Source organism: Bacteroidota bacterium, from assembly GCA_008933805.1.
GTDB lineage: Bacteria > Bacteroidota > Bacteroidia > UBA8524 > UBA8524 > SB11.
The window spans coordinates 115,344-173,014 of record WBUH01000006.1; the positions used below are offsets into that span (position 1 = coordinate 115,344).

Here is a 57,671-nt window from a genome sequence, read left to right on the forward strand (position 1 = left end):
ACGAAACAGGCTTGGCTGATTGGGTAGAGGCCGAAAACAAAAAAAAGATAATTGATAATGTTAATATGCTTTCGCCGTGTTTATGCGGTAAAAAGGCGGCCGATATAAAGGCCAAAACCGAAACGTATGCCACCCCTTCGATGTATAACGTGAAGGCAAAATATACGGTGCTGCTATTTTGGGAATCGGATTGCGGCCATTGCAAGCGGGAGGTGAAGGAAATGAAAAACGTTTACGCTACTTATAAAGATAGTGGTATGATGGTGTACTCAGTAGAGGTGGGCTTGGATAAAGAAAAGTGGCAAAAATACAGTGCCGACGAGGGCATTACTTGGATAAACCTTCACCATAGCGACATAAGTAGCGATGTAAGAGCTGATTTTGATGTAAGAACAACCCCTGTTATTATAGTGTTGAATGAGAATAAAACCATTTTGTACAAAAAGATTGATGTACAAAACCTTGAGAAGATTCTTAAAGCTAAGTTAACACCATGAAAAAGCTGTTTTTAACCGTTGTATCGCTGTTTATTTTGGCTGCAGCCAATGCCCAAGATTCTACAGCGTTGAGTAAAGGAATAATGCAAGCCCTGCAAAGCGGCGACATTGAAGACCTGAAAAAGCTAGTCGCCTCACCCGAGGTTTACAAAGCCTTGTATGCCGAAGCAAAAACCCTTACTGATGAACAGATAAAGGAAAAAACCAGCGGCAACGAAAAACTGAAAAGTGATTTTGAATCGTTGCTGGGCAAAGCAAAGGAGAAGAAAATCGACCTTAAACAACTGCACTATGATAGTTTGCATACCGAAAACCCTTGGGGCAGCGATGAAGCTCCATGGGCAATGAGTATTTACATGAGCATCAACAACAAAACAGTTGAGTTGGCAGTTTCTGCCTTGCGTTACAACGGCAATTGGTACTTTATGGAGTTTTTAACCACTACCAACGTTTTCAAAGAGTTTTAGGCAATCTCCATATTATCGATAAGGCGCACAGCACCCACCTGAACGGCGGTTAACGCCACTACTTTTTGACCCGTTTTGTATTCAACCAGCGGGGCAAGGGTTTCACCGTCCGCCAGTTCAAAATATTCAACCTCAGCTCCGGGAATTTTTGCCAGCCTCTCCCCTCCTACTTTTTCAATCTCAACGGCTTCCAGCTTGCTAAGGTGTTCTTTTGCCCACACCAACACCCTGTATATTTCGGCAGCATTCTCTCTTTCCTCATCCGTCAACCTCAAATTCCGTGAGCTCATAGCCAATCCGCTTTCTTCACGCACAGTCGGTACGGCAACTATCTCAACAGGCACATTCAGTTGTTTCACCATCGTTTTCACCACCAACACCTGCTGATAATCCTTTTGCCCAAAGTACGCTTTGTGGGGTGCTACCGCATCAAACAGCTTTTTAACAATAGTTGCTACACCGTTAAAGTGGCCAGGGCGGTGTTCACCCTCCAGTCGTTTATCAATACCCAATAAATCTACGTTTAGCAGGCCCTCGTCTTTTCCGTACATCTCGTCGGCATTGGGATAAAAAAGCACATTGCAGCCGCTCTTTTCAAGCAGCAAAATGTCTTTTTCAATCAGGCGGGGATACTTTTTAAGGTCTTCGGGGTTATTAAACTGCGTAGGGTTAACAAAAATGCTGCATACTGAAACATCATTTTCTTCGTTAGCCTTTCTGATTAATGTAAGATGCCCCTCGTGCAAAGCACCCATGGTAGGAACAAAGCCAATACTGCTGCCTTTTTGCGCGATAGCGGTTAAAAATTTATTGATTTGAGATATTTTAGTAAAGATAATCACGCACTTACAGCTATTAACATCATTTTGTGGAAAATTGGCAATATTGGATTATTTTAAGTAACTTTGCAAACACATTTTTACTGCAATATGGGAAGAAAAAAAGTTCTGTTCGTTTCATCAGAAATGAGCCCTTTTCTGACAAGCACATCATCAGTCTCAGAAATTGCACGCCTGCTTCCACAAGCCATTCAAGAAAAAGACAACGAAATTAGGGTTCTTGTCCCTCGTTTTGGCTTGATTAATGAGCGCCGCAACCGCTTGCACGAGGTAGTACGCCTCTCGGGCATCAACATCACCATCGACGATAACGACAACCCGTTGATTATCAAGGTAGCTTCACTACCCGATGCCAAAATGCAAGTGTATTTTCTAGACAACGAAGAGTACTTTCACCGCAAAGCGCTTTATCATAACGAGGAAAACCAGTTTTTCCCTGATAACGATGAGCGCACCATCTTTTTTTGCAAAGGTGCACTTGAAACCGTTAAAAAATTAGGTTGGGCACCCGACATTATTCACTGCCAAGGCTGGATGACCAGTCTTATCCCTCTTTACCTGAAAACCATTTACAAAAACGAGCCTGTATTTAAAAACTCAAAAGTTATTTACAGCATTTTTGAAAAAGAGTTTCAGGAAAACCTAGGCGAAGATTTCGCCCGCAAAGCTAGCCTTAACAATATTGAACCTGAGCAAATGGCCTGTTATGATAACGGCTCTTGCAACGGCCTATACCTTGGTGCCATTACACACGCGGACGCTGTAGTTAGGGCCGGAGGAAATATTGACCCAGAGGTGGAAAGCACCATTAGTAAGTTGGAGCGCCCCGTGCTAACCCACGACGACGACCAACAATATGCAGACAATTATTTACGTTTCTACGACGAAATATTATCAAGTAACAATTAACACTTGAAAAAAACAGGATTTTATTGGGGGGTGGCGGCGCTCATCTGCGCCACCACCCTTTTTTCGTGCAAAAGCGACGATGAAAAATTAGGGCTTAATACGGGAACCAGCCCAGAGGTAATGGTTATTGATACCTTTACGCTTTTTACGCGCACCTTACCCGAAGATTCATTTGCCACCAGCAATCTTTCGTTGCAAATTTTGGGAGCACTTAACAGCACTGTGTACGGAAAATCTACCGCCGGCATTGCTGTAAACTTCACGCTTCCTTCATCAAGCAACTTTACGTTTCCGGCAGGCAGCACTATCGACTCTGTGTTTATAGTGATGTCTTATTCAGGCGAGGATAATTTTCAAGGTAACCCAAACACCCCCATCACCCTTAATGCTTACGAGGTGAGCGAGGTTTTGAGCCCAGACTCTCAATACTATTCGCGACGAAATATTTCTTATAATCCTGCTCCCATCGGCACACTTTCTACCAAGTTAAATGTTAAAGACAGTGTGAGCATTACTTTTAACGGAACTACAACCAAAGAAGGGCCTCAACTGCGTTTGAAGTTGAACAATGCTTCTTTTGGAACTAAAATTATAAACGGTGCGGCTGCAAACTTTGCTACCAATACCGCTTTTCAAGACTTTATCAGGGGAATACGAGTAGAGGCTGATAACAGCACATTGCCGCAAGACGACGGTGCTGCTGCTTATATGAACCTTACTTCGGGCATCTCGGGCATACGTGTGTACTACAACGATACCCAGCAGGTGTTGTTCCCTATAAATAAAGACAACTCAGCATTTGCCAACTTATTTAACCATAACTTTGCAGGTACTAGTGCCCAAACACAGTTTACCGTGGGCGCTAATTACGACGAGTGTTACTTGCAATCGATGGCAGGAACCCGTGTTTTAATACAAATTCCGGGGCTTGATAATTTTGCAAAAGACAGCAGGTATGCGATTGTTGGAGCAAATTTAACCGTTTCGTCAAATGCGTTAGGAATTGGCGCGGGTTTTGATGCACCAACACGACTGTTGTTACTATTTAGAGACTCAACCGATGAAGTATCGCTGGTAGCAGATGCAATTAGTGAGGCAGATTTGTTTGACGGAAAATACAATAGCGACAGGCAGCAGTACACCTTTAATATCCCTAGACACCTGCAATACGTGGTAAACGAAAACCGCAACCACGGTATAAACTATAACAAGGGTTTTTATTTGAGGATACCTTCAGATAATCCTATTACCGCAGGCCATCTTACACTGGATACCCGCAAGGGTATTGAGAGGGGCATAAAGCTAAGGCTGCATGTAATAAAAGTACGATAAGTGTTAGTAGAATTAAGCAATCATTTGGCAGAAGGCTGCCCAACCGTTGAAGACTTTTTGAAGGCAGAAGGGCTTGCATACCACTTTGCACCCATCCCTTCAAACCCTGTGTATGTTATTGTTTCATACATAAACGATACACAGATACAATACTTGCAAAGCCTTAAAACGGTTTCAAAAATCACCCAAATAGGTACTTCTTACCAGCTTGCCAGCCGCAAATGGAAAAAGAACTCTACGGTGGTTAAAACCGGTTCGCTTGAAATTGGCGGAGAATACCCCGTGCTGATAGCCGGACCGTGCGCCGTTGAAAGCGAGCAGCAGTTGTATGATATCGCTTCGTTTCTTTCAAAAAACGGAGTTAAATTTTTGCGCGGCGGAGCGTACAAACCCCGCACCTCGCCCTACTCTTTTCAGGGAATGAAAAAACAAGGGCTTGAGTTGTTGCGCAAAGTTGCCAATGAGTTTGATATGAAAGTTGTTACTGAAGTATTGGACTACTCATTGCTTGACGAGGTGTTGGAATACGCCGATATTTTGCAAGTAGGGACACGTAATATGCACAACTACCAGTTTTTGAATGGGCTGGGCAAAGTTGATAAGCCCGTTTTATTAAAACGCGGCTTAAGTGCTACTATTGAGGAGTGGCTACTTGCAGCCGAACACATATTGCTTGGCGGTAACGAAAAAGTAATATTGTGTGAGCGCGGAATACGTACATTTGAAACAGCAACGAGGAATACATTAGACCTATCGGCTGTGGCACTGGTTAAAGAGCTATCGCACCTGCCGGTGATTGTTGACCCAAGCCAGGGAACGGGGCTTTCAAAACTTATCGCACCAATGTCGGTAGCAGCGATTGCTGTTGGCAGTGACGGTTTGATGATTGAAACCCACAACGACCCTGACAATGCACTATCAGACGGACACCAATCGGTAAACTTCGCACAGTTTGAAGAATTACTTCATCAACTGCGAAATATTAGCCGCTTAAATAACCGTCCTTTTGATTTTGAAATGCAAACTGTAAATTTACGCTCTCGTTAAACAAGGGCGTTTATAAGCACCTTAAATCGTTTTTTTTAATTCGTTATTTTTATGTGTGGTATTGTTGGTTACATAGGTCCCAGAGAGGCCTATCCTATCCTTATTAAAGGACTAAAGCGCTTAGAGTACAGGGGCTACGACAGCTCAGGCGTAGCGCTGCTTAATCACGACCTTAAAATTTTTAAGAAAAAGGGGAAGGTTAGTGAACTTGAAGAAACTGTAAAGAACGAAGACATTACGGGTAACATTGGTATAGGTCATACTCGCTGGGCCACACACGGCGAGCCTAATGATGTTAATGCCCACCCGCACGTTTCGCAAAGGGGTAACATGGCCATTATTCATAATGGCATTATCGAGAACTATTCTTCACTGAAAAAAGAACTGATGTCTCGCGGACATGAGTTTAAAAGCGAGACTGATACTGAGGTGCTAATACACCTTATTGAAGAAATACAACAAAAAACGGATTGTGCTTTTGAGGAAGCTGTTCGCCTTGGACTTAGCGAAGTGGTTGGGGCCTACGCTATAGTTATTGTGAACAAAGACGAGCCTAATTTTTTGATTGGTGCACGCAAAGGCAGCCCGATGGTATTGGGTATTGGCGATAACGAACACTTTATTGCTTCTGATGCCGCGCCTTTGATTGAATACACCAAAAACGTTATTTACCTGAACGATGGTGAGATTGCCATTATTAAAAACAATGAGCTAACGATAAAAACCATCGATAATGCGGTGAAAACCCCTTACATACAAGAGCTTGAGATGAATCTTGAGCAAATTGAAAAAGGCGGTTACGACCACTTTATGATTAAAGAAATTTACGAGCAACCCCGCTCTATCCGCGATAGTTTCCGCGGACGCATAAGCGTTTCTGACAACAGCATACATATGGCCGGTGTAACCGAGTACATGGATAAGCTGGTGAATTTGAAGCGTATTATAATTGTGGGCTGCGGCACATCATGGATTGCCGGTATTGTGGGCGAGTATTTGTTTGAAGAAATTGCCCGCATTCCTGTTGAGGTTGAATATGCCTCAGAATTCCGCTACCGTAATCCTATTGTAGGCGAAGGTGATTTTGTAATTGCTGTATCTCAATCGGGCGAAACAGCCGACACGTTGGCTGCAATTGAACTAGCCAAGTCTCGCGGAGCAACCATTTTTGGTATTTGCAACGTGGTAGGCTCATCAATTCCCCGTACTACTGATGCAGGAGCCTATACACACGCCGGCCCTGAAATTGGGGTGGCATCAACCAAAGCATTTACTGCACAGGTTACAGCACTAGCCCTTATAGCATTGGCCGTTGCAAAACGCAAAGGCACTATCAGCGAGGAAAACTTCCGTAAAATCTCGTTTGAGATGGAAACTATTCCTGATAAAATCCAGCAAATACTTGACAATACCGCTGCACAGATTAAATACATTGCCGGTGAGTTTAAAGACGCTAAAAACTTCTTATACCTAGGCCGTGGATTTGGTTTCCCTGTAGCTCTTGAAGGTGCGCTTAAACTAAAAGAAATATCGTACATACACGCCGAAGGCTACCCTGCTGCTGAAATGAAGCACGGACCGATTGCGTTGATTGACGAAGAAATGCCGGTGGTAGTAATTGCTACACAACACAGCAACTACGAAAAAGTAGTGAGCAACATACAAGAGGTGAAAGCCCGTAAAGGCCGTGTAATTGCTATTGCAACCGAAGGAGACGACCACATAAAAACAATGGCCGACCATGTGATTTACATCCCTGATTGCCAAGAGTATTTCCTTCCCTTGTTAGCTATTGTTCCGTTACAGCTGTTGGCATACAACATTGCCGTAATGCTTGAACGCAACGTTGACCAACCCCGTAACCTTGCAAAATCGGTAACGGTAGAGTAATAGATAAACTTATTTGACCCTGAATGCCGTTGTAATTGTATAAATTACAACGGCATTATAGTTTTATGAAGTTAAAGGCTCTTTTATCATACCTGATATTCTTAGTAACCATAACCGGTTTATCCCAATCGTTTAATCCCGATAAAAAATTTGCTGCAAGGCAACTTGTGCAAGACTTTGACTATATGTCAACCGCTCTTGAGAAGGCACACCCCGGGTTATATTGGCACGTTGACACAAATAAATTTGACGACTGGAAAGAAACTATTAGAGAAACCATACTTCGCAGTGACTCATTAACTGAAACCGAGTTCTTACGAAAAGCAGTGTTGCTTACTTTTCCAATCGGCTGCTCGCATACTTCGATAGATTTTTCCGAAGCCCATGAAAACTGGTGGCAGCAAAACGCCCTTTTACTTCCTTTTAACCTATTTGAAGCCGACGGAAAATACTATGTGTACCAAAATTATAGTGATAATGCCATCTTAGATTTTGGGACAGAAATACTGGAAATCGATGGAGTCCCAATCAGCAAGATTTTTGAGCAAATATCCCTTGCCATCCCTACTGACGGCGGTAATTTATCGCGCATAAAAAACGTCCTCAAAACAGGGTTTTATTATTACTACTCGTTTGCCATTAAAGAAAGCGCGGCACAATATGAAGTTACCTGCTTGCAAAAAAGCAAAGAGGAAGCCGATATCACTATCGTAAAGGGCATTACTAAAACACAATTAGATACTAAACGGAATGCTTTAAACAAAAAACTACCTCCCATTGAATGCTCTGTTAACAAGGAGCTAAATACGGTGGTGCTAACCATACGCAGCTTTCGTAAAGATTTGATGGACAATGCCGGGATTGATTACAACAGGTTTTTAGATAGCTTTTTTGTACTAAGCAGAGTTCATGAATACAAAAACCTTGTGATAGACTTACGCAACAACGCCGGCGGCCTCAGTGAGTATGGCGCGAATCTTCTCTCTTACCTATCGCCTAAACTTTTTGTGTATTGTAAAAACCAGTGGCTTACATCGGATACGTTGTTTGATTTTATTAACTACAACATTCCCGAAACTTTTCAGGGCTTCCCCAAGGGAGTTGTAAAAGAAGACGGGGGCTATAAATGGAAAAACCACAGTGTATTGGGCGTGCAGGAAAGCAGCTCCAATTATTTTAAGGGCAACGTGTTTTTTATTACCAACGGCAAATGCGCTTCTACCAGCACAGAGGTACTCTCTGCTGTGCGTACTTACAAACTGGGAACTATTGTGGGCGAAGAGGCAGGCGGAAGCTATAAAGGAAACACAAGCGGCGTAACGGGAACGGTTATTCTACCTATCACAAAAGCCATCGTTACCATTCCAATGGTTAGGTATGAGATGCCCATAGACAAGCAAAACACAAAAGGATTGCGCCCTGACTTCGTCATCAAGCCTGCTATTGACGACTGGCTTAACAACAGGGATGCAGAAATGGATTTTGTTTTGGAGTTAATCCGTAACAAGAAATAGTTATTTCTTCTTCCAGCTATAAAGTATAGAAACCCCTACAGGGAATTTTGAGAAACGAAGCCAAAATATTTATTATGGTCTGTATATAGTTCTTTAATTAAGCCTTTTCCAAAAAACAACCTTGTCCTCACCATCAAGGTAAAAATCCCTAATGACAGCTTCGCGCTTGTAACCACATATGTCGTAAAACTTCCTTGTTAATTCAAACTCAGGTAAGCCGGACGTCTCAACCAACAAAATACGATTACCATGTGAGTTGAGCAGGTGCTCAACATAACTCATTAGTTTTCTGCCTATACCTTTCCCTTGAAAATCTTTATGAACAGCAATCAAATAAAGATTATATGTGCCTACAGTAAGCCTTTCGGGGGCACAATAAGCAACAGCAATGGGTTTATTATTGTAAAGTTGTGTTAACCAAATATCCTGTGTTTCAGGGTTAGAAAAATAATCAGAAACCATACCTTCGAGCAAATCGGGAGGAAAAAGTCCACTTGTAGCTATTACATTCTTAAGGTCATCTAAATCGCTCTTATTTATTGCTCTGATGTTGTCTGACATTTTTCTTAGTGTTTATTAATGGTAGAGCAAAGCTATGATGGATTAACGGGCAATACTTGTACGGTTCTGCTATTGTATGCTTTTGAGGGTTTAATGCCTAACATACTTTTGAAACTTTTACTAAAATGAGGTTGATCGTAGAACCCGCTATTAATTAGTGCATAAAATAAATCCTCTTTATTGTTTAAATGCTCCTTTATGGCTGATTTCAACTTGACCCAAACAAGGTATTTTTTTAATGAAATGCCGACATTAGTTTTAAAAAGATGAGAAAGTCTGCTCTCTGAAAGATTAGTAACAGATTGCAGCTTTTTTATTGTTATGCTGTGTTCGTAAGTATTGGTATTTAAAAAATCAATAACTGTCCTTATACGGCGGTCATATTCCGTTGCAAAACTTCCCTTCATCGTTTGTTGTAAAATTACATCAATGGTTTTGTGCGCTTTTTCGTACAATGATTCAATGAAGAAACCATTTTTCAAGTCAATTTTTGCAAAAGTTAAGCAGTCATTTATCTGTTTATTATGATGTTCAAACATAAATACTTTTAGCCCACAATTTTTTGCACAAAGTCTGTGCTTTTGATTAGCTCCAATAATTGCAAACTTTAAGTTTGAAAAACCCTCTAGGCCGTTCCATAAGGTAAATGTCCCATATTTAGCAATGATAACTTCAATCGCGGGGTGTTTGTGATATTCTGTCTCAACATCATCTTCAAACTCAAAGAAATAGAGCCCTTTGTTGGTATCAAACTCTTTGACTATCATTGTTTTTACCATCTAACGGAACAATTAGCAAAAGTAAACTACACTTTGTGTAATACCCTTATTCATTTTTTAAAACGACAACGAACATAAGCACTGAGTGTTTATTTGACAGCCAGCATTCATTATCAAGTAATGCGTATAGCTATCAACAAAAAGAAGGCACTTAACTCTTCTTCCAGCTATACAGTATAGAAACCCCTACAGGAAATTTTGAGAAACGAAGCCAGCTTAGTTCAATCCTGAAAAATGCTGCCAATAGTTTATTGGTAAAACCGTTGTTGAACACCCCGAAATCTGATCCTGAGTTGTTTTTTGTGCTACGCTTGGGCAATAGTTTTGAAAGCACCCTGAACACAAAAATGGGAGGAAACAGCAGCGAGTTGAAATAACTTGAAAATCGCTCTGAGCCGTCGGTATCTTTTTCAAACAAGGCTCTTACACCACTCATCTTATAGCGACGGAAGTGATGGTTCACCTCGTCGTGTTGGCTCCAAAGCACCATCAGCGCAGGAACGGTAATAAACAAATCTCCGCCGGGTTTGCACACGCGCTTCATTTCGCGTACGGCCAGCGTATCATCCTCTACGTGTTCAATCACATCAAACGCACACACCAAATCATATTCGCCGGCACCAAACGGCAGCTCAAGTACTGAACCGTTAATCACCTCCTTATTCAACTCTTCACGCAAAAAGGCACAACAATCCGCATCATATTCCAGCGAGGTAACCTCACCAAACTTTGCCAGCATATCACTGGTAGCACCCGTTGCCACCCCAACGTTCAAAATTTTAAGCGGGCTGCCTTTATATATATTCCTGCGAACATAATCCTCCAATATTTGGGCACGCACGGTAAACCACCAATGCCCGCGTTCTAGAGTGTAATACTCTTTGTAGTAGCGTTTATCCATTTTGAGGGTGCAATTTATGCCCTGATTTTTAGGATTGGTAAGGATTTTTAGGATTTTTCATCCTGTCGCTCTTTTTTTGCGGTTAAAGTTAACTCATTAGCTATTTATTTATGATTTACGAAGAGACCACTCATACGATTATCGGATGCTGCATGACAGTTCATTCAAAGATAGGCTGTGGTTTTCAGGAAGTGATTTACCAAAGGGCGTTGGCAATTGAGCTTACTAAAAACAACGTTTCTTTTGTTAGAGAAAAGGAAATGAAGATTTTTTACGACGAAACTGAAATTGGAACCCGTCGCGTAGATTTTCTGATTGATGATATAATATGCTTGGAATTAAAAGCCGTAGGAGCATTTGAGGATTATCATTTTGTGCAAGCATTGAATTATCTTGAAGTTTATAACCTGCCTATGGGTTTACTTATTAATTTTGGAGCAAAGAGTTTAGAGTTTAAACGGATATATAATAAAAAACACCCCTTAAACAAAAAATCCTTAAATCAACCCAATCCCTAATAATCAAGGTAAACCGGATGGTAAAAAAAGAAACTCCCAAAAAAGAAACTGCCGCAGCTACTGTTGGCCAACAAGAGGGCTTTGGCAGTAAAGAGTCGCATTTGTGGATACTTACTGCCGCCGCATTGGTGGGCTTTTACTTTTACTCCACCAAATCTGTAGGGTTTTATCAGGACGATGAGATTGCCCACTTTATGAGTATGCTGGGCTTTTGGGACGACCCTACCAGCGTAATGGGTAACTGGGCAAAACCCGGCTACAAGCTGCTGTACGCCTTGCCCGCCTTATTGGGCTATAAGTTTGTAGTATTGTTTAACTGCGCCATAAGTGCCTTGGGATGCTGGCTGGCTGCTAAAACTGCCCAGCATTTTAATAAAAAAGCGGCTGTGCTTGCCTTTGTATTAGCTGCCCTACAACCTGTTTGGATTGAAATTTCTTTCCGCAACTACGCCGATATACTTTCGGGCGTATTGCTCATCGGCTCCGTTTATCTGGCTTTAAAAGAGAAATGGCTGTTTAGCTCCCTGTTGCTTTCGTATGATGTGTTAATCCGCCAAGAACTTATTCCCTTAGCCCTTTTAATGGGCTTGTATCTGTTAATTAAGCGCAAGTGGGTGCCTATGATTGCTTTGGGTGTTTTCCCGCTTCTATACGCTTTGTGGACACTTAGTGCCAAAGGTGATTTTTGGTACATGATTACTGAAGCTGCTGCCACATCAGCAGCCTATGCTAAAGAATATCCCAAACAAGGATTGGAGCATTACATATTAATGTCGGCAGTAGTTTTTGGAGCTATCCAAATAGCATTGCTCGCCGTAGCCACCTATCAAATACTTAAAGCCGCAGTATCAAAAGGATGGTTGAAAAGCAAAGACTCAGAAGTATTGTTTGTGTTTGTGCCCTTTGTATTCTTCTTTGCCATTCACTGTATATTTAACCTTAAAAGCCCTGAAATTGGCCCTGCAACCGGCGGTAACTTGCGCTATATGACGGCCATTTCGCCACTGGTAGCAACCTTAGGAGCACTAAGTTTGCTGTGGCTTAAACGCCCTAGTTTATCAGAGTTAGGAATTGTTTTGGGCGCTCTTGCTGTATTCGTACTGATTTTTATGACTTACGAGCATAGCTACCTGAAATTTACCATCGACCCAAAAACAGAAGATAAAATAAAAGACTTTTTCCCCTTTGTGTTTGTGTTGGCAGGGGCTGCACTTTACTTTATCCCGTTGAAAGGATTGGCACTAACGGGTGTGGTTACAGGATTGGGTTTACTGTATGCCAGCAAAGAGGTGCACCCATACAAACTATCGGAAGAAAATGTATCGGTGCGTCAATTGGTGCAGCGCCTTAACAAGCAAGGCGATTTGAAAGACCGCCCCTTGTATTGCAACCACTCAAACATTTGGTACTATTGGCTTACTGAAACCAACAGCCGCAAAGAAAAAACAGGCACGCTTGATAGTGCCAGCATTATGGCGGCCCCGGTGGGTAGCTTAATGGTTTGGGACAGCCACTACGGCTACCGCCCCAACCGTACACCCGGCAGTGTAATGCCTGAATATTTTGAACAAAACGGATATAAATTTTTAGAACCGCTGATGGTTACTGCCAAAGACAGGAGTTTCCAGATAGCAGTTTTTGAGAAAGTTAAATAAATGAGCGAACAACTTAGGCTATCGGTAATTATCCCCTGCTATAACGAAGAAGACGTTATAGCCACCACTTTTGACCGATTAATGGGGGTGATAAATGCCAACGGCTACCACACCAACTACGAGGTTATTTTTATTGACGACGGCAGTCGTGATAGCACGCTTTCTATTTTAGAAGAACGCGCGGCCACCAACCCCAACATTAAACTGCTTTCGTTTTCGCGCAATTTTGGGCATCAGCCTGCCGTGTGCGCAGGTATTTGCGAAGCTACGGGCGACGTTGCCATTATTATTGATGCCGATTTGCAAGACCCTCCGGAGCTTTTCCCCGATATTATTGCAAAGTATAAAGAAACACAGGCCAACGTGGTGTACTGCGTACGCCAAAACAGAGAGGGCGTTGGTTTCTTTAAAAAACTGGCCTACAAAGGCTTTTACCGCACGGTGAATTACCTTTCAGAAGTGGATTTGCCCTTAGATTCGGGCGACTTCCGTTTGATTGACCGCCACGTGATAGATGCCTTCAAGCAATTCCGCGAGAAGAACAAATACGTTCGCGGTATTATCAGTTGGATGGGCTTTTCGCAAACACCGTTCTACTACAACCGCCCGGGTCGTGCCGGCGGCGAAACCAAATACTCGCTGCGCAAATTGTTGCACTTAGCCAGCATCGGGATGTTCTATTTCAGCAAAAAGCCACTGAAACTTGCCCTTAATCTTGGGTTGGTAAGCATACTTATCGGGTTGATTTTAACCACCGTTGTAGTTGTTGAAAAGGTAAGCGGTGATTTGGAAGAAGTACCCGGTTGGGCTTCGCTCATTATCACTATTATCTTTTTTGGCGGGGTTCAGCTAATTACCGTAGGCGTATTGGGCGAATACATCGGAAACATTTTCGACGAAGTGAAAGACCGCCCTGAGTACATTGTGAAAAAGAAGGTGAATGTTTAGTTAAACAAAACCTTTAAATTAGCTAAAACAAGACGGCTATTTCCTTTTGATGAAATCATCTTTTGCAATAAAAAAAAGCCCATATTTTCTTATTCTTATGGGTTTCGTTGGCTTTATCACAAGTCATTTCATCATTTTTGGAAACGACTTATTTGATTTAACGGCTAAACCTAAGTCTGTTTTTTCGGAAATCATCTTTACTCCACCGTGTCCAACAAAAGACAGCAGTTATTGTGGCAAAATCATAGCATTTTATGGAGACAGTAACCGCAAGCTTACCATCAGTTATTGGGGGCACGGAATGGCTAATAATGTTAAGGCCCAAAAGGACTCTATAACTAAAACCCTTGACACTGTATTAATTACTTATGATACAGTTAAAAAGATAACTATTACACAGTCACAGCTTATACAAGATTACCAAAAACAATACACCTCTGATATAGAGTTTTTTAGAAAAAACCCTGCTTTCCTCATTTGGGCAACATTTATCATTGCAATGTTTGTTATGTGGTTTGCTTCTTTTTTCCCTTTATGGGTTTTAGCTGAGGAAATTAATAAAAGTGAACACTTTTCAACTTACGGGCTGTGGAAGAAGCGATGGGCTTATTTTGGGTTCTCCTTCTTTATTCTTTTAGGCTTCCATATCACATTATTTTCATCCATTCTCGATTCAACTCCGCTGTTCACAACACTTTTCATACCCGAATGGGACGGACGTTTTTTACTAATGAACCTAATTGGCTTTATTGCTTGTGGACCAATTTTCATGGGAATGATGTTTATCTATAGGCTGTCGTCAGAATTATCAAGTGATGAAACGGTTAAAGTGACCTACCTCAAAGAGAGACTGAAGCTTTTTTTATTGGCTATTTCAATAGGCTTTTCATTTGTTATGATTACAACATCGCTACTGTATACTGCTACAAACCAATTACAGTTAATACAAAAGGTAACAAAAGATATGGGTAAAAGCCCTATACATAATGATTTTGTTATTGCCTATGGTTTAATCTATAGTTTGTTAATAGCTATCTTTTATCTGCCTGCAGCCTTAAAATTGTACCACTTACAAGCTCAGCAACCAAGAGTTAATGATGATAACTCGAAACCGCTAAAAATCGATGATTCTATAAAGGGCGTTATTGGTGAAATTCTCAAATCTTCTGCTCCTCTTGCCACAGGAATTATTTCATCGTTATTAGGTATTCTTTTCCAGTCCTGATAACCTTATACTTCCCGCACTGCTTGCTAACAATAAAAGATTATAGCAAAAGCACCAACAGCCATTGCAGTAACATGATACCGTCAACGGCTATATCATAAAACCACCAAGGCAATTTGTACAAGGGCAAAAACGTATAAACGGCTAAAAGGCCGAACACGCCCGCATAACACAACATAAAACCACCCGACGGCAACACCGTAGTAGCTACTGAAATGCTTAACAAGCAAAGCAACAGCAACAATTTTTTGGTTGGCGCAATGCCCAACCCCACAGGCCACGTGCGTATGCCCGCCAAACGGTCGGCTTCTTCATCACGTATATCAAACAGCACACTCAGCACCAACATCAAAACATATTGCAGAAACAGCAGCCATTTATCCGTAATGGTTAAATAAGTGACAAAACAACTTACATCATCTGCCTTATCTATTGCTACTACATAGGCACCCATGTACCACCACACAAACGCCAGTAAAAAAGGTTTTAGCCAGCCTATTTGTCGCAAAGCCATAAAACGTCCCCTAAAACGTATTAAAGGCAGCTCGTAGAAAACCGTAAGCAGGCCAACAGGTGCGCTGTAATACAATAAGCGTAAAAACACATCTAAGTAAAAAAAGGCCATAGCGAGCGTAGCCAGTGCCACCAAAGTAGTTGTGATGTATAAACGGTTCAGTCGTTTCTCAACCCATAACTGGCGGGGGTTTGATGCCCGTATCACCCCCTTGGCACCGTAATACAAAAACGGCAGCACATACAACACGTAACTGCCCAACGCAAGAATTACCGAGTAAACAGAGACTCCTTCTACCTCAGTAAACAGTACAAACGCTGTTTGTGTAAACGCAAAAACACAAAAAGCCACCCATAAGCGGCTATATATTAATGTTTTAATAACATACTGAAGGTAATAATATACGGTTGGTTGTTTATCCACTTAAAACCCTGCTTTTCTGTTAGTTTTATTAAACGAAGCGTAACACAATGGTAAGAATTACTTTAAAACTTCGTACCACATTCGCCCATTAATTTTTATGGCTAAACGACCGCTTGATATTTGCGTAGTATCTGATGTACACCTTGGTACGTATGGCTGCCACGCTAAGGAACTGAACAAGTACCTTAAAAAAATTAACCCCAAGATATTGATACTCAACGGGGACATCATTGATATATGGCAGTTTAACAAACGCTTTTGGCCCGAAAGCCACATGAAGGTGGTGCAACGCATTGTGAAAATGATAAACAACGGCACACAGGTGCATTATCTTACCGGAAACCACGATGAAATGCTGCGCCGCTTTGCCGATTTTGAGCTGAACAACTTTAAGATTGACAACAAGTTGGTGCTTGAAATGGACGGCAAAAAGATGTGGTTTTTTCACGGTGATGTGTTTGATATTACCATGAAGCACAGTAAGTGGCTGGCCAAGCTGGGTGGTTGGGGCTATGATTTGCTGATATTGCTAAACCGCTTTGTAAACTTTATTTCTGAAAATATATTGCGCCGCGGTAAGGTATCGTTATCAAAAAAGATAAAAAGCGGGGTGAAGCAGGCCATTAAGTTTATTGATGATTTTGAGCACACTGCGGTAGAGATTGCCATTGAAAGCGGCTACGATTACGTGGCTTGCGGGCATATACACCAACCCATGATGAAAGAAGTGGTGACCGAAAAGGGCAAAGTGGTGTACCTTAACAGCGGCGATTGGGTAGAGAACCTAACCTCGTTGGAATATGTGAACGGTGAGTGGAAGGTGTTTAATTTTTATAAAGATATGGGCTATGATAAGGCTGAGGATGCTTTGGATAAGGATGAGATTGATGCGTTGATTGCCCCCAAAATACAGCACGTTTATGAAGATATTATACGCCATACAGGGGACAGGTAACGGCCACGTGAGCCGTGCAAGGGAGATTATCCCCCATTTGGCAAATAACGGTGAGTTGGATGTGCTTATCAGCGGAACCCAAAGTGAGGTGAACGTGAACCACCCCGTGAAATATAAAATGCACGGCTGGAGTTTTACGTTTGGAAAGAAAGGCGGGGTTGATTTTTGGGATAGCTGGAAAAACATGCGAACCTTCACACTAATGAAGGATGTGTGGGATTTTCCGGTGCACAACTACGATTTGATAATTAACGATTTTGAACCCGTTACGGCATGGGCTTGCAAACTGCGCGGAAAAACCTGCGTAGCCATGAGCCACCAAGCGGCGTTTCTATCGCCGCACACGCCGCGCCCTGATAAAAAGAACCCTTTTGTGGAGTGGGTGTTTCGTAATTACTCGCCCTCGCAAGAACATATCGGTTTTCACTTTGAGCGGTACGACGATTTTATACGTACCCCCGTTATCCGCGAGGATATACGAAGGCTTGAGCCTGAAAATCTCGGCCATGTTACGGTGTATTTACCCGCCCACGATGATAAGTTTTTGGTGACAAAATTTACCAAAGTAAACGGGGTAAAGTTTGAGGTATTCAGCAAGCACACAAAAGCCCCTTACAGGGTCGAAAACACGTTTGTGTACCCAATTAACAGCGAAGCTTATACAAAGAGCCTGGAGGGCTGTATGGGCTTAATTACCGCCGGCGGATTTGAAGCACCTACCGAGGCTATTTTCTTAAACAAAAAAGTGATGGTAGTACCCATGATTGGCCAATACGAACAACATTGCAATGCTTTGGGTGCTAAAAAGGCGGGCTGTACGGTGATTACTGAAATAAACGGAAACTTTTTGAACCAGCTGAACAGCTGGATTGAATACGGCAAGCACATACACATTGATTACCCCGATGAAACCGCTGACTTTGTGGGCGAACTGGTGGCAAAACACCGCAAATTGGTAATGGTGTAACCGCCTTGTGTAGTAGAAGAAAACAGAACCCTGATTTATATAAAGCCACTAAGGCGCAAAGACACTAAATAAAGTGTTTTCGCGCCTTAGTGGTTTAAGTGTGTGCTGTTAGCTATCGTAAGCTTTCAAGGGCTTTATCAAGGTCGGCACCACGAAGGTTTTTAGCTACCACAACGCCCTTTTCGTTTAGCAAAAAGTTGGCTGGTATCGCTTCAACTCCGTAGGTAGTCACAGGGCCTGATTCCCACTTTAACATATCCGATACGTGGTATTCCCAGCTCAAACGGTCTTTATCAATGGCCGCTTGCCAGCTGCTTTTGCTATTATCTAACGATACGCTGAATACGGTAAACTCCGAGGCGTTTTTAAAGCCTATGCTTTTATACTTGTTGTAAGTTTTAACAAGGTTTACATTTTCTGAACGGCAAGGCTTGCACCACGATGCCCAAAAATCAATCAATACAATTTTTCCTTTTAATGCTGATAAGCGAAGCGTATCACCATTAGGGGTAGGTAAAGCAATTTCGGGAGCAGCATCACCCACTTCGGGCGGGTTTTGCGTAATCGCCTCGGTGATTGAAGCACGCTCGCTCTCTTTGGTTTTTTTGGTAACATCAACCGCAAAGGCCAAACCAATACCAAAAACCATTACTAATGGAAGTGCATAAAGGGTGTATTTCTTCATTTTGGTTTTATCCATTTCTATACCTCACACAAAAACAGTTCCGTTTTTATCGGGTTGTACGTGTTTATTTATTCAAAGCGTTCAATCTGGGCACCAAGTGCTTTCAAACGACTGTCAATGTTTTCGTAACCTCGGTCTATTTGCTCAATGTTGTGTATAATGCTGGTTCCGTTTGCACTTAATGCAGCAATCAATAACGAAACCCCGGCGCGTATATCGGGAGACGACATGGTGATACCTTTTAGTGTAGAGCGACGGTTAAGCCCCATAACGTTGGCACGGTGCGGGTCGCACAAAATAATCTGCGCGCCCATATCAATCAGGTTATCTACAAAAAACAGGCGGCTTTCAAACATCTTTTGGTGTATCAGCACGTTACCTTCGGCCTGTGTAGCCACTACCAGCATAATACTGATAAGATCGGGGGTAAACAACGGCCAAGGTCCGTCGGCAATGGTAAGTATCGAGCCGTCCATAAACGTATCCACCCTGTACTTTTCTTGCGCGGGGATAAAGATATCATCGCCCCTAAACTCCATTTGTATGCCTAAACGGCCAAACGTTTGGGGAATGATCCCCAAGTGTTCAATGCCTGCATTTTTTATCGTGATTTCGGATTGAGTCATGGCGGCAAGACCAATGAAACTTCCTACCTCAATCATATCGGGCAACATGGTATGTGTACAACCGCCCAAATATTCTACGCCTTCAATAGTTATCAGGTTTGAGCCGTAACCGCTGATTTTAGCACCCATGCTGTTTAGCATTTTGCTAAGTTGCTGTATGTAGGGCTCGCAAGCGGCGTTGTAAATAGTGGTGATGCCTTTTGCCATCACAGCAGCCATAATAATATTGGCCGTACCTGTTACCGATGGTTCATCCAGCAACATATAAGTGCCTTGCAGCTTTTCAGCCTCAAGACGGTATAGGGCATTGCCTGCCTCGTCGTATTGAACCGACGTAACAGCCCCAAGTTTTTCAAAGCCTAAAAAGTGCGTATCTAAGCGACGGCGACCTATTTTATCACCGCCCGGTTTTGGCATATAGCCGCGGCCGAAACGGGTAAGCAAAGGCCCCACCACCATGATAGAACCCCTAAGTCCGCCCCCTTTTTTGCGAAAATCATCAGAGCGCAGGTAATCAAGGTTTACGTTTTTTGCTTCAAAACTGTAGCTGTTTGGGCCCAGCTGCTCAACAGCAACGCCCATATCGCCCAACAGTTCTATAAGCTTTAATACATCGCGGATGGCGGGTATTTTATGAATGGTTACTTTTTCGGGTGTCAGCAATACTGCTGATAATATTTGCAGGGCTTCGTTTTTGGCCCCTTGCGGCGTAACCTCGCCTTGTAGCTTTTTACCCCCCTGTATTTTAAAAAAAGCCATAGCAGCGTATTAGTATTTGCGGCGTTGTTTTTGGTTTTGGTTTTGGTTTTGATTGTTGCGGTTTTTGTGGCCGTTGTTACGGTTTTTAAAGTTGTTGTTCCGCTGGTTGTTGTTGGGCCTGTAATTGTTGTTGGGTTGATAGCGGCCCACATCGCTAAGGGTAAGGTCTTCGGCACGCACTTTCAGTCTACCTTCTGACAATACTTCAATATGGTCTGCAATAGCCTCTGCTGAAAGATTTTCGTCGTTCCAGTTTTTACTGCTGTTACGCATAAACGAAGCTATCATGTTGATGAAGTACTGCTTCTCTTCTCCTTCTTCCATTTCGGCAGCCTTTTTCACCATCGACTGCACGTTGCGGCCATAAAACCTGAACTTGATATGGTTGCCCAAATAAGGAACTCTGTCCGGCTTTTTGTTAATGGTTTCTGGTGTTGGAATTGGGTACGGTGAGTCAACATCTAACGTAAAGTTAGACATGGCAAACAGGTGATCCCACAACTTGTGTTTATAGTCGGCAGTATCGCGCAAGTGGGGGTTTAAGTTCCCCATAATGGCAATTACTGTATTGGCTTTGCGGTTGCGTTCTTCACGGTCTTTTATCGTGCCAAGGTACTCAACCAAGCGTTGTACGTTGCGTCCGTACTCTGAAAAAACAAGGTGGTTGCGTACCGTATTATATTCCGGTAATTTGTAGTCGGTCATTTGCTATAAGCTAAAAAGAGTTCGCAATTTAATCGTTAATATTTATAAATGTATGGTTAGTGCACACAGAACAATATTTAGTGATGCCATTGACGGATAAATCGTTAACTATTTGCCTCAACCCAGGTGCTTACCCGGCTAAAAGTGTCTCAACTTTTCCCTCCCATGTAGGGAAGACGATTATGGGTTGACGGCAGGTCTTTGTACCTGCCGCTATTGATAGATTGCCAGCACTCTATCAATAGCATCGGGATTTATTCCCGATGGTTTTGGACGTTGTCAAGAAGCGAGATTCCCAATCAAGTTGGGAATGACAGGGGCAGGCAAAGCGATAAACAAGAAACTACAGCCAAACAAGTTTACCTTGTTCACGGTGGGAGTGCTTGTAAATAAAAAGGGTTAAATCTTAAAGGTTTTCTTAAGCTCGCTAAAGAAGTTGCGGCTTATTTCAAACGGCTCGTTGACGTTTTTAAGGTACATACGGCCGGTATCGTTGGTCCACTTGTCAATCTTAATCACATTCAGCAGGTTAACAATAGTAGAGCGGTGTATTTGGAAAAACGCTTCTTTGGGCAAACGGTGCATCCAGTTTTTGATAGAGCCGTATGTAACATACATCTTGTTATCTTCAAGAAACACTTTGGTGTAGTTACCGTATGCAGATATGTAGTTGATGTCTTTTACCTTAATAAGCACCATTTTATGCTCGGCGTTTACCATTATCATCTGGTCGAGCTTAAACTTAGAGTTATCAGAAAGACTATCTTCCTCCTCCCCTTCGTTCATCTGGTCGGTTATTTTGGCAACCGTTTTATTCAACCTTTCAAGGCTGATGGGTTTTAAAATATAGTCGGTAGCATTAACCTCAAACGCCTTTACTGCCTGTGTAGGGCTGGCAGTTATAAATACAATTTTGCAGGTAGGTTTTATGTAGGGAATTAAATCAAACGAACTGGCGCCGTTAAGGTCTATATCTAAAAAAATAATTTCAGGGTCACTGTCTTCAATGGCATCTTTTGCAGATAGTAGCGTATTTGCACTGCCTACTACAGTTAAGGCATCAAAGTTTTTTAGTTGTTCTTTGATAAGCTCCTGAGTCATCAGGTCGTCTTCCACTACTAAAACCCTGTATTTTTTGTTCATAGGTATATTACTGCACAAGACAGTTTATGTGTTCATTCAATTATTCGCAAATTATGAAACTTTTGCCAAATGTTTTTCAATCACTTTTTCATAAAGTAATTCATATTGTGGCATAATTACGTCTAAACCAAAGTTTTTAGACTGTTCAAAGGCTGCTTTTTTAAATTGTTGATGCACTTCAGGCAATTGAAGAATTTTTAAAGCATTGGCTGCCATATCGTCCACATCGCCCACATTTGAAGTAAAGCCGGTAACCCCGTGAATATTCAACTCAGGCAAACCGCCCGTGTTTGATGATATTACAGGAACTTCACAGGCCATTGCTTCTAACGCAGCTAAACCAAAACTCTCACTTTCAGAAGGAAGTATGAATAAATCACACACCGATAAAATTTCTTCAATCGGTTCCAGTTTGCCCAAAAACACCACTTTATCACCGCACAATTCCAGCTCGCGGCATTCTTTTTCAATATTTATACGTTCAGGCCCGTCGCCTATCAGTAGTAGTTTTGCGGGTAGTTTTTCAGATATTTTTTTAAACACCTGCAACACATCTCCTACCCTTTTCACTTTTCTAAAGTTTGAGGTATGTGCAATTAAAAATTCACCGTAGGGCGCAATTGCTTTTTTGAAATAATCGCGAGGCTTTTTGCTGAATTTCTCAAAATCGATAAAGTTGTATATCACCTCAATATCGTTGGTGATTTTAAAGTTTTCAAACGTTTGCTGCCGTAAACTTTCCGAAACGGCTGTTACTCCGTCGCTTTGATTGATAGAGTATGATACCACAGGCTCGTAAGTAGGGTCTTTACCAATCAGCGTAATATCCGTGCCGTGCAAGGTGGTAACCACCGGTAGGTTTATTCCTTCCAACGCAAGTATTTGCTTGGCAAAAACTGCCGCCGCCGCATGCGGAATGGCATAATGCACATGCACAATGTCAAGCTTCTCAAACTTAGCAATATCTATTAGTTTACCCGTTAAGGCGGTTTCGTAAGGCGGGTATTCAAACAGGGGATAACTGCTCACCCCTACTTCATGGAAGAAAATATTCTGCGAAAAAAAATCTAATCGTGCCGGCTGGCTATATGAAATGAAATGAACTTTGTGCCCTTTCATGGCAAGGGCCTTTCCTAACTCTGTGGCAACCACACCACTACCACCAAAAGTGGGGTAGCATACTATTCCGATATTCATGTGCTCAATTTAACATCAAAACTAAGTGTTTTGTTTCATAAGCAGTTTGCCATAGCGTGAATTTTGTGGCACTTTTGTGCAACAGTATAAAATGGATACAATTTTTACAGATGAGTATTTTATGCGTGTTGCCTTACGCGAGGCACAGCGGGCTTTTGAGGAGGATGAAATTCCTGTGGGAGCGGTTGTGGTTTGCAACAACAAGGTGATAGGCAAAGGCTATAATCAAACAGAAAAACTTACGGATGTAACAGCACACGCTGAAATGCTTGCCATTACTGCGGCCAGTAATTATTTAGGCGGTAAGTTTTTAGAGGAGTGCACACTATACGTTACCCTTGAACCTTGCGTGATGTGCGCCGGAGCCATCTTTTGGGCTCGGCCTGAAAGAGTTGTGTTTGGCGCAGGAGATGAGAAGAGGGGTTTTGCAAAACACGGAAACTTGCTGCACCCCAAAACCGAATTGATAACCGGGGTACTTGAGCACGAATGCTCGGTATTGCTGAAAGAGTTTTTTAAGGCAAAAAGAAAATAAAGGGCAGTAAACACCATGGAGTCTCTAGTGGTTTGCGGAGAAGAGTTGGTTTTATTGCCTGAAAAGGCAATATGGTGGCCCGCACAACAAACACTGATACTGGCCGATTTGCACTTGGGTAAAAGTATGCACTTTCGCAAGGCCGGAATCCCGTTGCCGTTACTAAGTCAGCAAAAAGATTTTGTAGTGCTTGAAAAATTGCTGCAAACTCCGCAGCTAAAACAGGTATTGTTTTTGGGTGATTTATTTCACAGCAGTTATAATAGCGATTGGGAATTGCTGGGTCAATTAATCAGCAAGCATCAACACTTGCACTATACTTTGGTGCAAGGCAACCACGATATTTTACACGAGAACGAATACAAACGGTTTGGCTTTGAGGTGTTTGATTTTTTGCATTTGGGTCCCTTTTTATTTACGCACGAGCCGGTAGAAAACCCGTCGGCCTATAATGTTTACGGGCATATTCATCCCGGAGTAAGGCTTGCGGGAGGCGGTGGCCAAAGGCTTAGGCTTCCCTGTTTCTTTTTTTCAGAAAAATATGCGGTATTGCCTTCTTTTGGCAAGCTAACAGGCTTGTTTGCCTTAGCGCCAAAAAAAACCGACCGTATTTTTGCCATAAGCGAGGATAAAATTTTTAGATTGAGTTGATTTTGTCGAAAAAAGCCCTGTTTATAGATATTAGCGACAAAAAATCCAGAAATTAGCACCATGAAAAGAATATTTCTATCTATTTTATTGTTTGGCTGCCTATTGCCCTTATCGGCCACACACCTTCTTCAAGGGAATTTACAATACAAATACAAAGGGACAGACAACAATGGTGATTTGGTTTACCTAGTAACACTGGAGTTGGTTAGAGATTGTTCGTCACAAACAAACAAACCTCTACGTTTTGATAACACTATAACGGTGGGTCTTTACAAACTTGACAATGGTAAATATATACTAGACCAATCAATAAATATGAGTTTAGGCGGCGAATCTAAAATACAAGGCCGGGGAGTTCATACAAAACCCGATTCAACATTATGTCTTTGGAGGGGTTTTTATGAAAAAGAAATTACGCTTAAATCAACAATAGCCAGTTATTATTTAGCTTGGACCCGCTGTTGCAGGTATGGTTCAGATAACCTTACCAATGCGGCCGATAACGGCAATCTGTTTTATGTAAAAATTAACACAGGTTCTTCTGCCCAAAACGTTTCTCCATATGTTGAAGACGAATCACCGTTGATTATGAATGCAGCAACACATTTTGTTACTTCGTTTGCAAACATAGATGAAGACGGAGACAGCCTAAGCTACCATTGGGTAAACGCCATAAATGAAGGAGACCCGGTTAACCCAATTCCAAGCCCGAAAAATGAAATATTTCCCCCGTTTACTCAAGCAGGTTATGTAAACGGATACAGTGTAAATGCGCAATTGGGAACCACCAATAGCTATACGATATTAGACAGTATAAGGGGAACGCTGTACGCAAAAGCAGCTTCTGTGGGCAGGTACACGCTTTCTTATGAAGTACGCGAATGGCGAGGCGGAACTCTTATAGGCAGCTATTACAGAGAGAAAGCAGTTATTGTGTTGGCTAATAATCAATCTCAACTTGAGAAAATTGACCTTGTGGCTAACGCTCCTGATATTAAAAAGAAAAGAATAGGAGTATTGTGGAGCCATACTTTACAAGGCTCGGTTACCTCTTTTACATTGGAAAGGAGAAGGAAGGACTCTACCAGCTGGAACACCATTGCGGTTTTAGATAGTCAGACAACATCGTATGTTGACACTAACATTGAGTTTGATTTTTATTATTTTTATAAAGTAACCGCTAACTCTAGTGCTAATCCTACATCAGATGCTGATTCGGCTATTGTTAGAAATAAAACACTATCTGCCCAAAGCATTCCGCAGTATAGCGTTGCTATTTATCCAAACCCATCAAACGACAGGGTGTATGTAAGCACTGCTCCTGATGTGAAAATCACCAAGGCGCAACTGATAGATATTACCGGAAAAGTAATAACTACGATTAAAGGGGAAGATGTATCAGAAGGAATTTCAGTAAAAGGGCTGCCACAAGGCATTTACCTGATTAAGATTTACGACGGAAGCGCAGTGCTAACCGAAAGAATAAGCGTGTATTAATACGTTAATTAAACTCATTGAAAAGGGCCGCGGTTTTGCGGCCCTTTTTTGTTTTCGATAAACGTACAATACTGTTTAAACCTTACCGATTGTTATCGCGTTGTATTGTAAACCAATAACCTATGGGCAAGTTGTTTACTATCTTTTTATTGCTGATTTCGGGGTTTGCGGTGGCAAATACTCCGCTCACCGTTGAACTGCGGTATCAGTATTTGCAACCCACAGGAACGGATAGTATGTTGCTGCGGGTTGAGCTTATCAATTATTATTCGTCATACATTGCCCTGCCGAACTCATCGCTAAGGCCGACAATAAGTGTTTATGAAACCAAAAAAAGCGGGAAAATAGTATTGAGAGATACACTTAGGATTGAGTCTGTAACCGAGGAACTGCCCAATTTCTCACCCGGCACTTCAACAGCGTATAGCTTATACAAGGTAGTTTTTTCAGATACGTTAGCCGTTCCAAACACAGCAACGGGTTACACGCTGTACTACAGGGAAAACCCGCTTTACGGACGACAAGCTTCGCTTTCAAGTGCTACTTGTGCCGTTCCGCCTAACACCGCCCAACACACGATGCATGAACATAATTTGGCCGGATACCACGCAATGGCAATGGGCGAAACGTTTGTTATAAACGCACAATCAACGGATAAAGACGGCGACAGTCTTACCTACGAGTTTGCCCCTGTACTTTATAACAACTTAAGCTCTTATGAAAGAATACCGGACGTGTTTGATTCGTCAAAACTTTTTTGGCCCATGGGAGATATTGCTACAGCAGCAGCAAAGCTTGGCGGCGATATTACGCTAAATGCATCGGGGCAAATTACCTGCAAATCAACCAACCCCGTAGGCGTATTGTTTGGTTTTTCAGTAACCGAGTGGAGAAATGGGGCAGCCATTGCCAGCTACTACAAACAAATACTGCTGTATTCTGTATTGCCTAAAAATCCTGACAATGCCTATATTGATTTGTGGGGAAACACCGATAAAAACGGTACTGTTTTATCTTGGCAGCACTCACTAAACGGGAGCGAGGTTTTTACCGTTGACCGCCGAATAGATACGGGAATTTGGGTAACATTGGGGACGGTCTCTTCCCAAAACTACTGGAAGGATAATCAGCTTTTTGCAGATACAATACTTCGGTTGTATCGGATAAGAGCGATAGGGAATAAAAACAGTAAGGCGGTAAAGGTGCTTTCAAACCAATGGACTGTCGGAGGTAAAAAGACTGCATTACAAGTAGCCAGCCCTTTTGAAACCAAAGAAATAAGAGTTTTCCCTAACCCAACCACCAATACGGTTTTTATTGAAACAGACGAACCGCTTAGTAACGTTGTAATTGCTGATTTGACCGGTAAAACACTTCTTACAGTGCAATACGCTGCGGCACAAGGCGTTGATGTTTCGGGCTTGGGCGCAGGTATTTATGTGCTTACTATTGTGAGCGAGAAATTAGTTAATACGCTACGCTTTGTGAAACAATAGTAAATTACATCAGCAAACAGGAACAACCTAAAAAACCCCGCATGAAAACCCTTATCCCTACCCTTTTATTAGTGCTTAGTTGTTTCACTGCATCAGCCACCCACATCATAAACAGCAGTATTCAATACGACTTTAAAGGGCTAAACCAACAAGGGCAGGAGGTGTATGAAATAAGCTTGGTTGCTTACCGTGATTGTAATGCTTCACAGATTGTTTTTGATGATACTGTTCTAATTGCAATATACGATGATCCCAGCCAAAACCTTTTAAAAACAGTTAAGCAAGCATTAACAAAAGAAGAAGCTGTATTTGCCGCTATGCAGCCATCAGCGGTTTTAATTTCACCGGGATGTTACCGCACAGGTATTTACACGTTTACTTTTATTGCTCCTTTGGGGCACAATGGGTTTCAGTTAGTATGGCAGCGTTGTTGCCGAAGCACAATTTCTAACATTGTTGACGAAACGGGAAGTACCGCATTGGCTTATATACCTGCTGAAGGCGTCCAAAACAGTTCCCCGCGGGTATTGGGATTTAAAGAAAACATGGTGATGGGTATAAACGTATTTACAGAGCTTGATTTTTCTAACTACGATGCTGATGGAGATAGCCTTGTTTATTCTCTATCAACACCTCTGAGCGGTTTAACAGCAGCGAACCCGATTGCCACCAGCTACCCGTCGACGCTAACAGTTTTTCCAGTCGCTTTATATAGAAACAGCTATAGTTTCAGCTTTCCGCTGGGCACTAATACAAATTTTAAACTGGATAGAAACTCAGGCAAAGCAACTTTTTTTGGCACAAATACAGGCAGGTTTTTGGTAGGATTAACCGTGAGTGAGTACAGAAATGGCCAGCTGATTACCCAACACAATAGGGAACATCTTTTATTTTTAATAGAACCTCAACACCCCAACGGAATTTACTTAGATGTAATTCCATTTGGCAAGAAAGGGCTTGAATGTAAATGGAGTGATTTTACGTTAGACTCTGCTTTGAGCTACCGGCTTTTTAAGCGCAAGGAAAACACAAGCCTTTGGGATACAATACCCGTAACGGGTAAAAGCTATATTGATACAGCGATTGAAACAGATACCGTTTACGAATACTTTGTAAAAGGCATAACAAATGAAACCGCATGGTATTCACTAATTAAAAAAGGGAAAAGAGGATTGGGCATTTTTGTTAATGAGCAAAATACACCTTCACTGAAAATTTACCCCAACCCTACGGCCAACGCGTTGTTTATTGAGACCAACGAACCTCTTAGTACAGTTGTAATTACTGATTTGGCAGGAAAAACTGTTCTGCATGAGCAGCATATGCCAACTCAAGGCATTGATGTTTCGGGGTTAGCAGTGGGCACTTACATTGTGCAGGTAATGAGCAATAGCGGCATTGCCACCGCTAAGTTTTATAAAAACTGAGGCGGTATTACCTCAACACATCTTGTATTTCAGTTTTCTTATCAAAAACGCTTTTTGCAAAAGGGCATAACGGAATAATCTTAAGCCCGTTTTTGCGGGCATACTCCACTCCTGCCATTACCAGTTGCAGCCCTGCGCCTTTTCCACGCAGCGAATCGCCTACTTCGGTGTGGTCGATAATCATAGTGGTGTCGCCCGCCATACTATACGTCATTTCTGCTTGTATCAAGCCGTCGCCCTCAATATAAAAACTGCCTTTGTGGCCTTCTTCTCTGTGTTTAATTTCCATAACTGTACAACAAACATCGGATATTTTTATTGAGTTTGTCTTTACACCGAATGTTAAAAATTTGCCCGTATTCTGTCAAACATCAAATCAACCCACAAGGCATACATTTTACCCGAAGGGTGCAACTCATCGTACGCCACCAGTGATAAATCGTTTTTTGCCAAACGGCTGATGGGGGTAATGTCAAAATAGGCTACCTGTAACGAGTCGGCAAAATGTTTATTCACCGCATTGTACTCGTCAATCTCTTTGCCTATTCGTGCTGCATCACCCTCGCCTATTGGGGTCGCGCCGTAATCAGGAATGCTGATCACCACCACTTTGTTTTTATCCCCGCCCGCAAACGTAATAGCCGTTTGCAGCAGTTGCGGAAATTCTGATTGGTACAACGCCATCGGCTTACGTTGGTATTGGTTGTTTACCCCAATTAGCAGCGTTACCAAGTCGAAAGTGTCGGCAATGTTGGCGTTTTTTATTGCGTTACTAAGGTTGGTGGTCGTCCATCCCGTTTGGGCAATAACTTGCAGTTTAGCAACTTCCAGTTCTCCCGTTGCTTCTAAGCGGTCTTTCAACAAATACGGAAACGAAACCGCCTGAGCTACGCCTTCGCCTTTGGTGTAAGAGTCGCCCAGAGCCAATATTTTTATCTTTTTTGCTGCGGGTTGCATTGTTGCGGGCTCATCCGCCTTACGGCAATTTACAAACAATGTAAAAGCCAGTAAGGGGAATAGTAGAGTTTTCAGTACCTTGTTCATGCCAACTGTTTATAAACATACGTAGCGGCAGGCACTTAGGTTTGTTGCCGCCATTATATTTGCAGTAGTATATGGAGATGGATTTGTATGCGGTAATCGGTTGGGTAGGGGCAGGCCTGTTGCTCACGGGCTACTTGCTGTTTTCAGTAGGTAAGTTTGATGGGAAACTTTGGCTGTACCATTGTTTCAATCTGTTTAGTTCAGCACTGTTGCTGGTTAATGCCATTTACAATGCCTCGGGCCCGTTTATTTTGGTAAACGGTGTTTGGTGCTGCATCTCTGTTTACGGAATTATTAAATCGCTGAAAGCAAAAGGGGATTAAACACCCTTTTAAATACCCAGTTAAAATTATAGGTTTGTATTAACCGCTATTTATGGCCGCCAAAGACACTTTTACAAAAACCGTTGCTAACACCGCTTTTGATTTTGCCAAAATACAACTGCTGGAGAACCATTTGGACAAACACGCCCAAGCTACGGCCAATGGAAAAGAGCAATTTAAAAACCTGCCTTTGGCACGCAACCGCGCCGAACATATACGCTGGCGCGCGATAGAAAACCTTGATAAATACCTGCTGGAGTTTGAAACCAACTGCACGCGCAACGGGATAAAGCTGTTGTGGGCTCCCGAAGCGGCCGATGCTTTACTGGAAATAGAGGAGATATTTAAAAAACACAAAATCACTTCGGCGGTAAAATCAAAATCATCGGTTTGTGAAGAGATAGGGTTGAGTAAGCACCTTGAGGCAAAAGGGTTCAACATTACCGAAACCGATGTAGCCGATACCGTAATTAAGAAAACAGGCGATACCTCGTCGCATGTGATACTTCCTGCACTGCATAAAAAGCATCAGGAGATTATACCTCATTTTAGGGCGCAGTTGCCCGAAGACAGAGAGCAAACCATAGAAGATACGGTGAACGTGATAGCCAACGGTACACGCAAAAAATACTTTGAGGCTCAAGCGGGTATCACGGGCTGCAACTTTTTGATTGCCGACCCCGGCAGCATTGCCCTTACCGAAAACGAAGGCAATATCATTTTCTCGTCAGGCATACCGCAAGTACACATTGTGTTGGCGGGCATTGATAAAATAATCCCCTCGATGGGTGATTTGGATACTCTTTGGCCATTGCTTGCCACCTACGGAACGGGGCAGAGAATCACCTCGTATAATACCATTATCAACGGCCCCAAAGGGGCAAAAGATACCGACGGTCCGCAAGAAGTATACGTAGTTTTGATTGATAACGGACGCAGCAGCCTGTTGGCAAAAAAGGAGCAACGCCCGGCACTGACGTGCATAAAATGCGGAGCTTGTTCAAACGTATGCCCTGTTTACAAAACCATTGGTGGTCATGCTTATGGCATTATCAATCCCGGACCTATCGGAGCGGTAACCGCCCAGCACTTGCAGCCCAAAGAGGGCTTTACCCACTTAAGCGGGGCATCGACCCTGTGCGGCAAATGCGACCAAGTTTGTCCGGTTAATATTGAGATACACAACCTGTTAGTCGAAAACAGACGGGAGAACGCCGAAAACCAAAAACACGGCCTGATAGAAAACTATGTTTGGAAAATGATTATCGGGGCGATGCTTAACCGCAAAAAGATGAATCGGGGCGAAACGTTTAAAAACCTGATTATTAAATCATCGTACAAAAAAGATTGGGGCGAGCGTCGCGAGTTTCCTGAATTGGCCAAGAAATCATTTAACCAACTTTGGAGAGAACAACACAATGAGAAATAAACTGTTGTGGGTACTTTGGGTACTGCTTTGCCCAGTATTGGCGCAAGCACAAAGCACCTTCCCCGTAAACGGGGTGAACAATCCGCAAATTAGCCGTTACACTTTTATCAATGCTACCATTTACGTTTCGGCAGAGTTGGTGATTGAGGGCGGAACGCTGGAGATAGAAGACGGCAAAATAAAAGCAGTAAAAAAGAAAGGGGAGAAGTACGACACCACCGCGATACTAATAGACGTGGAGGGAAACTACATTTATCCCTCGTTTATAGATGTGTATAGCAGCTACGGGATGCCTGCCACCGCTGAAAAAAAACGCGAGCGCGGCGGAATGCCTCAATACGAAACCAATACCAAAGGAGCTTTTGGCTGGAATGAAGCGTTGAAGCCCGAAACCCAAGCCTCGCTATTGTTTATACACAACCCCAAAGATGCCGAAGAACTGCGCAAGGCGGGCTTTGGTACAGTGGTGAGCTTTGTGCCCGATGGGATAGCAAGGGGTACATCGGCACTGATTGCGCTGAACAACGAGAAAGAAAACAAAGCGGTTTTAAACACAACCGCAGGAGCAAACTTCTCCTTCAAAAAGGGGAGTAGCGGGCAAATATACCCCGCCTCGTTAATGGGTTCGGTAGCCCTTATCCGTCAAACGTTTTACGATGCGCAAGCCTACCAACGCGGCTATTTTGCCGAAACCAATCTTTCGCTGGAGGCATTGAACACCCAATTAAAACTGCCTTTGTTTTTTGAAGCATCGAACCGCTGGGACATTGCCCGCATTCAAAGAATAGGGAAGGAGTTTGGCCACAATTACATTATAAAAACCAACGGCGATGAATACCTGTTGTCCGATGCGCTAAAAAAATCGCCGGCCAACTTGGTAATACCTGTTAACTATCCTGCTCCCTTAGAAATTAAAACCTATTTTGATGCGGCGGCAGCAAGTTTTAACAACTTAAAACACCGCCATTTAGCCCCTTGGAATGCGTACTTGCTGCAACAAAAAAACATCACGTTTGCGTTTACCGCCGACGGACTAAAAAGTAAAGCCGATTTTTTAAAGAACATTCGAGAGGCAGTAACCGGCGGATTGGATGAAAAGACCGCGCTGAATGCACTCACTATTATTCCTGCGCGGTATGTAAAAGCTGATGATAAACTGGGTACGCTTGAAAAAGGCAAGCTGGCCAGCTTTATTATTGCCACAGGCAATATTTTTAATAAGGAGACCCAATTGCTTGAGAACTGGGTGCAAGGCAACCGCTTTGTAATAGGAGCGGAGCCGCCCTACTTTTTAGGGTTTAATTACAACCTGTTTATTGACGGCCGACCTGAAACCGAAATAGAATTTGGGTTTAAGAAGGACAAGAAATTTGACATTATGCCCGTTCCTTCAAATTCAACTAATAAAATAGATAAAATTATTTATAATCAAGAAAATCAAAATATTAGCTTTTGCTTAAAAACGGATAAAGATACTTTTTTATTAAGCGGTTGGAAAGAAGGTGATAACCTGTATGGAACCGGAACCAACCGTTTGGGACAAACCGTAAAGTGGGAGGGACGCGAAAAAGAAAGTGCGGATACCGTCAATACAAGCGGTCCAAAGAAAATTAAAGCGTTTCCTGAGTACACTGTTGGTTTGCCTTACGCGTATGCGAAAAAAGAAAGCAACACCTTTTTGGTGCGTAATGTAACGGTGTGGACGAACGAAAAAGAGGGCGTGCTGCGCAATACCGATGTGCTAGTTAAAAACGGAAAAGTGGTTTCGGTAGGTGAAACCGATTTGAAGAAACACGGCATTGCCGATGCTTCAACCATTACAGTGATTAACGGCACCGGAAAACACCTTACCGCAGGCATTATCGATGAACACTCGCACATTGGCATTATGGGCGGAGTGAATGAGGGCAGCCAATCGGTTACCGCCGAGGTTAGCATAGAAGATGTATTAGACCCCGAGGACATAAATATTTACAGGCAATTGGCCGGCGGTGTAACTACCTCACAACTATTGCACGGTTCGGCCAACGTAATAGGCGGCCAAAGCGCGGTGATAAAACTTAAATGGGGACAGATGCCCGATAGTATGCTATTTGCCGGCGCACCCGGCCGCATAAAGTTTGCTTTGGGCGAAAACGTGAAGCAAGCGAATTGGGGCGACCGATTTACCGAGCGTTTTCCGCAAACACGGATGGGGGTAGAGCAGGTATTTGACGACGCGTTTATCCGTGCCGCCGAGTATGAAAAGGCGTGGGCGGATTATAAATCGGGTAAAGTTAAAAAAGAACCCCGCAAAGACCTTGAACTTGAAGTACTATTAGAGGTAATAAAAGGTAAACGGTTAGTAACCTGTCACTCCTACAATCAGCAAGAAATTAACATGCTGATAAAAACCGCCGAGAAACACGGGTTTAACATCAACATATTTACCCACGTGTTAGAAGGCTATAAAATTGCCGATAAAATAAAAGAACACGGGGCAGGAGCCAGCAGCTTTGCCGATTGGTGGGGCTACAAATACGAAGTGATTGAAGCCACACCATACAATCCTGCATTACTTACCAAAGTAGGGGTGGTTACTTGCATCAATTCAGACGATGCCGAAATGGGTCGCCGATTGAACCAAGAAGCAGCGAAAGCGATTAAATATGGGGGCATGAGCGAAGAAGAGGCCCTTAAAATGGTTACGCTTAATCCTGCCAAACTAATGCGGATAGATAACCGTGTGGGCAGTATCAAAGCAGGTAAAGATGCCGATTTGGTGCTGTGGAGCGGTCATCCTTTATCGGTATATTCAAAACCGATAAAAACATTTATTGAGGGGGTAGCTTATTTCGATGCCGAGGAGCACCAAAAGGCCGAAGCCCAACTGCTGAAAGAGAAGCAGGCGTTGATTGAAGAAATGAATAAGGCCATTGCCGAAGGCAAAACAGGAGAGAAGCCCAAAACGGAAGAACATAAAACCTACCACTGCGACGACGAAGAAATATACGGAGAGGAGGACGGACAATGAAAAAACTACTGATTACAGCTGCCGCCCTGCTGGGCTTGTGTTCTTTGAACGCTCAGGTTGACAGCACCGAACGCTGGTTTACCGGAGCTGATATTTACACGGCTACGGGTGCCGTATACAACAACGGAGCGTTGGGCATACGCAACGGGAAGATAATTTATGTAGGTGCTAAAGAGGGTGCGCCGATACAAGGTCAAACCGTTGATGTGAGCGGAAAACGCATTTACCCCGGTTTGATAGCATTAAACACCATTTTAGGACTTAGTGAAATTGAGGCAGTACGCGCCACCAATGATTTTAACGAAACGGGCAGCAACAATGCCAACGTGCGCTCGGCAATAGCGTTTAATACGGATAGTAAGGTAATCCCTACGGTGGTTTCAAACGGTATTCTTACCGCACAGGTGTGCCCGCGCGGCGGAATAATTTCGGGTCAATCATCGGTAATGATGTTGCAAAACCGAAATTGGGAAGAAGCCACTTATGCCGCCGATAACGGCATACATATTAACTGGCCTAACTTCAACGGGGAAGAGAAAAACGACAAGGCAGCCGCTGAACAAGTGGCAAAAATTGTGGGTTGGTTGCAGCAGGCAAAAAGTTACTCGCAACAAAAAACTACTGAAATCAACCTTAAAAACGAGGCTCTGAAAGCGGCATTGGCAGGCACCAAAAAAGTGTTTGTACATACGGACAATGCCCGCGCGATGGTAAACGCCATCCAAACCCTGCGCGAGTTTTCTATCACCCCCATTATTGTGGGGGGAGCTGAGAGCGGACAGATTACCCATATTTTAAAACTAAACAATGTGGCGGTAATTATCAGCCGTACCCATCGCTTGCCCGATAGTTACGACGAAAGTTATGAGGAGCCCTATGCGCTGCCCGCTCTTTTGTGGCGCGATAGCATTCCGTTTGCCATTAGCGATATTAACTTTTGGGAGCAACGCAACTTGCCTTTTCAAGCAGGACAAGCGGTTGCTTTCGGGTTGCCTTACGAAGAGGCTATAAAGTCTATAACTCTTTACCCCGCTCAGTTATTGGGTATTGAAAAAACTACGGGCAGCTTGCAAACAGGCAAAGACGCTACGTTTATTGTTACTGCGGGTGATGTGCTGGATATGCGCAGCAGCAAGGTGGAGCAAGCCTTTTTACAAGGCCGCTCACTTGATTTAAATGACCCCCAACGTCAGCTGTACGAAAAGTACCACGAGCTGATTTTGGGCGAGAAGCCGTAATACCCTACCCGATTCATCATTAGCCCGACGTTCCCACTGTCGCCTTCACCTAAAGAGGAGGGAAATGTTAAGACTCTGCCTGCACCCCGTCATTCCCGCGTAGGCGGGAATCTAATGAGCCCAACAATAGTCTCAGTTATCAGAACTTTTTCGTCGATCAAAGGATTGCGCGTGGCTTCCCTCCTTGATAAGGAGGGGCTGAGGGGGGTGTGCTTGCCCAAATCATCGGGAATAAATCCCGATGCTATTGATAGAGTGCTGGCAATCTATCCATAGCGCAGGGCTAAAATAAAAAACCCGAAGCTCATCACTTCGGGTTTTTAGTTATATACGTATACTAAATAGCTTAGCCGGCATTATCTAAGGCTTCCCTTAGTTTTGAAGCTTGGCGTTTCAAATCACGCACTTCTTCTTCGCTCATAAAACGGTAGCGTCCACGTGGAAGATCTTTCTTCGTCAAACCTGCATAATACACACGGTCAAGCTGGTCTACAGTGTAGCCCAAGTGCTCAAACATACGGTGAATTATGCGGTTACGTCCGCTATGTATTTCTACACCCACACGGGTTTTATCGCCTTGTATGTAGGCAATGTTATCTACCGCAATAGGGCCGTCCTCAAGCTCAATACCACGCAATAGAGCATCCATATCCGCATCGGTCAAGTTTTTGTCCAAAACAGCTATGTAAACCTTTTTAACGTTGTATTTAGGGTGAGTAAGCACCTGTGCCAAATCTCCGTCGTTAGTAAACAATAAAACACCAGTGGTATTCCTGTCCAAACGACCTACGGGGAAAATGCGCTCCTTAGTGGCTTGACCCATAATATCCATTACGGTTTTGCGCCCTTCAGGGTCATTCATTGTAGTAATATAATCTTTTGGCTTGTTCAGCAACAAGTACACATAATCTTCGCGGCCAATTACTTGTCCGTTGTAGCGTACGATATCACCTGGGCGAACGCGGCATCCCAATTCTGTTACTACCTCGTTGTTGATGGTGATAATACCTTGCTGGATTAGTTTGTCAGCCTCGCGACGTGAGCAAATACCTGAGTTTGAAAGGAATTTGTTCAAACGTACTTCTGTGTTCTCGTCGTACTGAAACTGGTGAGTTGTGTAGCTGTGCTTGTTCTTTTCTTTCGGAACTCGCTTTTTCTTAACAAAATTTCCGCCGGGCTTAGTACCAAAAGGTTTTTTGCCAAACTTATTATTGTTGTTATTGTTAAACGGCCTTTTAAAACCGCCACCACCGCCTGAACGGTTGTCGCCGCCTCGGTCGCGATTGTAACCGCCACCACCGCCGTAACTGTTTCCGCCGCCTTCGTTATTGCGTCGGTAGTTAGGGTTGTAGGGTCGGTCGGTTCTTGGAGGGCGGTCGCCGTAGTTTTGGCGATCACCATAATTAGGGCGGTCTCCTTGTGGTCGATCACCTTGTGGGCGGTCGTAAGGTTTCTTGTAGGGACGGTTGTACTCTACTTTTTCAAAACGCGATTTATCATCGTCGTTTCTTTTTTCTTCAGTGCCGTCAGAATCTTTTTTAATAATAATTCTTTTGCGGAAGCGCTTGCGCGGGCCATTGTCGCCCGAGTCAGAGCTGAATCCACCTTCCCGGCGGTTCAAGTCATCGTTACTCATGAATCTGTGTTGTTTAAAAGATGTTACAAAGGTAAGGCTATTCTGTTAAATATAGTTTTAAATTTTGTTCAAAAGCTTTTAATTACTTTTGCGCTAATGCTACATTATACGCGATTTGAACTGGAAAACGGGTTAGTTGTATTGCATCATTTTGATGCAACCACACCCATTGCCGCAGTAAATATTTTATACAACGTTGGCGCAAAAGACGAAGACCCACACCGTACGGGCTTTGCACACTTGTTTGAACATTTGATGTTTGGCGGTAGCGCCAACATTTCCAATTACGACAGCGAATTGCAAAAGGCCAGTGGTGAGAATAATGCTTTTACTACTAACGATATAACCAACTACTATATTACGCTTCCCGTAAATAATATTGAGACCGCGCTTTGGTTAGAGTCTGATAGGATGAAGGCTCTTGATTTCAGCGAGAAATCATTGGATGTGCAACGTAACGTAGTAATTGAAGAATTTAAACAGCGTTACCTAAACCAACCCTACGGCGATGCTTGGTTAAAAATTCGTCCGTTGGCTTATAAAGTGCACCCTTATTTGTGGGCAACCATCGGTAAAGAAATTAAGCACATTGAAGAGGCAACTTTGGAAGACGTAAAAGCCTTCTTTTACAATTTCTACCGACCAAACAATGCTGTAATGACTATTGCCGGCAATATCTCTTTGGAAACTACCAAAGAGTTGGCCAACAAATGGTTTGGAGATATTGAAAGTGCGCCCGTAAAACGCAACAACATTCAAAAAGAACCCAAACAAACCGCCGAGCGCAGAGAAAGTACCAAAGGCAATGTGCCTTACGATGCACTTTATATGGCTTGGCATTGCAGCAACCGCAGCGATGATAAATACTACACCACTGAATTAATCACCAACATACTTTCGGGCTCATCTTCTTCTCGCTTATACAACCGCTTAGTGAAAGAGCAGGAAATGTTTTCAGAATTGTATTGTTACCAAACCGATAGTACCGATGAAGGTTTGGTGATTGTGCAAGGAAATTTGGCCGAAGGAAAAACACTTGAAGAAGGAGAGAAGGCGGTACTGGATGAATTAGCGGTATTGCTTGAAAACGGTTGCAGCGATGCGGAACTTGAAAAAGTGAAGAACAAAAAAGAAACGGTATTTACTTACAGCGAAACAGAAATATTGACTAAAGCGATGAACCTATCGTTTTATGAATACTTGGGCGATGCTAACCTGATAAATACTGAGATGGATAAATTTAGAAAGGTGAACGCGGATGACATTAAAACTGTTTCACGTGAAATTTTTACGGCTGAAAACCGCTCGGTGTTGTACTACTTAAAAGAGAACTAAAAACATGCTTGATAGAACCAAAGCACCTGCCATGCAGCAGGTTGAAAACATACATTTCCTTAACCCTGAGTTGTTTACCCTTGATAATGGCGTAATAGTATATGCCCTCAAAGGTGGAGAACAAGAGATTATAAAAACCGATTTTGTGCTGGATGCCGGCAGCTTATTGGGCAATAACCGCTTAGTGGCCTCAACTGCCAGCGACTTATTGTTTACCGGTGCCAACGGTAAATCCTCAGAAGAGATTGCCAACGAATTTGACTTTTACGGAGCATTCAACAGTAAATCGTGTCATTTTACAGATAACCTTATCACAAATTTTTGTTTAACAAAACACAGCGACAGTGTATATGGTTTATTAAGTGATTACATTAACAATGCTTCGTTTACAAGCAATGAATTAGAGGTTTACAAATTTGTTAAAATACAGAACTTAACGGTTAGCAAACAGAAAACCTCGTACATAGCCCGTAAGGCATTTACACAAGCTCTTTTTGAGGGCCATCCCTATGGATATTTTACTGAAGTAGAAGACTATAAAAATTTGACTATAAATGAAATAGAGAATTTTTATAACGCTAACAAAAAACTAAAATACATTATTCTTTCTGGCGCTTATACGGCAGAAACCATTGCACAGCTAAACAAGTACTTTGGTAAATATGAAGTGCGCGGCAGTTGGGTGTATAACGATAGTTTCAGCAGCTCGCCTGAGAAAATCATACACATACCCAAGGCCGATGCAATGCAGTGCACGGTAAGGTTGGGTTTCAAAACCATTAACCGTTTACACCCTGATTATCCTAAACTGGGTATTTTAGTTACATTGTTGGGTGGTTTCTTCGGCTCTCGTTTAATGAAGAATATTCGCGAGGACAAGGGCTATACATACGGCATTCATGCATCAGTAATTTCTTATCCCGATTGTGGTGTTTTCGGTATTCAAACCGATGTGCGCAAAGAGGTGTACAACGACACTGTGAGTGAAATATTTAAGGAAATAAATCGTTTAAAAAATGAGCCGATTAGCGACGAGGAGATAGATATACTTTCAAACTACAGCTTAGGGTCATTCCTTCGCAGTATTGATGGAGCTTTTGCAGTATCAGAAAAGTATAAAACCCTCTTAGATTTCGGCCAAGATTACAACTATTACCACAACTACATACGTCTTTTAAAGAACATCGACCGTGATGAGTTGATGCAGATAGCACGAACCTATTTTGTGGATGAAGATATTTACCAGGTGGTGGCAGGGGTTTAAAAAATCCAACCCTTTAATTTCCGTTTGTGCCGGGCTGGGGATGCTATGCTCTGCCGCAACGGTATCTGCCCAAACCTTTCCTGATTTACGCCACGTATGCGCCCAAGGAATTGGAAACGATATTAATATCACATGGTCGCCAATTACTGACGGCTGTGCGGGTTTCCAAAAAATATACGTCTATGGTCGTGTTGATGCCCTGCAACCTTTTCAGCTGATTGATAGCATCGCAACGCTGGCTCAAAGCCAATACACACACGTAGGAGCCAAAGCAATATCCACCACGTGGAACTATTTTGTGGTGTACAAATTCTTGTGTAATGGAGATTCGTCAGTTTCCCGCACCTTGGCAATAGATTTCAATCAACCCGGAATTTCTAATATCGATTCGGTAAGTGTAGATTTAACCACAGGAAAAGTAGTAGTAGGGTGGAGGCCGAATCCTGTTCCCGATTTAATGGCTTATGTGGTTTGGATTAATCAAGGGGTAAATAACCTGCCCATAGATACACTAACAAATACCGTTTTTACTGATACTGCTTCAAATCCGTCAAACACTTCACTGGCTTACACATTAACAGCCGTTGATAGTTGTTGGAACCAGAGCATTATTAATACGGTGCACCGTACTGTTTTCTTGCAAAACAGTTTTGATAATTGCGGCAAAAGCATCCAGCTGAATTGGACGGCATACATGGGTTGGACAAACGTAGCCGGTTATGATGTATATGTTAGAAACGGAACTTCCGGTGGCTTTACGCTTACGGCTTCAAATACAAGCACACAATTATCACATTTATATACCGCCTTTGGCTACGGTGATACGCTTGAGTTTTATATTAAAGCAAAAGACGGAACCAATGGTTTCACGAGCACTTCTAATAAAATAAGAATAATTACCAGAGCACGTAAATTTTCAAGCCGTAATTATTTAAGCTATGCCACGGTAATTGATTCGACATCCATAGAACTAAAATTGCTTTGCGATACGGCATCTGATACAAGAAAGTATTTCATCTTCCGCAGAAAAGAAAACGATCCTTTTGCAAAAGTTGCCGAACTAAACTACAACGGTATTGCCCAAACGTTAACCTATACCGATAACAACGTTGAACCTTATTTGTATTCATATCAATATCGGTTTATTACTACAGATGTTTGCGATAAAGACTTAGATACCTCTAACACTGCCAAAACAATTTTTCTTTCCATTAAAAGCACTGATTTTGGGAACGACCTTGTGTGGAACAGGTATAGTATATGGGATGCAGGGGTAAACCAGTATGCTATTTATAGAGGTTTTGATTTCGGTGCCGGTTTCACGTGGAACAGTATAACAACGACTGTAAATACTGATAGCGTTTATAGTGATAATGGACTTCCGTTAGATATGGGAATAAGCGGTGTATGCTACTATATTGAAGCTACAGAGCAGTTAGGTAACAAATATGGTGTACAAGAACTATCGCAATCAAATACAGTTTGTTTGGTTGATGATGTTACCATCTACTTCCCAAATGCATTTGCTCCAAATGAAATAAACAAACTATTCAAACCCATTGGAGCTAATATTGATTACAGGCGTACTAATATGCAAATATATGCTCGTAACGGCCAACTGCTAAAAAACATAACCGATATACGTGAAGGATGGAACGGCACGGACCTTGAGAACAATCCCTGCCAAGACGGGGTTTATTTGTATATTTGCGAAGTTTTTGGACTAAACGATAGGAAACTTAATTTTAAAGGTACGCTGCACTTACTACGATGATTAGCTTTTTTACTGAAGACGTTGATTATACCCTGAAAGATAAACTTAAAATCAAACGTTGGATACAACAAACGGTAGCTTCTGAAAGCAAAAAAACCGGAGATATTAATATCATTTTTTGCAGCGATGAGTACTTGCTAGAGGTAAACAAACAATACCTCGACCATGATTACTATACCGATATTATTACCTTTAACTACAATACTGATAAAATAAACGGAGATTTGTTTATCAGTTTGGATAGAATAGTAGATAATGCGAATCAAAATAATGTTCCACGTGAAACAGAACTTTTACGAGTAATCATTCACGGGGTATTACACTTGGTTGGCTATAATGATAAAACAGCCAAAGAAGAAAAAGAAATACGGGCAAAAGAAGATTCGTGTATTAAAAATTACCAAGAACTATAATAAGAGTGTGAAATGTTTCACGTGAAACATTAATATAAGGAGTACAAATGTTTGATAATTACGATATAATAGTAGTAGGTGGAGGCCATGCAGGCTGTGAAGCAGCGGCATCGGCAGCAAATATGGGTAGCAAAGTACTACTGGTTACAATGAATATGCAAACCATTGCCCAAATGAGCTGTAATCCGGCGATGGGTGGGGTGGCAAAAGGACAAATAGTGCGTGAGATAGATGCATTGGGTGGATATAGCGGTATTGTAACGGATAAAACCATGATACAATTCCGTATGCTTAACAAAAGCAAAGGTGCAGCTATGTGGAGCCCTCGGGCTCAAAGCGACCGTTGGTTGTTTGCCCAAGAGTGGAGAATGATGTTAGAGCGTACACCAAACGTTGATTTCTTTCAGGATACCGTAAAGAGTCTTATAGTAAAAGATAATAGCGTACAGGGTGTTGTTACTTCTATGGGAATGACTTTTCATTGCAAAGCAGTAGTACTTACCAATGGTACTTTCTTGAACGGATTAATACACATAGGAGCTAAACAATTTGGAGGTGGACGTATGGGGGAGAAATCAGCCACAGGTATTACTGAACAATTGGTTGAATTAGGTTTTGAAGCCGGACGTATGAAGACAGGTACGCCGCCCAGAGTGGATGGACGTAGTTTAAATTACGAAGCAATGGAAGAACAACAAGGGGATGAAGTACCTTCTAAATTCTCGTACAGTTCAGAAACTAAACCGTTAGAAAAACAACGCAGCTGTTACATTACCTATACCAATTCTAGCGTTCACGAAACCCTTAGAACAGGTTTTGATGAATCACCCATGTACAATGGTACTATTCAAAGTATAGGCCCTAGGTATTGCCCCTCGATTGAAGATAAAATAAACCGTTTTGCAGAGCGCGACAGGCATCAAATATTTGTAGAACCCGAAGGTTGGGATACTGTAGAAGTATATGTAAATGGTTTTTCTACATCATTGCCCGATCATGTTCAAGTAAAAGCGTTGCAACAAATACCCGGATTTGAGAATGCTAAAATATTCCGTCCCGGTTATGCTATCGAATATGATTACTTTCCACCCACCCAGCTAAAACAAACATTAGAAACCAAACTGGTGGAGAATCTATACTTCGCTGGCCAAATAAATGGTACCACAGGATATGAAGAGGCTGCTTGCCAAGGATTGATGGCAGGTATCAATGCTCATTTAAAAGTAACAGAACAAAACCCATTTATCCTTTCTCGTTCTGATGCTTATATCGGTGTATTAATTGATGACCTTATTAATAAAGGTACAGAAGAACCTTACCGTATGTTTACTTCAAGAGCTGAGTATAGGATTTTGCTTCGTCAGGATAATACTGATATACGTTTAACTGAAAAAGGATATCAAATTGGTTTGGCTAAACAGGATAGATACGATGCTGTTAAAAGGAAAATTGAAGCTTCTGAGTCAATAGTTAAACACCTAAAAAAGACCAGTATTACACCTACTGAAATAAACGGTTTATTAAACGAATTGGGTACTGCTGAAATTAATCAGAACTATAAGCTTGGCCAGCTTTTATTACGTCCTCAAATAAACATTACCGACTTAGAAAAACTAGGCACAGTTTCTGAGTATCTTTCAGCATTTAGCGAAGAAGAAAAACTTCAGGCAGAAATAAGCATCAAATACGAAAGCTACATTGAGAAAGAAGTGGAAACGGTAGAGAAAATGACAAGGTTAGAAAACATCAAAATACCTACCTCATTTAACTACAAGGGACTAAACTCTCTTTCAGCAGAAGCCAGAGAAAAACTTACTAAAATTAAACCAGATACCTTAGGACAGGCATCAAGGATTAGTGGAGTTTCTCCCTCTGATATTTCTGTATTGATGATACATTTCGGAAGATAGTATCTTCGCGCAGCAATACTAAAACATGCTACGCACAAAAATAACCCCGTTAGTACTCCTTTTTCTTTGTTCCTGCGCAAGCATAGTATCGCCAACAGGCGGTCCTAAAGATACCACACCTCCGGTTTGTACCAAACAAATACCGGCAGCTAATACCACTCGTTTTAACGAAAAGAAGATTGCATTTGTATTTGATGAGTTTGTGGTATTAAACGATGTTACCAATCAATTTATCATGTCTCCGCCTATGGAGAAGAACCCAGAGATAAAAGTGGTAGGTAAACGCATAGAAATTGAATTTAAAGAAGCTTTACTACCCAATACTACCTACACACTAAACTTTGGTAATTCGATAGCAGATAATAACGAAGCAAACCAATTACAAGGGTTAACCTATACGTTCTCTACAGGCAATTATATAGACAGTTTAAAGCTAAACGGATCCGTAAAGGATGCTTTTACATTATTACCGGATAAGAACATCGCTGTAGCCTTGTACGAAACAAAAGACGATTCTACCATCTTTAAAACAAAACCATCGTATTTAGTACGTCCGGATAGTACGGGTAATTTTAAGTTTAATTACCTACGCCCTGCTGAGTATGAGCTGGTAGCTTTTGAGGACATTAATAAGAATCTTAAAATTGAAACCAACGAAAAAGTAGGGTTCTATTCAACAAAAATAAACCTCGCTTATAATCAGCAAGACAGTTCATCAACTGCCTATAACCTGATGGTATCACCACAACCGAGCAATCTAAAACCACAGGTTATTACAGCAAAAGAAAAATCAAAAGGAAAATACGAGGTAATTGTAACAGGTAGTAATTGTAAACTCTTTGTAGAAGAGCCCGGAGCAAATAAAAAAGCTACGTTTATTCAGCAAGTATCAGGAAAATTATGCGACACACTGATGCTGTATACCGATATAAATTTTATAGACTCAGTTATATTACCTGTAACCATTGATACAGTGGTTGAAAATGCTACAATCACTTGTAAGTCAAAACAATACGATAAATTTAAGTTAACTTCTCAAGAAAATATTCTTAACTACGATTTCAGCAAACCTTTATCGGTTGGATTTACCAACCCCGTGACTGAAATCCGCAAGCAACTTGTTTATTTAAAAGAAGATAGCATAGAAGTAACTGATTTCACACTTACCAACGATAGTATTAACCCCTTGCTGTTTCACGTGAACAAACAATGGAAAGACGACAAGAATTACACCCTAATCTTCTCAAAAGGAGCGATTAAGGACTTGTTTGGTCAAGAATGTGATTCAACCATCATCCAACTTAAAACAGCTCCTTCAACGGCTTTTGGTAATCTTACAATCAATATCGATAACAAGGCAAACACAAATTTAATCGTTCAATTACTTGATAATCAAAACACTATAGTAAAAGAACAAACCATTGATAAGTCGCAGGATATTACCTACCAAAACCTGTTTCCAGGTCAATACTTCGTAAAAGTGATAGAAGACACCAATAAAAACGGCCGTTGGGACGGTGCAAACTACCAAAAAAAGAAGCAGGAAGAAAGGGTATTTATCACCCTACAATCCATTGAAGTCCGCGCCAATTGGGACTTAACGGATATTAAAATAGTTACGGGCTTTTAATGTTAACAACTGTGAATTAGTGTTGATTACTAAAGGGTTCTTAACATCTCAACAGAGCTTGAAAAATTGAGTGTTTACAGAAAAGGATAAGTAGGTGGTTATCCTCATCCACGCACACAAAAAAGAGGAAAAAGGATATTAACAATAAGCCCTGTATAAAGATATAAGCATGTTAAGAATATCTTAACTTAGTGTTAAAAATCAACTACTTAACTGCGGTATAGCTACGTCAGCAAAAAGTTAATAAGTAAAAAGCAATAGGTGCTGAGAGGAGGTTATCTACAAATCCACACAGACTATATATACAACATAATTATTTTAAATATATTTTGTTTTTAGTGTTGGGGACAACGGGGATTTTCAAAAATCAACCGAATTGAAATATCTTTGATACTTGAAATAAGCGGAAGTGAACCGATGATTGAAGAAATTGAACTCTTAAAAAAAGAAGCCGACCAGTTTGAGATAAGCGAAAAAAATTCGCTGGAAGAATACCGCCTGAAATTTCTTTCGAGAAACGGGCTTATGAACAAATTGTTTGAAAACTTCAAACTTGTTCCCAATGAGCAAAAACGCGAAATGGGACAAAAAATCAACGTTTTAAAAACCTTTGTTCAACAAAAATTTGACGAGGCTTCTCAACGCTTGGAAGAAAGTGCGACATCTGCGGATGATGGAACTGATTACTCGATGCCTACCCAACAAACCATTGGAAGCAGGCATCCGCTAAACATCATCCAAAACCAAATACTCGAAATCTTTGCCAAACTTGGATTTGAAGTAGGAGAAGGTCCGGAAATAGAGCACGACTGGTATAATTTTTCGGCGCTAAATTTCCCCGAAAACCACCCTGCCCGCGATATGCAGGATACCTTTTTTGTGGATAAGGAATATGCCTTACGTACTCACACGACTTCGGTGCAGGTAAGGGTGTTAGAAAATACCAAACCTCCCGTTCGTATGGTTTCGCCCGGCAGAGTGTACCGCAACGAGGCGATATCAGCGCGTGCCCACTGCTTTTTCCATCAGGTGGATGGCTTTTATGTGGACAAAGGCGTATCATTTGCCGACCTTAAACATACCCTTTATACATTTGTAAATCAGCTATTTGGTAGCGACACTAAAGTGCGTTTCCGTCCTTCTTATTTTCCGTTTACCGAAGTAAGTGCCGAAATGGACTGTACTTGCTTTTTGTGTAAGGGCAAAGGTTGCAATGTTTGCAAATACACAGGCTGGGTAGAGATTTTGGGAAGCGGTATGATTGACCCTGCTGTATTGAAAAACTGCGGAATTGATCCCGAAGAATACAGTGGGTTTGCTTTTGGTATGGGCGTTGAACGTATTACCATGCTGAAATACGACGTGAAGGATTTACGGATGTACTCAGAAAACAACGTTAAATTCCTTAGTCAATACAAAGGGGTTGTATAGCAATCATTTACCTTTTGCGGTAAAAAAGGTATAAATTAAAAAAATCGCGGCCCAAGGCCGCATAGCATACACATTACCGAAAAACCAGCCAATGAAAAAAGTTCTTTTATCCGCCCTATTTATAGCTTGTGCCGCAGTTGCCATGTCGCAAACCAAGCGTGCACTTTTCATAGGCATCAATACCTATTTGCCCGAAGGAGAAAAAGCAACGGGGAGTAGAGATGCACCGCCAAACCTGAACGGTTGTGTAAACGATGCCCTATCGGTAAAAGAAATCATGATTACCCGCTTTGGGTTTGATGATAAAAACACTGCTACACTTTTTAACCAAGAGGCCAGTCGCGATGCCATTATCAAGGCTATTGAAAAACTGATTACCGATTCAAAATCAGGTGATGTGGTTTTTATCTTTTATGCTGGGCATGGGTCGCAGGTAAATAATTCATTATCAAAAGAAAACGACAAAAAAGACGAAACCATAGTTCCCGCCGATGCCTACAAGGGTGTTTTTGACATCCGCGATAAGGAAATGGCGGTATTACTGAATAAATTGGTAGAAAAGGGTGTAAAACTGACTGCGATATTTGACAGTTGCCACAGTGGGTCATTATCAAGAGGGGATAATGAATATAGATTCTCTCCCGGCGATAGTCGCGACGTGAAAGATGCTTCTGAACCAACCCCTCCGGAAGAAAAAGGAGCGTTGATTATCAGTGCAGCCCGCGATGTAGAACCCGCAAAAGAAGTAAAAGACGAACAAGGCTACCCACACGGAGGATTCACTCTTGCTTTGATAAAAGTACTGAGGGATGAGCCGGTTACATCTACCGTTCAAAAGTTGTTTAACCGTATCGAGGCCATCATGGAGTATTACAACCTTACCCAAAAACCCGTTTTGGCTGCAAACGATGAACGCCGAATAGGTACATTTTTAGGAGTTGACCGCTCACAGTTGCCTGATAAAATGGTGATACCCGTTATAAAAGTAGATAACGGATTGGTATTGTTGCAAGCAGGTATGCCCTCACGATTGAGCCCGAAAAGTCAGCTGCAACGCAAAACCGACAAAGGCATTTTAAAAATTGAGGTGGTACGTCTTGACGGTCCTAACCGTTGTTATGCAAAAATAATTGAGGGTGACCCCAAAGGATTGAAACCCGGCGATGATTTTGAAGTTACCAATGTGGTAATGGATGCCTCGGCAGCAGTGAAAATCTACATATACAACAGCGCATTTGATTATAAAAGTTTGGTGGCGAGTGCCAAAACGCTTGCCGATAAAAACTACAAAGCATCGGCCAATTCGTTTTCGTACCAAGAGATATACTACGATAAAAACAACTGGATAGTAACCTACGCCGACAAAAACCCCGAAACCATCGGAACCCAGCTAAAAACCGATAAACTGATTACCGATTCTACCCTTGCCATTAACCTACCGGCAACCCAAGCGTTGGCCAAGGTATTGCAAGAACGGTTTAAGAAATTTTCGATAGTAACGATGGTAAACAACCCCGCTGACGCTGATTACGTGTTAGTAGGTCGTTACAAAAACAACAAAATAGAGTATGCATTGGTGAACCCCGACCGTCAATACGACGACGGTACCCGCAGCTACTCAATGCCTGCGCGCACCAACTATTTTGAAATCAACGAAAACCAAGGAGTTGAACAATCGTTGGCAGATAGTTTAGAAGAATACATTTTGCGTATTGCCAAAGTGAAATCGTGGTTAACGCTGCAAAGCCCTCCCGATGACGGCAGTTTCCCTTTTTCGTTCTCACTTAGGAAATCATCAAACGGTCAGTTGTTGGGCGACGGTGCCGAGGTAATGTACGGCGATACGATGGGTCTTGTATTTACAGTAGATGAAGTAAACGAAGCGTATTGGGACCGAAACAAACGCTACGTGTATATCTTCTCGATTGATAAAAATTCAAAAATGACGTTGTTGTTCCCCCGCAGTATTACGGGCGAAAACACTTACCCTGCCGTTGACAAACAAACGTTTGAAATTAAGCAAAATGCGCCGTTGGGCGCTGCGCGCCTCTTTAGAGTTAGCGATAGTGTAGGAACGTTGAATTACATGATGTTTACCAGCGCTGAACCCATCAACAACCTTGAAATATTTAAACAAGAGGGTGTGCTAAGGGAAAAATCAGGAGAAAGGGGAGGAAGCCCGCTGGAACAACTGCTAAAAGGGGTTGGCGAAAGCACCCGCGATGAATTAATAGCTCCCGCCAATTGGTCAATTACAAGAATTTCAGTAAAATGCGTACCACGTAAATAAACTGCCATGCAAGGTAAATATCTTATACGCGACAGTATTGGTGCCACCATAGGGGTTTTCCTTGTGATGGCACTTTTTGCTTACATCCCGTTTAACTTTAAAATACTGGATCCGTTGAAACACGGGCTAAAGGATTTTGAGTTCAGCGATATTTACTTCACCAAAATAAAAAAAGAAGCCCCGATAGACAGTAACATCATTATTGTAAATGTGGGCTATAACAACCGTTTCGGTTTGCTGCAACAGTTACAACGCATTAAACAAGCAGGCCCCGCGGTGATAGGGTTTGACATACAACTGCTAAAAAATAAAGACCCCTTTATTGATTCGCTGTTAACGGCTGAAATCAATAACACGCCCAATATGGTAATGGCTTCATACCTTTCAGGGAAAGGCCATGAAAATTACCGCTCGGAAGTAGTAACTACGGCGTTACCCCTCACCAACCCAACGTGGGGCTATATAAATTTCATAGGCAAAGACTCCACCTATCCCGTGCGCTACTTCAAACCCTTTTATGAGTTTACCAAAACTCCCCAAGAAGCGTTTGCCACAGCCATTGTTAAAAAATACAATCCGGCCGCCTATGAAGCGTTGAAAGGCAGGGGCAAACCCCTTGAAACCATTAATTACAGCCGCAGGCAAGATCAATACCACATAATAGATGCCTTTGAGCTGGAAGACACTGCACTTGACATCAATGTGATGAAGGACAAAATAGTGTTGATGGGTTTCTTAGGGCCGGATTTAAAAACCAAAGTGATAGAAGAAAACCGCTTCACGCCCATGAACCCAAAGTTCAGCGGCAAAGCTTTCCCTGATATGTACGGCGTCATTATCCATGCAAACATTATCAGCTCAATCCTTGAAGGAAAATACATCAACAAAGTGCCATCGTGGTTGTCAATGGTACTGGCCTTTATTATTTGCTGGATACACGTGTTCTTTTTTACCAAGTTTTACATCCGTCAGCACAAATTCTTCCACTTGGTAACCAAAATCATACAGCTGCTCACGTTTGTGTTAATGGTGTATCTTTCGTTTTTCTTCCTGTCGAAATTCGGGCTGAAAATAGATATGTCGCCCATATTGGCGGGTATCGCCCTGTCGGTAGATGTATTGTATTTTTACGACGGGTTTGCTACCTGGCTAAAAGAAAAGTACGGCTACCACACCGTTTTTGGCCACCACTAAAAGGTATAATTTCAAACATTTAACAACATAGTATTTACCAAATTGTAACTAAACGTATATAAACCAAAAGTAAGCGATGAAAAACCTGATAATCATATTCTTTGCCCTATTGACAATAAGCCTTAGGGCCAATGGCGGCGATAATGAGTTTGTGGCCTTCTCGCTAAAAGGTAAAGTACAATACAAAAACAAAGCGGCCGACAAAGCATGGACGGCTGTTGCCACCAAAACCCCCTTCTACAAAGGAGCGGTGGTAAAAATAGGCAAGGGCGAAGAATTGGTGCTGTTGCACAAAAACTACAAAACCATAAAGCTTATCAAAGCCGGCGAGTACAAAATAGATAATCTTATTAAAGAGGCTGAAAAACAACCCGCCGACGAAAGCACTGCCTATTTGCAGTTTATATGGAAAGAGTTTAACAAAAAACACAAAGATGCTGAAAGCTACCACAGTGAGTATATGCAAACCAAAGGCGGCGTGGAGCGCAGCGGCTGCACACGCCCGTTGATGCTAACCCCCGTGTATGGCGAAAAGAAACACGGTGAAAACATCACCCTTACATGGGCACAGGATAGCGGCACTACTACCTATACTGTAGTGTTTTTTGAGAACGAAAACGAAGACACCAAGTTGTTGGAGTTGGATGTAAACGGCACATCGCTCACCCTTTCGGCACAAACATTTTGGTTTCGTCCCGGCAAAACCTATTACTGGGTGGCCTATCCCAAAGGCAAACCCAACTGCGCCCGCTACACATTCAGCATAATAAAAGACGAAGAAGCCCAAGCGTTTCTTTCAGGGATAGCGAAACAATTAGAAACGTATACTGTAACGGCTCTTGATTATGTAAAAGCCGCATCACAATTAGAAGAAGCAGGCTATATGCAAGAAGCAGGGGAGTACTACAAGAACGCAATGGTACTATCCAATTATGCCGACGAATTCAAAATAATCTATAGTGGTTGGCTGGCTCGCGCAGGCAACTTTGAAGAAGCCCGCAAATGGTGGGTAGCATAACAATCCTAAATGTCATGAGAAAAACCGTATTGGTTATAGTTTCCCTGTTTGTGTTTGCTCACTTGCAAGCACAGATAGAGCTTATCAAACAAAAGCCGGATGCCATAAACGGCAAAGGCAAAATATACGCCTTGATTATCGGGATTTCGGATTACGAAAACATAGGTGACCTGAACTATGCCGATGAGGACGCCCAAGACTTTTACGACTTTTTAGTAAAAGAATCAGACTTAGGAGTCGACTCAAACAACGTGCGCTTATTGCTGAACAAAAACGCGACTTCGGCCAACGTGGGTAAAGAGTTGCTTAAACTCAAAAACCGCATGGAAGAAGGCAGCACCTTCTTTTTCTATTTTGCCGGACACGGCGATGCCAACGGCGAAGCACAGGCGTTTTTGTTGGCCTCGGATTTACCGCCTGTTGAAGACCCCAGCCTGTATGCCTTTGGCGGCGGGGTGATTCACGTGTACTTTATCAAAGACGAAATCCGTAAAATAATCACAGAGAAAAAGACCAACGTAATATTGGTAACCGATGCCTGCCGCACCAACGAATTGGCCGGAAGCAAAGAGGGCACCAAGGCCTACGTAAATAAAATCATGGAGCAGAACAGCGGCGAAATTCAATTTATAAGCTGTGCTGCCGATGAAAAATCAGAAGAGAGCGACTCTTGGGGACAAGGAAGAGGGGTGTTCTCTTACTTTTTTATGAACGGACTACGCGGTTTGGCTGACAGTCGCCCTGCCGATGGCAAAGTAACCGTGCGTGAATTGTACGACTATGTTCAACGCAACGTAGAAGAAGCAACCATTGTTACCGACGAAGACCTGATTGCCGTAACGGGCAAAGCGTTCCGTCAAAGTCCTCAGTATTGCTGCACCGAAAAGCAAAACGCCACCCTTGTATTGGTAAATGATGCGGTGAAACAAAACGCCATTGCAAAAATGGCCGCCGCAGAGCACACCATTAAACTGGCCTCAAACAAAGGCCGCTCGGCAATACGCACCCTGCAAACCAGCGATAGCGTATTAAAAGAGTTGTACAACAAATTTTATGATGCACTAGACAATAAAAAGCTGACCTCACCCAAGGGAAAATCGGCATGGGATTATTACACAGCCTTTAAAAACCGAGCGGGCAAAAACGGCCCCGGTGTTTTTGATGCCACCGAAGACATAAAAGCAGCCTTACTTAACGATGCGCAAATCACCATTAATGCGTTTTACAGCTACAACGATAAGTGGGGAATGAGCGATAAAACCAAACGCGACTTTTACGAAGAAGGGGTAGAGAAACTACGCAAGGCCCGCAGTTTGATGGCTCCCGACGACCCCAACTCACCCATTGTAAAACTTACCCGCCAGTGCATGGAGGCCGCGGGAATATTTGCCTCAAACCAACCCGACGACTGGAAACGTGGAATAAAGATGATGGATAGCGCAATTACAGCATTCCCTAAAAATCCATTGCCATTATTTTTAAAAGGCAGGCTGCTATACAATATGGCAAGCTACGATTCAGCCTTGGTGTACCTGCGCAAAAGCCATAGCATCGCTCCACGCTGGAGCATGCCTACTATTGGCATATCGGACGTTTACAGTGAGTTGGAGCAGTACGATAGTGTGGAAGTGCTACTGAATGAAGTGATAGAAAAGAACCCCGTAGCCATTGCCTATTTTAAATTAGGCTACCACTACGGAGAACACAAAGAAGACTATGAGAGTGCTGTGTTTTACAGCAAAATGGCACACGAACTGGCTCCTGAAAAAACCAACATCATTAACAACATCGGAGCCTATTACGAAAAACAAGGCGAAGAAGACTCTGCGCTTGTGTATTATGAAATGGCGTATAGCCTAGACTCGAACAACGCCTTTACGCTGTGCAACATTGGTAAATACCACCTTGAAAAAGGATATTACGAAAAGGCAGAGGAAGCCCTTTTAAGGGCGCTTAAAGCCGACTCAACGGAATCGGTTGCCTATCGAAGCTTGGGAGATTTGTATCTTAAAAAGAGCGATTTCTACCAATATAAATTGGGTCAACGGTTAAAGTTCTGGAACTTATCTATTGCCAACTATGAAAAGGCAATTAAGTACAAACCGGCCGACAAATATTTATACTCAATAAAAGCATCTGCTGAGTCGGTGATGGACATTGCTTTATCAGAAGCAACCATGAACCGATATCTAAAATATGGTAAACCTGACGCGGACTATTACAACGAGTTTGCATTAATATACCTGCACAACGAAGACACAGCAAAAGCAATGAACCTCTTTAAAAAGGGGATAGAGGCCGATAGCAACTTCTATTATCCGTATTTTAACATTGGCGAGATATTTTATTACAACAGCCAATGGGATAGTGCCCTTAAGTATTATGAAAAGGCAATCAGCATTGATGATAAAATCAATTATTTAGGCTACAAGACAGAAAGAATAAACGAAAAGATACAAGAGGAGCTGGATAGAACAGAATTAATAGCTACAAAAGAAAGATTGTTGGTTACTCAGCAAACAGATATTAACTCGGCTCTTGAGTTGGCAAACATATACCTTAGCGAAGGCAACAACGATAGCGCGTATGCACTGTATTTGCGAGTGATAGAAAATGATCCTCAAACCTCGTCGGATACCTATTTAAGCCTTTTCCAAAGTGCGCGCTACAGCTACGAACACACTGTAGATACCGCGATAATGTATTTAGCCAAGGCAGCTCGTGAACGTAAAGATATTTCGCTGGCGTATGAATACATCTATTATGTAAAAGACAATAGTGGATATTTATACAATGAAGAAGCGGCTGAGTGCGGGAAACTTTACTTTGCTTGTGAACCTACCCAGCCGGATGATTACAGACTTGGCGATATGGCGTATTACATAGCGATGGTTTACAACAACAGCGGGGATACTGAAAAAACGCTGGGTTGGCTGGAAGAAAGCCTTAAAAAAGGCTATTGGGCAAGCAATCTTACAATGGACTACAACTTTGATAACCTTGCGGAGAACAAACAGTTTAAAAAGCTGATTAAAAAATACGGCAAGAAACAAAAGCAACAAGCACCCGTAGAAGATGAATATAATTGGCGGTAACTTTGGCGCATGATAAGGGAATTGCCCGAGCCTTTTTCAATCAGGATGCAGCAACAACTGCAAACCGGATTTAACGAATATGTCGCTGCCATTGGTGCTGACGCACCGGTATCGTTACGGATAAACCCCGAAAAGATAAAAACAACGCTGCCTTACCCAAAGGTAGCTTGGTGCAACGACGGGTATTACCTGCCCGCTCGCCCTGTTTTTACCTTCGACCCCTTGTTTCAGGCAGGAGCCTACTATGTGCAAGAAGCGGCGAGTATGTTCACGGGCTATGCCCTGCAACAAATCAACCCGCAAAACAAAGCGATAAAAGTATTGGATTTGTGCGCAGCGCCGGGGGGTAAAAGCACTCAATTAGTAAGTACGATATCGAAAGACAGTCTATTGGTGGCAAACGAGGTGATAAAAACACGCGTGGGGGTATTGCGCGATAACCTTGAAAAATGGGGCTACCCCAACACCATTGTTACCAATAACGACCCTAAAGATTTTGAAGCCCTTGAAGGTTTTTTTGACGTAGTGGTTTGTGATGCACCGTGCAGCGGGGAAGGACTTTTCCGCAAAGAACCCGAATCAGTTAAAGAATGGAGCGAAGCCAACGTGCAACTGTGCAGTCAACGCCAGCAGCGCATATTGGTATCAGCCATCAAGACACTGAAAGACGGCGGGCACTTGATTTATTCAACCTGTACCCATGCTCCCGAAGAAAACGAACTAAACGTAGAGTGGATGTGCCGTGAATTCGGCCTTGAAGAAGTGAAACTGACATTACCCCAAGGCGCAGGCATTGTCGAGTCGAATATCGGGTATCGTTTTTATCCCCACTTAGTAAAAGCCGAAGGGTTTTATTGCGCGGTTTTGCAAAAGAAAGGCGATAACGAAACCAAGCTTTCAAGAACAAAGAAACCTCTTTTTATAGCGGCAAGAAAAATAGGCGCAGAACTATCCAACTACTTTAGCGCAGATTATCCGTTGGCCTTTTTCGAGCGTAATATCATGTGGTGTGCTTTTCCCGCGAAGTACGATGAAGACCTTAATCTGTTGGCAGAGAAACTGTACATTGTTTCATTCGGAACAGAAACAGGAGAGTTAATGAAAGGCGAGTTACTACCCGCACAAGGATTGGCCAACTCTATCATCCGCAACAAAGAAATTTTTGAAAGCTATGAGTTAGAAATAACCGAGGCGGTAAAGTATTTACGCAAAGACGCCATTTTTGACGATAGCGGCATCAAAGGCTGGAAACTTGCTACTTTTCAGGGCATCGGCCTGGGTTACTTCAAAAACCTTGGCAACCGCACCAACAATTATTTCCCCAAAGAGCGCAGGATTTTAAAAACCCCTTTGCAAGAAGAAATAGGTACGCTTACAATGTAAACGGCGCGCATTAGCACAAGGGATTCACTTGTTTATCAACAAATCCAAAAACTTTACGAACTTTGCCCCTTGCGGCAAAACCCGCTTCTACGCACATGCAACAACAGGTAATATACGGTGTGAGGCCCGTAATTGAGGCTATTGAAGCCGGTAAAACCATCGATAGGGTATATATTGAAGAAAACGCACGGGGAGAACTGGTAACACAGCTTCGCCGAATGCTGAAAGAACAGGAAATTCCACACCAAATCCTGCCCCAATACCGCTTTTTTAAAGTAGCCGACCGTAACAAAAACCACCAAGGTGTGGTGGCGTATGCTGCATTGGTAGAGTATCAGGAAATTGATGAAGTGGTGCAACAAGCCTTTGAGCGCGGCGAAACTCCGTTAGTGTTGGTACTTGACCGCATTACCGATGTGCGCAACTTTGGTGCATTGGCCCGTACCGCAGAGTGTATGGGGGTTCATGCCCTGCTGATACCCTCAAAAGGGGCGGCAGCAATAAATGAAGACGCCATTAAAACCAGTGCGGGCGCATTGATGAAAATACCCGTGTGCCGTACCCATAACCTTAAAAACGCATTAGAATACCTGCACGACTCAGGCTTGCAACTGGCGGCTGCTACTGAAAAAGGAGCGGTAAACTGCTGGCAAGCCGACCTTAAAACTCCGCTGGCATTGATAATGGGCAACGAAGAAGAAGGTGTTTCGCCCGAATACCTGAAACGCTGCGACACCTTACTAAAAGTACCCATGACAGGCACAATAGAATCGTTAAACGTATCGGTAGCCGCCGGAATGTTGTTGTACGAATGTGCACGACAAAGAGGTCATTAGTCGTTTTAGTTTGGTTAAAAAGAAATAAAACCCGTTGTTGCAACAATGATAGCATTCCATACACACGAAATAGAGCAGATAAAGCAAACCGCAATAGAGGCCGAAAGAAACAAGCGGCTTCCTCAGTCGGTTTTGGAGTTGCTATACAAATACAAATTACTAAAGCTGTTTGTACCCAAAGAACTGGGCGGTGCTGAAGCAACCCTGCCGCAAGCACTAGCGGTATTTGAAAACTGCTCCTATATTGATGGTACATTAGGCTGGATGGCCGCCATTGGAAGCGGAGGAAATTATTTTACAGGCTACTACAGCGAGGAGACTGCGCAAAAACTGTTTTCTGCTGAGAACGCCGTGTTGGCCGGCAGCGGACATGTTGGTACAGCCAAAAAAACGAACGGAGGATACACAATAAACGGAAGCTGGAAGTATTGCAGCGGAACCGGCATAGCTACATTTTTTACTGTATCGGCGACCGATGAAAATGGCGAGATAAAAGCATTTACACTGACGCCGGAACAAGTTAATGTATTACAAGACTGGGACGCTTTTGGGCTAAAAGCCACCGAAAGCAACTCGATACAAGTAACGGACGCATTTGTACCTGATGAGTTAGTATTTGATTTATCAAAACCTCAGTTAAGCTACAACCACTATAAAGTGTACAGCTTTCCGTTTACATTGTTTGCACAATACTCTTTTGGCGCGGTAGTATTGGGATTGTATCGTTCATTTGTTGAAGAAGCAGAAAAATAC

At 42.4% G+C, this 57,671-nt stretch carries 49 protein-coding genes (2 of these 49 cut by a window edge); 36 read left to right on the forward strand and 13 right to left on the reverse strand.

Annotation, left to right across the window (positions count from 1 at the left end):
• Together F9K23_07950 and F9K23_07955 are read left to right on the forward strand one after the other, a co-directional pair.
• Positions 1 to 497, forward strand: the 3' end of a protein-coding gene (locus F9K23_07950) for a DUF5106 domain-containing protein (protein KAB2916527.1). It extends 910 nt beyond the left edge of the window; 497 of the gene's 1,407 nt are visible here — the last part of the coding sequence; its start codon lies off the left edge, out of view; its stop codon occupies positions 495 to 497.
• On the forward strand, positions 494 to 964 hold the full coding sequence (locus tag F9K23_07955) for a hypothetical protein (protein KAB2916528.1): 471 nt from the start codon (positions 494 to 496) through the stop codon (positions 962 to 964). Before F9K23_07950 ends, F9K23_07955 begins: the two co-directional genes overlap by 4 nt.
• On the opposite strand, the gene F9K23_07960 is transcribed toward F9K23_07955, so the two are convergent.
• Positions 961 to 1,806, reverse strand: coding sequence for a pantoate--beta-alanine ligase (locus tag F9K23_07960; protein KAB2916529.1), 846 nt, complete (start codon positions 1,804 to 1,806; stop codon positions 961 to 963). The genes F9K23_07955 and F9K23_07960 overlap by 4 nt on opposite strands.
• 87 nt (positions 1,807 to 1,893) lie before the next feature.
• Between F9K23_07960 and F9K23_07965 the strand changes: the two genes are divergently transcribed.
• The 5 genes from F9K23_07965 to F9K23_07985 all read left to right on the forward strand — a co-directional run bounded on the left by F9K23_07965 (position 1,894) and on the right by F9K23_07985 (position 8,495).
• Entirely contained in the window at positions 1,894 to 2,712 is an 819-nt protein-coding gene (locus F9K23_07965; GenBank protein KAB2916530.1) for a starch synthase, read from the forward strand.
• Positions 2,713 to 2,715: 3 nt separating this feature from the next.
• Positions 2,716 to 4,044 carry a DUF4270 domain-containing protein gene (locus tag F9K23_07970; protein ID KAB2916531.1) on the forward strand — a complete coding sequence of 443 codons (1,329 nt, stop codon included), beginning with the start codon at positions 2,716 to 2,718 and terminating at the stop codon, positions 4,042 to 4,044.
• Complete coding sequence (gene aroF, locus F9K23_07975; GenBank protein ID KAB2916532.1) at positions 4,045 to 5,091, forward strand: 3-deoxy-7-phosphoheptulonate synthase; 1,047 nt, start codon at positions 4,045 to 4,047, stop codon at positions 5,089 to 5,091. It abuts the gene before it with no gap.
• A gap of 51 nt (positions 5,092 to 5,142) precedes the next feature.
• Complete coding sequence (glmS, locus tag F9K23_07980; GenBank protein KAB2916533.1) at positions 5,143 to 6,981, forward strand: glutamine--fructose-6-phosphate transaminase (isomerizing); 1,839 nt, start codon at positions 5,143 to 5,145, stop codon at positions 6,979 to 6,981.
• A 65-nt stretch (positions 6,982 to 7,046) separates the two neighbouring features.
• Positions 7,047 to 8,495: a hypothetical protein gene (locus tag F9K23_07985; GenBank protein ID KAB2916534.1), complete on the forward strand. Its 1,449-nt coding sequence runs from the start codon at positions 7,047 to 7,049 to the stop codon at positions 8,493 to 8,495.
• A gap of 93 nt (positions 8,496 to 8,588) precedes the next feature.
• Here F9K23_07985 and F9K23_07990 read toward each other — a convergent pair whose 3' ends face one another.
• The 3 genes from F9K23_07990 to F9K23_08000 form a co-directional block, all read right to left on the reverse strand.
• Positions 8,589 to 9,056, reverse strand: coding sequence for a GNAT family N-acetyltransferase (locus F9K23_07990; protein KAB2916535.1), 468 nt, complete (start codon positions 9,054 to 9,056; stop codon positions 8,589 to 8,591).
• 32 nt (positions 9,057 to 9,088) lie between these two features.
• Positions 9,089 to 9,835, reverse strand: coding sequence for a helix-turn-helix transcriptional regulator (locus F9K23_07995; GenBank protein KAB2916536.1), 747 nt, complete (start codon positions 9,833 to 9,835; stop codon positions 9,089 to 9,091).
• A 151-nt stretch (positions 9,836 to 9,986) separates the two neighbouring features.
• On the reverse strand, positions 9,987 to 10,736 hold the full coding sequence (locus F9K23_08000) for a class I SAM-dependent methyltransferase (protein KAB2916537.1): 750 nt from the start codon (positions 10,734 to 10,736) through the stop codon (positions 9,987 to 9,989).
• A 110-nt stretch (positions 10,737 to 10,846) separates the two neighbouring features.
• Here F9K23_08000 and F9K23_08005 point away from each other — a divergent pair, with 110 nt between their 5' ends.
• The 4 genes from F9K23_08005 to F9K23_08020 are packed head-to-tail and all read left to right on the forward strand — an operon-like array spanning position 10,847 to position 15,082.
• Positions 10,847 to 11,254 carry a GxxExxY protein gene (locus tag F9K23_08005; protein ID KAB2916538.1) on the forward strand — a complete coding sequence of 136 codons (408 nt, stop codon included), beginning with the start codon at positions 10,847 to 10,849 and terminating at the stop codon, positions 11,252 to 11,254.
• Between the two features lie 17 nt (positions 11,255 to 11,271).
• On the forward strand, positions 11,272 to 12,909 hold the full coding sequence (locus F9K23_08010) for a hypothetical protein (protein ID KAB2916539.1): 1,638 nt from the start codon (positions 11,272 to 11,274) through the stop codon (positions 12,907 to 12,909).
• Positions 12,910 to 13,857 (forward strand): glycosyltransferase family 2 protein, encoded by a 948-nt coding sequence (locus tag F9K23_08015; GenBank protein KAB2916540.1) that lies wholly within the window; start codon positions 12,910 to 12,912, stop codon positions 13,855 to 13,857.
• A 49-nt stretch (positions 13,858 to 13,906) separates the two neighbouring features.
• Positions 13,907 to 15,082 (forward strand): hypothetical protein, encoded by a 1,176-nt coding sequence (locus F9K23_08020; protein KAB2916541.1) that lies wholly within the window; start codon positions 13,907 to 13,909, stop codon positions 15,080 to 15,082.
• 40 nt (positions 15,083 to 15,122) lie between these two features.
• On the opposite strand, the gene F9K23_08025 is transcribed toward F9K23_08020, so the two are convergent.
• The gene (locus F9K23_08025) at positions 15,123 to 16,019 is read right to left on the reverse strand and encodes a hypothetical protein (GenBank protein KAB2916542.1); all 897 of its coding nucleotides are present in this window, start codon (positions 16,017 to 16,019) and stop codon (positions 15,123 to 15,125) included.
• A gap of 97 nt (positions 16,020 to 16,116) precedes the next feature.
• On the opposite strand from F9K23_08025, the gene F9K23_08030 reads away from it, so the two are divergent.
• Together F9K23_08030 and F9K23_08035 are read left to right on the forward strand one after the other, a co-directional pair.
• A complete protein-coding gene (locus F9K23_08030) occupies positions 16,117 to 16,974 on the forward strand; it encodes a UDP-2,3-diacylglucosamine diphosphatase (GenBank protein KAB2916543.1) in 858 nt (285 codons plus the stop codon).
• A complete protein-coding gene (locus tag F9K23_08035; protein ID KAB2916544.1) occupies positions 16,940 to 17,941 on the forward strand; it encodes a glycosyl transferase in 1,002 nt (333 codons plus the stop codon). Before F9K23_08030 ends, F9K23_08035 begins: the two co-directional genes overlap by 35 nt.
• A gap of 112 nt (positions 17,942 to 18,053) precedes the next feature.
• Here F9K23_08035 and F9K23_08040 read toward each other — a convergent pair whose 3' ends face one another.
• From F9K23_08040 to bshA, 5 genes are all read right to left on the reverse strand, one after another.
• Positions 18,054 to 18,641 (reverse strand): TlpA family protein disulfide reductase, encoded by a 588-nt coding sequence (locus F9K23_08040; protein KAB2916545.1) that lies wholly within the window; start codon positions 18,639 to 18,641, stop codon positions 18,054 to 18,056.
• Between the two features lie 53 nt (positions 18,642 to 18,694).
• Positions 18,695 to 20,011 (reverse strand): UDP-N-acetylglucosamine 1-carboxyvinyltransferase, encoded by a 1,317-nt coding sequence (murA, locus tag F9K23_08045; GenBank protein ID KAB2916546.1) that lies wholly within the window; start codon positions 20,009 to 20,011, stop codon positions 18,695 to 18,697.
• A 9-nt stretch (positions 20,012 to 20,020) separates the two neighbouring features.
• A complete protein-coding gene (locus tag F9K23_08050) occupies positions 20,021 to 20,716 on the reverse strand; it encodes a DUF4290 domain-containing protein (GenBank protein KAB2916547.1) in 696 nt (231 codons plus the stop codon).
• A gap of 399 nt (positions 20,717 to 21,115) precedes the next feature.
• Positions 21,116 to 21,859 (reverse strand): response regulator transcription factor, encoded by a 744-nt coding sequence (locus F9K23_08055; GenBank protein KAB2916548.1) that lies wholly within the window; start codon positions 21,857 to 21,859, stop codon positions 21,116 to 21,118.
• 51 nt (positions 21,860 to 21,910) lie between these two features.
• Positions 21,911 to 23,056, reverse strand: coding sequence for an N-acetyl-alpha-D-glucosaminyl L-malate synthase BshA (gene bshA / locus F9K23_08060; GenBank protein KAB2916549.1), 1,146 nt, complete (start codon positions 23,054 to 23,056; stop codon positions 21,911 to 21,913).
• Between the two features lie 91 nt (positions 23,057 to 23,147).
• Between bshA and F9K23_08065 the strand changes: the two genes are divergently transcribed.
• From F9K23_08065 to F9K23_08085, 5 genes are all read left to right on the forward strand, one after another.
• Positions 23,148 to 23,591, forward strand: coding sequence for a nucleoside deaminase (locus F9K23_08065; GenBank protein ID KAB2916550.1), 444 nt, complete (start codon positions 23,148 to 23,150; stop codon positions 23,589 to 23,591).
• A gap of 15 nt (positions 23,592 to 23,606) precedes the next feature.
• Complete coding sequence (pdeM, locus tag F9K23_08070) at positions 23,607 to 24,242, forward strand: ligase-associated DNA damage response endonuclease PdeM (protein KAB2916551.1); 636 nt, start codon at positions 23,607 to 23,609, stop codon at positions 24,240 to 24,242.
• 60 nt (positions 24,243 to 24,302) lie between these two features.
• Positions 24,303 to 25,739 carry a T9SS type A sorting domain-containing protein gene (locus F9K23_08075; GenBank protein KAB2916552.1) on the forward strand — a complete coding sequence of 479 codons (1,437 nt, stop codon included), beginning with the start codon at positions 24,303 to 24,305 and terminating at the stop codon, positions 25,737 to 25,739.
• Between the two features lie 122 nt (positions 25,740 to 25,861).
• Positions 25,862 to 27,235, forward strand: a complete 1,374-nt coding sequence (locus F9K23_08080; GenBank protein ID KAB2916553.1) for a T9SS type A sorting domain-containing protein — start codon at positions 25,862 to 25,864, stop codon at positions 27,233 to 27,235.
• Positions 27,236 to 27,276: 41 nt separating this feature from the next.
• Complete coding sequence (locus F9K23_08085) at positions 27,277 to 28,662, forward strand: T9SS type A sorting domain-containing protein (GenBank protein KAB2916554.1); 1,386 nt, start codon at positions 27,277 to 27,279, stop codon at positions 28,660 to 28,662.
• Between the two features lie 7 nt (positions 28,663 to 28,669).
• On the opposite strand, the gene F9K23_08090 is transcribed toward F9K23_08085, so the two are convergent.
• Together F9K23_08090 and F9K23_08095 are read right to left on the reverse strand one after the other, a co-directional pair.
• On the reverse strand, positions 28,670 to 28,951 hold the full coding sequence (locus tag F9K23_08090; GenBank protein ID KAB2916555.1) for an N-acetyltransferase: 282 nt from the start codon (positions 28,949 to 28,951) through the stop codon (positions 28,670 to 28,672).
• Positions 28,952 to 29,004: 53 nt separating this feature from the next.
• Positions 29,005 to 29,706, reverse strand: a complete 702-nt coding sequence (locus F9K23_08095; GenBank protein KAB2916556.1) for an SGNH/GDSL hydrolase family protein — start codon at positions 29,704 to 29,706, stop codon at positions 29,005 to 29,007.
• A 71-nt stretch (positions 29,707 to 29,777) separates the two neighbouring features.
• On the opposite strand from F9K23_08095, the gene F9K23_08100 reads away from it, so the two are divergent.
• From F9K23_08100 to F9K23_08115, 4 genes are read left to right on the forward strand one after another with little or no spacing between them, the layout of a single operon-like run.
• Positions 29,778 to 30,029 (forward strand): hypothetical protein, encoded by a 252-nt coding sequence (locus F9K23_08100; protein KAB2916557.1) that lies wholly within the window; start codon positions 29,778 to 29,780, stop codon positions 30,027 to 30,029.
• 52 nt (positions 30,030 to 30,081) lie between these two features.
• On the forward strand, positions 30,082 to 31,458 hold the full coding sequence (locus tag F9K23_08105; GenBank protein ID KAB2916558.1) for a lactate utilization protein: 1,377 nt from the start codon (positions 30,082 to 30,084) through the stop codon (positions 31,456 to 31,458).
• Positions 31,448 to 34,471: an amidohydrolase family protein gene (locus F9K23_08110; GenBank protein KAB2916559.1), complete on the forward strand. Its 3,024-nt coding sequence runs from the start codon at positions 31,448 to 31,450 to the stop codon at positions 34,469 to 34,471. Before F9K23_08105 ends, F9K23_08110 begins: the two co-directional genes overlap by 11 nt.
• Positions 34,468 to 35,709, forward strand: coding sequence for an amidohydrolase family protein (locus tag F9K23_08115; GenBank protein KAB2916560.1), 1,242 nt, complete (start codon positions 34,468 to 34,470; stop codon positions 35,707 to 35,709). Before F9K23_08110 ends, F9K23_08115 begins: the two co-directional genes overlap by 4 nt.
• 346 nt (positions 35,710 to 36,055) lie before the next feature.
• Here the strand turns inward: F9K23_08115 and F9K23_08120 are convergent, their stop codons facing one another.
• The gene (locus tag F9K23_08120; protein KAB2916561.1) at positions 36,056 to 37,345 is read right to left on the reverse strand and encodes an rRNA pseudouridine synthase; all 1,290 of its coding nucleotides are present in this window, start codon (positions 37,343 to 37,345) and stop codon (positions 36,056 to 36,058) included.
• A 96-nt stretch (positions 37,346 to 37,441) separates the two neighbouring features.
• Here F9K23_08120 and F9K23_08125 point away from each other — a divergent pair, with 96 nt between their 5' ends.
• From F9K23_08125 to F9K23_08190, 14 genes are all read left to right on the forward strand, one after another.
• Positions 37,442 to 38,680 (forward strand): insulinase family protein, encoded by a 1,239-nt coding sequence (locus tag F9K23_08125; GenBank protein ID KAB2916562.1) that lies wholly within the window; start codon positions 37,442 to 37,444, stop codon positions 38,678 to 38,680.
• A gap of 4 nt (positions 38,681 to 38,684) precedes the next feature.
• Entirely contained in the window at positions 38,685 to 39,944 is a 1,260-nt protein-coding gene (locus F9K23_08130; GenBank protein KAB2916563.1) for an insulinase family protein, read from the forward strand.
• Positions 39,910 to 41,718 carry a hypothetical protein gene (locus F9K23_08135; GenBank protein KAB2916564.1) on the forward strand — a complete coding sequence of 603 codons (1,809 nt, stop codon included), beginning with the start codon at positions 39,910 to 39,912 and terminating at the stop codon, positions 41,716 to 41,718. Before F9K23_08130 ends, F9K23_08135 begins: the two co-directional genes overlap by 35 nt.
• Positions 41,715 to 42,131 carry an rRNA maturation RNase YbeY gene (ybeY, locus tag F9K23_08140; GenBank protein ID KAB2916565.1) on the forward strand — a complete coding sequence of 139 codons (417 nt, stop codon included), beginning with the start codon at positions 41,715 to 41,717 and terminating at the stop codon, positions 42,129 to 42,131. Before F9K23_08135 ends, ybeY begins: the two co-directional genes overlap by 4 nt.
• 47 nt (positions 42,132 to 42,178) lie before the next feature.
• Positions 42,179 to 44,041 (forward strand): tRNA uridine-5-carboxymethylaminomethyl(34) synthesis enzyme MnmG, encoded by a 1,863-nt coding sequence (gene mnmG, locus F9K23_08145; protein KAB2916566.1) that lies wholly within the window; start codon positions 42,179 to 42,181, stop codon positions 44,039 to 44,041.
• A 25-nt stretch (positions 44,042 to 44,066) separates the two neighbouring features.
• Positions 44,067 to 45,671: a hypothetical protein gene (locus tag F9K23_08150; protein KAB2916567.1), complete on the forward strand. Its 1,605-nt coding sequence runs from the start codon at positions 44,067 to 44,069 to the stop codon at positions 45,669 to 45,671.
• 417 nt (positions 45,672 to 46,088) lie between these two features.
• Complete coding sequence (gene pheS / locus F9K23_08155; protein ID KAB2916611.1) at positions 46,089 to 47,102, forward strand: phenylalanine--tRNA ligase subunit alpha; 1,014 nt, start codon at positions 46,089 to 46,091, stop codon at positions 47,100 to 47,102.
• A 91-nt stretch (positions 47,103 to 47,193) separates the two neighbouring features.
• A complete protein-coding gene (locus F9K23_08160) occupies positions 47,194 to 49,392 on the forward strand; it encodes a hypothetical protein (GenBank protein KAB2916568.1) in 2,199 nt (732 codons plus the stop codon).
• Between the two features lie 6 nt (positions 49,393 to 49,398).
• Positions 49,399 to 50,586, forward strand: coding sequence for a CHASE2 domain-containing protein (locus F9K23_08165; protein KAB2916569.1), 1,188 nt, complete (start codon positions 49,399 to 49,401; stop codon positions 50,584 to 50,586).
• A gap of 76 nt (positions 50,587 to 50,662) precedes the next feature.
• The gene (locus tag F9K23_08170; GenBank protein KAB2916570.1) at positions 50,663 to 51,604 is read left to right on the forward strand and encodes a hypothetical protein; all 942 of its coding nucleotides are present in this window, start codon (positions 50,663 to 50,665) and stop codon (positions 51,602 to 51,604) included.
• A complete protein-coding gene (locus F9K23_08175; GenBank protein KAB2916571.1) occupies positions 51,589 to 54,699 on the forward strand; it encodes a tetratricopeptide repeat protein in 3,111 nt (1,036 codons plus the stop codon). Before F9K23_08170 ends, F9K23_08175 begins: the two co-directional genes overlap by 16 nt.
• A gap of 9 nt (positions 54,700 to 54,708) precedes the next feature.
• Positions 54,709 to 56,082: an rRNA methyltransferase gene (locus F9K23_08180; GenBank protein ID KAB2916572.1), complete on the forward strand. Its 1,374-nt coding sequence runs from the start codon at positions 54,709 to 54,711 to the stop codon at positions 56,080 to 56,082.
• Positions 56,083 to 56,177: 95 nt separating this feature from the next.
• Positions 56,178 to 56,918, forward strand: a complete 741-nt coding sequence (gene rlmB, locus F9K23_08185; protein ID KAB2916573.1) for a 23S rRNA (guanosine(2251)-2'-O)-methyltransferase RlmB — start codon at positions 56,178 to 56,180, stop codon at positions 56,916 to 56,918.
• A gap of 45 nt (positions 56,919 to 56,963) precedes the next feature.
• A protein-coding gene (locus F9K23_08190; protein KAB2916574.1) for a hypothetical protein crosses the window boundary here: on the forward strand, positions 56,964 to 57,671 show its 5' portion. The gene runs 330 nt beyond the window's last position; 708 of the gene's 1,038 nt are visible here — the first part of the coding sequence; it begins with the start codon at positions 56,964 to 56,966; its stop codon lies beyond the right edge, outside the window.

Coding starts and splice junctions, on each gene's coding strand:
- glmS (KAB2916533.1), top strand. CDS start 5,143: ATGTGTGGTATTGTTGGTTACATAGGTCCCAGAGAGGCCTATCCTATC.
- F9K23_08100 (KAB2916557.1), top strand. CDS start 29,778: ATGGAGATGGATTTGTATGCGGTAATCGGTTGGGTAGGGGCAGGCCTG.
- F9K23_08065 (KAB2916550.1), top strand. CDS start 23,148: ATGGATACAATTTTTACAGATGAGTATTTTATGCGTGTTGCCTTACGC.
- F9K23_07995 (KAB2916536.1), bottom strand. CDS start 9,835: ATGGTAAAAACAATGATAGTCAAAGAGTTTGATACCAACAAAGGGCTC.
- ybeY (KAB2916565.1), top strand. CDS start 41,715: ATGATTAGCTTTTTTACTGAAGACGTTGATTATACCCTGAAAGATAAA.
- F9K23_07955 (KAB2916528.1), top strand. CDS start 494: ATGAAAAAGCTGTTTTTAACCGTTGTATCGCTGTTTATTTTGGCTGCA.
- F9K23_08160 (KAB2916568.1), top strand. CDS start 47,194: ATGAAAAAAGTTCTTTTATCCGCCCTATTTATAGCTTGTGCCGCAGTT.
- F9K23_08030 (KAB2916543.1), top strand. CDS start 16,117: ATGGCTAAACGACCGCTTGATATTTGCGTAGTATCTGATGTACACCTT.
- F9K23_08165 (KAB2916569.1), top strand. CDS start 49,399: ATGCAAGGTAAATATCTTATACGCGACAGTATTGGTGCCACCATAGGG.
- F9K23_08015 (KAB2916540.1), top strand. CDS start 12,910: ATGAGCGAACAACTTAGGCTATCGGTAATTATCCCCTGCTATAACGAA.
- F9K23_08115 (KAB2916560.1), top strand. CDS start 34,468: ATGAAAAAACTACTGATTACAGCTGCCGCCCTGCTGGGCTTGTGTTCT.
- F9K23_08095 (KAB2916556.1), bottom strand. CDS start 29,706: ATGAACAAGGTACTGAAAACTCTACTATTCCCCTTACTGGCTTTTACA.
- murA (KAB2916546.1), bottom strand. CDS start 20,011: ATGGCTTTTTTTAAAATACAGGGGGGTAAAAAGCTACAAGGCGAGGTT.
- F9K23_08000 (KAB2916537.1), bottom strand. CDS start 10,736: ATGGATAAACGCTACTACAAAGAGTATTACACTCTAGAACGCGGGCAT.
- rlmB (KAB2916573.1), top strand. CDS start 56,178: ATGCAACAACAGGTAATATACGGTGTGAGGCCCGTAATTGAGGCTATT.
- F9K23_07965 (KAB2916530.1), top strand. CDS start 1,894: ATGGGAAGAAAAAAAGTTCTGTTCGTTTCATCAGAAATGAGCCCTTTT.
- F9K23_08110 (KAB2916559.1), top strand. CDS start 31,448: ATGAGAAATAAACTGTTGTGGGTACTTTGGGTACTGCTTTGCCCAGTA.
- F9K23_08075 (KAB2916552.1), top strand. CDS start 24,303: ATGAAAAGAATATTTCTATCTATTTTATTGTTTGGCTGCCTATTGCCC.
- F9K23_08020 (KAB2916541.1), top strand. CDS start 13,907: ATGAAATCATCTTTTGCAATAAAAAAAAGCCCATATTTTCTTATTCTT.
- F9K23_08090 (KAB2916555.1), bottom strand. CDS start 28,951: ATGGAAATTAAACACAGAGAAGAAGGCCACAAAGGCAGTTTTTATATT.
- F9K23_08055 (KAB2916548.1), bottom strand. CDS start 21,859: ATGAACAAAAAATACAGGGTTTTAGTAGTGGAAGACGACCTGATGACT.
- F9K23_08105 (KAB2916558.1), top strand. CDS start 30,082: ATGGCCGCCAAAGACACTTTTACAAAAACCGTTGCTAACACCGCTTTT.
- F9K23_08175 (KAB2916571.1), top strand. CDS start 51,589: ATGGTGGGTAGCATAACAATCCTAAATGTCATGAGAAAAACCGTATTG.
- F9K23_08125 (KAB2916562.1), top strand. CDS start 37,442: ATGCTACATTATACGCGATTTGAACTGGAAAACGGGTTAGTTGTATTG.
- bshA (KAB2916549.1), bottom strand. CDS start 23,056: ATGAATATCGGAATAGTATGCTACCCCACTTTTGGTGGTAGTGGTGTG.
- F9K23_08170 (KAB2916570.1), top strand. CDS start 50,663: ATGAAAAACCTGATAATCATATTCTTTGCCCTATTGACAATAAGCCTT.
- pheS (KAB2916611.1), top strand. CDS start 46,089: ATGATTGAAGAAATTGAACTCTTAAAAAAAGAAGCCGACCAGTTTGAG.
- F9K23_07985 (KAB2916534.1), top strand. CDS start 7,047: ATGAAGTTAAAGGCTCTTTTATCATACCTGATATTCTTAGTAACCATA.
- F9K23_07990 (KAB2916535.1), bottom strand. CDS start 9,056: ATGTCAGACAACATCAGAGCAATAAATAAGAGCGATTTAGATGACCTT.
- F9K23_08085 (KAB2916554.1), top strand. CDS start 27,277: ATGAAAACCCTTATCCCTACCCTTTTATTAGTGCTTAGTTGTTTCACT.
- pdeM (KAB2916551.1), top strand. CDS start 23,607: ATGGAGTCTCTAGTGGTTTGCGGAGAAGAGTTGGTTTTATTGCCTGAA.
- F9K23_08005 (KAB2916538.1), top strand. CDS start 10,847: ATGATTTACGAAGAGACCACTCATACGATTATCGGATGCTGCATGACA.
- F9K23_08120 (KAB2916561.1), bottom strand. CDS start 37,345: ATGAGTAACGATGACTTGAACCGCCGGGAAGGTGGATTCAGCTCTGAC.
- F9K23_08180 (KAB2916572.1), top strand. CDS start 54,709: ATGATAAGGGAATTGCCCGAGCCTTTTTCAATCAGGATGCAGCAACAA.
- F9K23_08080 (KAB2916553.1), top strand. CDS start 25,862: ATGGGCAAGTTGTTTACTATCTTTTTATTGCTGATTTCGGGGTTTGCG.
- F9K23_08135 (KAB2916564.1), top strand. CDS start 39,910: ATGAAGATATTTACCAGGTGGTGGCAGGGGTTTAAAAAATCCAACCCT.
- F9K23_08040 (KAB2916545.1), bottom strand. CDS start 18,641: ATGGATAAAACCAAAATGAAGAAATACACCCTTTATGCACTTCCATTA.
- F9K23_08130 (KAB2916563.1), top strand. CDS start 38,685: ATGCTTGATAGAACCAAAGCACCTGCCATGCAGCAGGTTGAAAACATA.
- F9K23_08150 (KAB2916567.1), top strand. CDS start 44,067: ATGCTACGCACAAAAATAACCCCGTTAGTACTCCTTTTTCTTTGTTCC.
- F9K23_08050 (KAB2916547.1), bottom strand. CDS start 20,716: ATGACCGACTACAAATTACCGGAATATAATACGGTACGCAACCACCTT.
- mnmG (KAB2916566.1), top strand. CDS start 42,179: ATGTTTGATAATTACGATATAATAGTAGTAGGTGGAGGCCATGCAGGC.
- F9K23_08035 (KAB2916544.1), top strand. CDS start 16,940: ATGAAGATATTATACGCCATACAGGGGACAGGTAACGGCCACGTGAGC.
- F9K23_08010 (KAB2916539.1), top strand. CDS start 11,272: ATGGTAAAAAAAGAAACTCCCAAAAAAGAAACTGCCGCAGCTACTGTT.